General features: G+C 70.4%; 46 protein-coding genes and 1 pseudogene. 24 read left to right on the forward strand and 23 right to left on the reverse strand.

Features of this window, described 5'->3' with window-relative positions; genetic code table 11:
• Nucleotides 1–232: 232 nt before the first annotated feature.
• Nucleotides 233–955: a mycothiol-dependent nitroreductase Rv2466c family protein gene (locus ACWGIC_RS29940; RefSeq protein ID WP_452079264.1), complete on the reverse strand. Its 723-nt coding sequence runs from the start codon at nucleotides 953–955 to the stop codon at nucleotides 233–235.
• Nucleotides 956–974: 19 nt separating this feature from the next.
• Nucleotides 975–1,334 (reverse strand): ArsR/SmtB family transcription factor, encoded by a 360-nt coding sequence (locus tag ACWGIC_RS29945; RefSeq protein WP_452079265.1) that lies wholly within the window; start codon nucleotides 1,332–1,334, stop codon nucleotides 975–977.
• A gap of 250 nt (nucleotides 1,335–1,584) precedes the next feature.
• On the opposite strand from ACWGIC_RS29945, the gene mgtA reads away from it, so the two are divergent.
• The 4 genes and pseudogenes from mgtA to ACWGIC_RS29965 form a co-directional block, all read left to right on the forward strand.
• Nucleotides 1,585–4,152 carry a magnesium-translocating P-type ATPase gene (mgtA, locus tag ACWGIC_RS29950; protein WP_452079266.1) on the forward strand — a complete coding sequence of 856 codons (2,568 nt, stop codon included), beginning with the start codon at nucleotides 1,585–1,587 and terminating at the stop codon, nucleotides 4,150–4,152.
• Nucleotides 4,153–4,219: 67 nt separating this feature from the next.
• A complete protein-coding gene (locus ACWGIC_RS29955; RefSeq protein ID WP_452079267.1) occupies nucleotides 4,220–4,939 on the forward strand; it encodes an MgtC/SapB family protein in 720 nt (239 codons plus the stop codon).
• Nucleotides 4,940–4,942: 3 nt separating this feature from the next.
• On the forward strand, nucleotides 4,943–6,676 hold the full coding sequence (locus ACWGIC_RS29960) for an ABC transporter permease (RefSeq protein WP_452079268.1): 1,734 nt from the start codon (nucleotides 4,943–4,945) through the stop codon (nucleotides 6,674–6,676).
• Between the two features lie 11 nt (nucleotides 6,677–6,687).
• A pseudogene (locus tag ACWGIC_RS29965) lies at nucleotides 6,688–7,917 on the forward strand (ABC transporter ATP-binding protein); the annotation flags it as partial.
• 169 nt (nucleotides 7,918–8,086) lie between these two features.
• On the opposite strand, the gene ACWGIC_RS29970 reads toward ACWGIC_RS29965, so the two are convergent.
• From ACWGIC_RS29970 to ACWGIC_RS29990, 5 genes are all read right to left on the reverse strand, one after another.
• A complete protein-coding gene (locus ACWGIC_RS29970) occupies nucleotides 8,087–9,343 on the reverse strand; it encodes an MFS transporter (RefSeq protein WP_452079269.1) in 1,257 nt (418 codons plus the stop codon).
• Nucleotides 9,344–9,405: 62 nt separating this feature from the next.
• Nucleotides 9,406–10,866: an aldehyde dehydrogenase family protein gene (locus ACWGIC_RS29975; RefSeq protein WP_452079270.1), complete on the reverse strand. Its 1,461-nt coding sequence runs from the start codon at nucleotides 10,864–10,866 to the stop codon at nucleotides 9,406–9,408.
• The gene (locus ACWGIC_RS29980; protein ID WP_452079271.1) at nucleotides 10,863–12,479 is read right to left on the reverse strand and encodes a thiamine pyrophosphate-dependent enzyme; all 1,617 of its coding nucleotides are present in this window, start codon (nucleotides 12,477–12,479) and stop codon (nucleotides 10,863–10,865) included. Before ACWGIC_RS29980 ends, ACWGIC_RS29975 begins: the two co-directional genes overlap by 4 nt.
• A gap of 94 nt (nucleotides 12,480–12,573) precedes the next feature.
• On the reverse strand, nucleotides 12,574–13,275 hold the full coding sequence (locus ACWGIC_RS29985; RefSeq protein WP_452079272.1) for an IclR family transcriptional regulator: 702 nt from the start codon (nucleotides 13,273–13,275) through the stop codon (nucleotides 12,574–12,576).
• 216 nt (nucleotides 13,276–13,491) lie between these two features.
• Nucleotides 13,492–16,272 carry a glycosyl hydrolase 2 galactose-binding domain-containing protein gene (locus ACWGIC_RS29990; protein WP_452079273.1) on the reverse strand — a complete coding sequence of 927 codons (2,781 nt, stop codon included), beginning with the start codon at nucleotides 16,270–16,272 and terminating at the stop codon, nucleotides 13,492–13,494.
• 314 nt (nucleotides 16,273–16,586) lie between these two features.
• Between ACWGIC_RS29990 and pqqA the strand changes: the two genes are divergently transcribed.
• The 5 genes from pqqA (at nucleotide 16,587) to pqqB (ending at nucleotide 19,684) form a co-directional block, all read left to right on the forward strand.
• Entirely contained in the window at nucleotides 16,587–16,682 is a 96-nt protein-coding gene (pqqA, locus tag ACWGIC_RS29995) for a pyrroloquinoline quinone precursor peptide PqqA (RefSeq protein ID WP_452079274.1), read from the forward strand.
• A 96-nt stretch (nucleotides 16,683–16,778) separates the two neighbouring features.
• On the forward strand, nucleotides 16,779–17,477 hold the full coding sequence (pqqC, locus tag ACWGIC_RS30000) for a pyrroloquinoline-quinone synthase PqqC (RefSeq protein WP_452079275.1): 699 nt from the start codon (nucleotides 16,779–16,781) through the stop codon (nucleotides 17,475–17,477).
• A 4-nt stretch (nucleotides 17,478–17,481) separates the two neighbouring features.
• Complete coding sequence (gene pqqD / locus ACWGIC_RS30005) at nucleotides 17,482–17,754, forward strand: pyrroloquinoline quinone biosynthesis peptide chaperone PqqD (RefSeq protein WP_452079276.1); 273 nt, start codon at nucleotides 17,482–17,484, stop codon at nucleotides 17,752–17,754.
• On the forward strand, nucleotides 17,745–18,818 hold the full coding sequence (gene pqqE / locus ACWGIC_RS30010; RefSeq protein ID WP_452079277.1) for a pyrroloquinoline quinone biosynthesis protein PqqE: 1,074 nt from the start codon (nucleotides 17,745–17,747) through the stop codon (nucleotides 18,816–18,818). The genes pqqD and pqqE overlap by 10 nt, the downstream gene beginning before the upstream one ends.
• A complete protein-coding gene (gene pqqB, locus ACWGIC_RS30015) occupies nucleotides 18,815–19,684 on the forward strand; it encodes a pyrroloquinoline quinone biosynthesis protein PqqB (RefSeq protein ID WP_452079278.1) in 870 nt (289 codons plus the stop codon). Before pqqE ends, pqqB begins: the two co-directional genes overlap by 4 nt.
• A 343-nt stretch (nucleotides 19,685–20,027) precedes the next feature.
• On the opposite strand, the gene ACWGIC_RS30020 is transcribed toward pqqB, so the two are convergent.
• The 4 genes from ACWGIC_RS30020 to ACWGIC_RS30035 form a co-directional block, all read right to left on the reverse strand.
• The gene (locus tag ACWGIC_RS30020; RefSeq protein ID WP_452079279.1) at nucleotides 20,028–20,627 is read right to left on the reverse strand and encodes a DUF6461 domain-containing protein; all 600 of its coding nucleotides are present in this window, start codon (nucleotides 20,625–20,627) and stop codon (nucleotides 20,028–20,030) included.
• 142 nt (nucleotides 20,628–20,769) lie between these two features.
• Entirely contained in the window at nucleotides 20,770–22,797 is a 2,028-nt protein-coding gene (locus tag ACWGIC_RS30025; RefSeq protein ID WP_452079280.1) for a hypothetical protein, read from the reverse strand.
• A gap of 38 nt (nucleotides 22,798–22,835) precedes the next feature.
• A complete protein-coding gene (locus ACWGIC_RS30030) occupies nucleotides 22,836–24,077 on the reverse strand; it encodes an ATP-grasp domain-containing protein (RefSeq protein ID WP_452079281.1) in 1,242 nt (413 codons plus the stop codon).
• A gap of 166 nt (nucleotides 24,078–24,243) precedes the next feature.
• The gene (locus ACWGIC_RS30035; protein WP_452079282.1) at nucleotides 24,244–25,002 is read right to left on the reverse strand and encodes a nucleotidyltransferase domain-containing protein; all 759 of its coding nucleotides are present in this window, start codon (nucleotides 25,000–25,002) and stop codon (nucleotides 24,244–24,246) included.
• 74 nt (nucleotides 25,003–25,076) lie between these two features.
• Here ACWGIC_RS30035 and ACWGIC_RS30040 point away from each other — a divergent pair, with 74 nt between their 5' ends.
• Nucleotides 25,077–26,465, forward strand: a complete 1,389-nt coding sequence (locus ACWGIC_RS30040) for a hypothetical protein (RefSeq protein WP_452079283.1) — start codon at nucleotides 25,077–25,079, stop codon at nucleotides 26,463–26,465.
• Nucleotides 26,466–26,769: 304 nt separating this feature from the next.
• Here ACWGIC_RS30040 and ACWGIC_RS30045 read toward each other — a convergent pair whose 3' ends face one another.
• The gene (locus ACWGIC_RS30045; protein ID WP_182888851.1) at nucleotides 26,770–26,958 is read right to left on the reverse strand and encodes a hypothetical protein; all 189 of its coding nucleotides are present in this window, start codon (nucleotides 26,956–26,958) and stop codon (nucleotides 26,770–26,772) included.
• A gap of 73 nt (nucleotides 26,959–27,031) precedes the next feature.
• On the opposite strand from ACWGIC_RS30045, the gene ACWGIC_RS30050 reads away from it, so the two are divergent.
• The 3 genes from ACWGIC_RS30050 (at nucleotide 27,032) to ACWGIC_RS30060 (ending at nucleotide 31,461) form a co-directional block, all read left to right on the forward strand.
• The gene (locus ACWGIC_RS30050) at nucleotides 27,032–27,934 is read left to right on the forward strand and encodes an NAD-dependent protein deacetylase (RefSeq protein ID WP_452079284.1); all 903 of its coding nucleotides are present in this window, start codon (nucleotides 27,032–27,034) and stop codon (nucleotides 27,932–27,934) included.
• Between the two features lie 134 nt (nucleotides 27,935–28,068).
• Nucleotides 28,069–28,914: an LLM class flavin-dependent oxidoreductase gene (locus tag ACWGIC_RS30055; RefSeq protein ID WP_452079285.1), complete on the forward strand. Its 846-nt coding sequence runs from the start codon at nucleotides 28,069–28,071 to the stop codon at nucleotides 28,912–28,914.
• Between the two features lie 144 nt (nucleotides 28,915–29,058).
• Nucleotides 29,059–31,461, forward strand: coding sequence for a glycoside hydrolase family 2 protein (locus ACWGIC_RS30060; RefSeq protein WP_452079286.1), 2,403 nt, complete (start codon nucleotides 29,059–29,061; stop codon nucleotides 31,459–31,461).
• 2 nt (nucleotides 31,462–31,463) lie between these two features.
• Here the strand turns inward: ACWGIC_RS30060 and ACWGIC_RS30065 are convergent, their stop codons facing one another.
• Together ACWGIC_RS30065 and ACWGIC_RS30070 are read right to left on the reverse strand one after the other, a co-directional pair.
• A complete protein-coding gene (locus ACWGIC_RS30065; protein ID WP_452079287.1) occupies nucleotides 31,464–32,654 on the reverse strand; it encodes a cytochrome P450 in 1,191 nt (396 codons plus the stop codon).
• 17 nt (nucleotides 32,655–32,671) lie between these two features.
• Nucleotides 32,672–33,181, reverse strand: a complete 510-nt coding sequence (locus tag ACWGIC_RS30070; RefSeq protein WP_452079288.1) for a PadR family transcriptional regulator — start codon at nucleotides 33,179–33,181, stop codon at nucleotides 32,672–32,674.
• A gap of 807 nt (nucleotides 33,182–33,988) precedes the next feature.
• Here ACWGIC_RS30070 and ACWGIC_RS30075 point away from each other — a divergent pair.
• Entirely contained in the window at nucleotides 33,989–34,405 is a 417-nt protein-coding gene (locus ACWGIC_RS30075) for an STAS domain-containing protein (protein WP_452079289.1), read from the forward strand.
• Nucleotides 34,406–34,629: 224 nt separating this feature from the next.
• Here the strand turns inward: ACWGIC_RS30075 and ACWGIC_RS30080 are convergent, their stop codons facing one another.
• A complete protein-coding gene (locus tag ACWGIC_RS30080; protein ID WP_452079307.1) occupies nucleotides 34,630–35,175 on the reverse strand; it encodes a bifunctional nuclease family protein in 546 nt (181 codons plus the stop codon).
• Between the two features lie 220 nt (nucleotides 35,176–35,395).
• Between ACWGIC_RS30080 and ACWGIC_RS30085 the strand changes: the two genes are divergently transcribed.
• The 3 genes from ACWGIC_RS30085 to ACWGIC_RS30095 all read left to right on the forward strand — a co-directional run bounded on the left by ACWGIC_RS30085 (nucleotide 35,396) and on the right by ACWGIC_RS30095 (nucleotide 37,142).
• On the forward strand, nucleotides 35,396–35,848 hold the full coding sequence (locus ACWGIC_RS30085; RefSeq protein WP_452079290.1) for an ATP-binding protein: 453 nt from the start codon (nucleotides 35,396–35,398) through the stop codon (nucleotides 35,846–35,848).
• Complete coding sequence (locus ACWGIC_RS30090; RefSeq protein WP_452079291.1) at nucleotides 35,845–36,630, forward strand: SigB/SigF/SigG family RNA polymerase sigma factor; 786 nt, start codon at nucleotides 35,845–35,847, stop codon at nucleotides 36,628–36,630. Before ACWGIC_RS30085 ends, ACWGIC_RS30090 begins: the two co-directional genes overlap by 4 nt.
• Nucleotides 36,631–36,728: 98 nt before the next feature.
• A complete protein-coding gene (locus tag ACWGIC_RS30095) occupies nucleotides 36,729–37,142 on the forward strand; it encodes a VOC family protein (RefSeq protein WP_452079292.1) in 414 nt (137 codons plus the stop codon).
• Nucleotides 37,143–37,150: 8 nt separating this feature from the next.
• On the opposite strand, the gene ACWGIC_RS30100 is transcribed toward ACWGIC_RS30095, so the two are convergent.
• From ACWGIC_RS30100 to ACWGIC_RS30115, 4 genes are all read right to left on the reverse strand, one after another.
• Nucleotides 37,151–37,651, reverse strand: coding sequence for a L,D-transpeptidase (locus ACWGIC_RS30100; RefSeq protein ID WP_452079293.1), 501 nt, complete (start codon nucleotides 37,649–37,651; stop codon nucleotides 37,151–37,153).
• A gap of 79 nt (nucleotides 37,652–37,730) precedes the next feature.
• The gene (locus tag ACWGIC_RS30105) at nucleotides 37,731–37,859 is read right to left on the reverse strand and encodes a hypothetical protein (protein WP_452079294.1); all 129 of its coding nucleotides are present in this window, start codon (nucleotides 37,857–37,859) and stop codon (nucleotides 37,731–37,733) included.
• Between the two features lie 83 nt (nucleotides 37,860–37,942).
• Complete coding sequence (locus tag ACWGIC_RS30110) at nucleotides 37,943–39,169, reverse strand: helix-turn-helix domain-containing protein (RefSeq protein ID WP_452079295.1); 1,227 nt, start codon at nucleotides 39,167–39,169, stop codon at nucleotides 37,943–37,945.
• Nucleotides 39,170–39,442: 273 nt separating this feature from the next.
• A complete protein-coding gene (locus ACWGIC_RS30115; RefSeq protein ID WP_452079296.1) occupies nucleotides 39,443–40,990 on the reverse strand; it encodes a S53 family peptidase in 1,548 nt (515 codons plus the stop codon).
• Nucleotides 40,991–41,127: 137 nt separating this feature from the next.
• On the opposite strand from ACWGIC_RS30115, the gene ACWGIC_RS30120 reads away from it, so the two are divergent.
• Nucleotides 41,128–42,318, forward strand: coding sequence for an SGNH/GDSL hydrolase family protein (locus ACWGIC_RS30120; protein WP_452079297.1), 1,191 nt, complete (start codon nucleotides 41,128–41,130; stop codon nucleotides 42,316–42,318).
• Here the strand turns inward: ACWGIC_RS30120 and ACWGIC_RS30125 are convergent.
• Nucleotides 42,305–43,603, reverse strand: a complete 1,299-nt coding sequence (locus ACWGIC_RS30125) for an MFS transporter (RefSeq protein ID WP_452079298.1) — start codon at nucleotides 43,601–43,603, stop codon at nucleotides 42,305–42,307. The genes ACWGIC_RS30120 and ACWGIC_RS30125 overlap by 14 nt on opposite strands.
• A gap of 134 nt (nucleotides 43,604–43,737) precedes the next feature.
• Between ACWGIC_RS30125 and ACWGIC_RS30130 the strand changes: the two genes are divergently transcribed.
• Nucleotides 43,738–44,259, forward strand: coding sequence for a DinB family protein (locus ACWGIC_RS30130; protein ID WP_452079299.1), 522 nt, complete (start codon nucleotides 43,738–43,740; stop codon nucleotides 44,257–44,259).
• A 10-nt stretch (nucleotides 44,260–44,269) separates the two neighbouring features.
• Here the strand turns inward: ACWGIC_RS30130 and ACWGIC_RS30135 are convergent, their stop codons facing one another.
• Nucleotides 44,270–45,139 (reverse strand): LLM class flavin-dependent oxidoreductase, encoded by an 870-nt coding sequence (locus ACWGIC_RS30135; protein ID WP_452079300.1) that lies wholly within the window; start codon nucleotides 45,137–45,139, stop codon nucleotides 44,270–44,272.
• Between the two features lie 14 nt (nucleotides 45,140–45,153).
• Nucleotides 45,154–46,044, reverse strand: a complete 891-nt coding sequence (locus tag ACWGIC_RS30140; RefSeq protein WP_452079301.1) for an alpha/beta hydrolase family protein — start codon at nucleotides 46,042–46,044, stop codon at nucleotides 45,154–45,156.
• A 142-nt stretch (nucleotides 46,045–46,186) separates the two neighbouring features.
• Here ACWGIC_RS30140 and ACWGIC_RS30145 point away from each other — a divergent pair, with 142 nt between their 5' ends.
• The 3 genes from ACWGIC_RS30145 (at nucleotide 46,187) to ACWGIC_RS30155 (ending at nucleotide 48,312) form a co-directional block, all read left to right on the forward strand.
• Nucleotides 46,187–46,762 carry a TetR/AcrR family transcriptional regulator gene (locus tag ACWGIC_RS30145; protein WP_452079302.1) on the forward strand — a complete coding sequence of 192 codons (576 nt, stop codon included), beginning with the start codon at nucleotides 46,187–46,189 and terminating at the stop codon, nucleotides 46,760–46,762.
• A gap of 82 nt (nucleotides 46,763–46,844) precedes the next feature.
• Nucleotides 46,845–47,666: a helix-turn-helix domain-containing protein gene (locus ACWGIC_RS30150; protein ID WP_452079308.1), complete on the forward strand. Its 822-nt coding sequence runs from the start codon at nucleotides 46,845–46,847 to the stop codon at nucleotides 47,664–47,666.
• A 64-nt stretch (nucleotides 47,667–47,730) separates the two neighbouring features.
• Nucleotides 47,731–48,312 (forward strand): dihydrofolate reductase family protein, encoded by a 582-nt coding sequence (locus tag ACWGIC_RS30155; protein ID WP_452079303.1) that lies wholly within the window; start codon nucleotides 47,731–47,733, stop codon nucleotides 48,310–48,312.
• Nucleotides 48,313–48,380: 68 nt separating this feature from the next.
• Here ACWGIC_RS30155 and ligD read toward each other — a convergent pair whose 3' ends face one another.
• Complete coding sequence (gene ligD / locus ACWGIC_RS30160; RefSeq protein WP_452079304.1) at nucleotides 48,381–49,370, reverse strand: non-homologous end-joining DNA ligase; 990 nt, start codon at nucleotides 49,368–49,370, stop codon at nucleotides 48,381–48,383.
• 70 nt (nucleotides 49,371–49,440) lie between these two features.
• Here ligD and ACWGIC_RS30165 point away from each other — a divergent pair, with 70 nt between their 5' ends.
• Nucleotides 49,441–49,800, forward strand: coding sequence for an MmcQ/YjbR family DNA-binding protein (locus tag ACWGIC_RS30165; RefSeq protein ID WP_452079305.1), 360 nt, complete (start codon nucleotides 49,441–49,443; stop codon nucleotides 49,798–49,800).
• Between the two features lie 49 nt (nucleotides 49,801–49,849).
• A complete protein-coding gene (locus ACWGIC_RS30170) occupies nucleotides 49,850–50,113 on the forward strand; it encodes a hypothetical protein (protein ID WP_452079306.1) in 264 nt (87 codons plus the stop codon).
• Nucleotides 50,114–50,719: the final 606 nt, after the last annotated feature.

Genomic DNA, 50,719 nt, shown 5'->3' on the forward strand with positions numbered 1-50,719 from the left:
GCCACTTTTGGAAATAATTTCCAACATGGGGCACATACACGGACCGCACACCGCGCTCCCGCCCGACCGGTCCGTCCGCAGTCAGCCCGCTCGGCCTTCCCGACCCGGGCCGACGCGCTCCCAACCCACCCGCAGCACCAACCTCAAGCCCCAGGCATCGGAATCCAGGTCCGTGAAGGGGCCCCTCACGGACTTGCCACAGCGCCGGGAACGGAGCCCGCCGGTCAGCCGCCTACTTCTTCAGCCGGCGGCTCCCGCCGTGCCAATCCTGTTCCCTCCCAGTCTCTCCCGCCGCCACGCCGAACGACGGCAGCTGCGGCATCTCCCGCAGACTCCGCTTCAGCTCGGCGAAACCCGGGAACGCCGCCAATCCCACCACGTGGTCCCACAGCTCCGCCGCCTCCTCGTCCGACGGCAAGCGGCTGATCACCGGGCCGAAGAACGCGACCCCCTCCGGCGGGCGGAAGTGCAGGATCGGCGTCCCGACGTCTTTTCCGGTCAGCGAAAGGGCTTCGTCCGTCTCCCGCTGGATCTCAGCGTCCCACTCAGCGGCATCGACGGCAGAAGCGAGCGAAGCGTCAAGACCAGCTCGCGACAACGCCGACGCGGCAGCCGAACGCGTGCCGTGCGCAGCGCGCGCCTCGGCGGTGTCCTCGACCAGGCCGCTCTCGAAGTTCTGCTCCCCCAGCGCCTCGTACAGCGGGCCGACCGCCTCCCGGCCGTGTTCCGCGCGCACCGCTGCAGCCAAGCGGAGCAATCGCAGACCGGCAGTGTGCGAGGCGTCGTACTCCGGCGGGAAATGCGTCGCGTAGTCCAAGTGCGCGTTCAGCAACCGCAGCGAAATGAAGCGCCAGTCCACCTCGTAGTCGCGCTGGCGGGCGACCTGGCGGACCCATTTGCTGGTCATCCACGCGAACGGGCACACCGGATCGAAGTAGAAATTCAGCTCGGCCATGGCCCGAGTCTAGGAAAGATCAGGCCCCTTTGCTCCGCCGTCCCGCCTCGCCGGACAGCTCCTGGTGGTGCTGCACGGCCAGCTGGACGATGTGCCGCACGTGCGGATCGTCAAGCACGTACACCTGCCGCTTCCCCTCGCGGCGGGCACGGACCAGGCCGGCGAGTTTCAGCTTGCCCAGGTGGTGGCTCGCGGTCGGCACGGTCTGGCCGGTTTCCTCGGCGAGCGTGCCGACGTCGCGTTCCCCGTGCGACAGCAGCCAGAGCAGGTGCAGCCGCACGGTCGCGGACAGCAGGCCGAACGTCGCCGCCGCGTCCTGCAGCAGGTCGGCGGGGAGGGGTTCGGGCGGGGGCAGGGAGGGGGTGGACACGACGGACATCCTCTCGGGTGGGGTTCCAGGGTGACTTAGCCCCCATCAGTTGCACAAGTGTTTGACTGTTTCCGTGATCTGCGCTCTACTGGTCCCCGGCCGGTGCGGGACACCGGCCGCTGAGTCTTGCGGAGGAGGTGAGCCGGGTGACCGGCGAAGGAAGTAGTCGGCACGACCGTGCGGGAACCCGGGCAGCCAGGTAGGTCCGGGCGAACCCCGCGCGGTCCGCTGCTGCCCAGCTGACATCGAGGGGACGACCATGACCCGCTTTCCCGCGCTGCGCGCCCACGGCGACGCGCCGGTGCTCACCCTTTTCCGGAATCTCGACAGCTCGCCGAAAGGCCTCACCGAGAACGAGGCAGCCGAAAGGTTGCGCAGCTTCGGCGACAACCGCATCGACGGCACGCTCCGTGCGCCGGCCCGTGTCTGGGACGCCGCGCGCAGCCCGTTCGTCGCGTTGCTGACCGCGCTCGGCGTCGTGTTCGCTGGCGTCGGCGACGTCCGCGGCGCGGTGACCGTCGGCGTGATGGTCGTGCTCAGCATCGGTTTGCGCTACTGGCAGCACGCCCGGTCCGAGCGCGCGATCAGCGCGGTTCGCGACCAGATCACCACCACTGTCACGGTGCGCCGGCGCGCGGCGGCGGATTTTCCCGGCAGCGAGCGCGAAGTGCCGACGTCCGACCTCGTGCCCGGCGACGTGGTGCTGCTCGGACCTGGCGACGTGATCCCGGCTGACGTCCGCGTTGTCGCTGCGAAAGACTTCGTGGTGGACCAGTCGGCGCTGTCCGGCGAGGCACTGCCGGTCGCGAAGCGCGCGCCCCGGCCCGGCAAGCACGAAGACCACGAACTCGTCGAGACGCCCGCGCTCGGGTTCGCGGGCACGTCCGTGGTCGGCGGCACCGCCACCGCGGTCGTCGCCGCGACCGGCGGCGAGACCTACTTCGGCGAACTGGCCAGGCAATCCGCCGAGCCGCGCGCGGAATCGAGCTTCGATGCCGGGGTCCGCCGCGTCGGCTGGACGCTCGTGCGGTTCATGCTCGTGATGGTGCCGATCGTGCTCGTCGTCAACGGCACGGTCACCGGGGACTGGGCGCAGGCGGGGATGTTCGCGGTCGCCGTCGCGGTCGGCCTCACTCCGGAGATGCTGCCGGTCATCGTCACCACGAACCTCGCACGGGGCGCGGCCGCGCTGTCCCGGCGGCAGGTGATTGTCAAGCGGCTCAACGCCATCCAGGATCTCGCCGCGATGGACGTGCTGTGCGTCGACAAGACCGGCACGCTCACCGAGGACCGGATCGCCTACGCGCACAGCGTCGACTACTCCGGCGGCCCGGACGGCGAAGCGGCCGAATACGCCGGGCTGGCCGTGCGCTTCCAGACCGACCGGCACGACCGCCTGGACGAGGCGATCGAGACCCTGTTCGACGGCGAGGACGACCTGGTCGCCGACGCGCTGTTCACCGGCGTCGCCGAGATCGGCTTCGACCACGCGCGCCGCCGGGCCAGCGTCGTCGTCCGGCGAGGCAGCGAGCACCTGCTGATCAGCAAGGGCGACCCGGACGAGATCCTGCCGCGCTGCAGCCACGCCCGCCGCGACGGCGTCGTCGCCGAATTCGACGACGCGGCCCGGATCGGCGCGGAAGAACTGGTGCGCGCCTACGCCGAGCACGGCATGCGAGTGCTCGCGGTGGCGGCTCGCGAGGTCCCGGCCCGGCTCGACGGATTCGACGAAACTGACGAGAACGAGATGATTCTCGTCGGTTTCGCGGGATTCGTCGACCCGGTCCGCGACGGCGTCGTGAGCGCGGTGAAAACCCTTGACGGGCAAGGCGTCGCGCTGAAAGTGCTGACCGGGGACAACCGGCATGTCGCCGCCCGCGTCGCGGATTCGGCGGGCATCCCGGTCGGCGAAGTCGTGCTCGGCCGTCAGGTCGAAGCGGCCGACGACGCTGAACTGCGCGAGATCGTCAAGGGCACCACAGTTTTCGCGAAGCTCACGCCAGCGCACAAGGCCCGCGTGGTCACCGCGTTGCGGGAGAACGGCCGTGCGGTCGGCTTCGTCGGCGACGGTGTCAACGACGTCGCCGCTCTGCGCACCGCCGACGTCGGCATCGCTCCGGACACCGCCACTGACGCAGCGAAAGACGCGGCGGATCTGGTGCTGCTGGAACGCGACCTCGGCGTGCTCGCGCGCGGCGTGGCCGAAGGACGGCGGACGCTCGGCAACACGCTGAAGTACGTCAACATCACCGCCGCGTCGAACTTCGGCAACGTGCTGTCGGTGCTCGCGGCCAGCGCCTTCCTGCCGTTCTTGCCCATCCTGCCGATCCAGCTCGTGGTGTCGAACCTGCTCTACGACCTGGCTCAGCTCGCGCTGGCGTGGGACCGGGTGGACGAGGACTACCTGAGCCGTCCGCGCCGCTGGGACGCGCGCGGGCTGACCGGCTTCATGCTTGTCTTCGGGCCGCTGTCGTCGCTGTTCGACCTCGCGACGTTCGCGGTGCTGTGGCACGTCTTCGGCGCGGGCGCCGACCCGCTGCTGTTCCAGACCGGCTGGTTCGTCGAGGGTCTGCTTTCGCAGCTGCTGGTCGTGCTCGTCCTGCGCGGCCGCGGCTCTCCCCTGCGCGGCAGCCGCCCGGTCGTGCTGGCCGCGGCCGCCGCCGCGCTTGCCGGCCTGCTGGTGCCGCTGTCGCCGCTCGCCGGGCCGCTGCGGATGCAGGCGCTGCCCGCCAGTTATCTGCTGTGGCTGGCGGTCGTCCTGATCGGGTACGCATTGGCGGCTCAGGTAGCGAAACGGGGCTACGCACGCCAACGTACGTGGTGGTAACCGCCCTTTTCCGAGCCTTTCGCCCAACCCTTTTCTGAACTTATCGCAACAAAAAGTGGGAGCGCAGATGACGACTGCGGAGATGTTGCTGCGCCTTGGCACCGGAGTGGGCCTCGGCACAGTGATCGGATTTGAACGCCAATACCGTGCCCGGATGGCAGGGCTGCGCACGAACGCACTGGTCGCGGCGGGTGCGACGCTGTTCGTTCTGCTGTCCGCGCACGGCTTCAGCGGAGCGAGCGCCGACCCCACCCGGGTCGCCGCGCAAATCGTTTCCGGAATCGGTTTCCTCGGCGCGGGCGTCATTCTGCGCGAAGGGCTGACCGTGCGCGGCCTCAACACGGCGGCGACATTGTGGTGCTCCGCCGCGGTGGGCGCGCTGGCCGGAGCCGGGCTGTACACGGCGGCGGGCGCGGGCACTGCCGTCGTGATGGCAGTGAACATCGCACTGCGCCCGCTCGGCCGGGCAGTCGACCGCCGTCCGGCGACCGGTCGCGAAACCCCGACGTCGTACACCTTTCTGGCAGTGACCAAGGACGACGCCGAAGCGCACGTGCGAGCTTTGCTCGTGCAGGCGCTGGCCCGCACCGATTTCGTCCTGCAATCGGTCACCAGCACCAATGCCGACACCGGCGGACAGGTGCAGGTGCGCGCCGAACTGTCCGCCGATCAGCGCGACGACAAGCAGATGGAGTCGGCGGTGAGCCGGCTGTCCATGGAGCCCTCGGTGACCAGCGTGCGCTGGCAAGCCGAACTCTCCTACGCCGAACGAGACAGCGAGAACTAGACCATGCTGCGTACCTTCCCCACCCGCGGCGCGCTCGTCCGTCCGCGCCGCACCCTCGCCGATGTGGCGGTGTTCCTCGGCGCCGCCGCCGCGCTGTGGCTGATCGTGCGGCTCGCGCACGGCGCCACGACGGCGTGGACTCCGGCGACCGCACCGTCCACAGTGTCCACTGATCCGGCCGAACTCCCTTACTACGCCGGACGTTCGCTGCTGCGGATGTTCGTCGCGCTCGTATTGTCGGTCGGGTTCACTTTCGTCTACGCGACCGCGGCGGCACGGTTGCGGCGTACCGAGAAAATCCTGTTGCCGGCGCTGGACATCCTGCAATCGGTGCCCGTGCTCGGGTTCCTGTCGGTGACGATCACCGGGTTCATCGCGCTGTTCCCCGGCTCGCAGCTGGGCCTGGAATGCGCGTCGGTCTTCGCGATTTTCACTTCGCAGGCGTGGAATCTGACGTTCGCGTTCCACCACTCGCTGGTATCCCAGCCGCGCGACCTGGACGAAGCGGCGCGGCTGCTGCGGCTGTCCCGCTGGCAGCGGTTCTGGCGGGTCGACGTGCCCAGCGGGATGATCCCGCTGGTCTGGAACGGGATGATGAGCTTCGGCGGCGGCTGGTTCTTCCTCACCGCTTCCGAAGCGCTCAGCGTGAACAACCAGAACTTCGCGCTGCCCGGCATCGGTTCGTACGTCGCGACCGCCTCCGCAGAGGGCGACCTCGGCAAGGTGCTGCTGGCGGTCGGCGCGATGGTGGTCCTGGTCGTCGGCGTGAACGTGCTGTTCTGGCGGCCGCTCACGGCGTGGTCGGAGCGGTTCCGCATCGAGAATTCCGAAGCCGCCGAGGCGCCGCGCAGCCTGGTGCTCGACCTGCTGCGCCGCTCCCGGATCCCGGCGCTGCTCGGCCGGGTGCTCGGCAAACTGGTGTTCCCGCTCGACCGCGCGCTGGCGGTCTTCGGGCTCGCCGAGTACCCGCTGCGGTTCTCCCCCGCGCGAAGGCGTGCCGCGGACATCGTGTTCAGCGTCGTGGTCTTCGGGCTGATCGGCTACGGAGCCGTGCGCGCGGTGCTGTTCATCGGCGAGACCACCGGGTACGGCGAGATCGGCCACGTGCTGCTGCTCGGCCTGATCACGTTCGCCCGCGTCGTGACGCTGGTGGTCGCCGGCACGCTGGTGTGGGTGCCGATCGGGGTGTGGATCGGGATGAACCCGCGCGTGTCGCGGCTCGCCCAGCCGGTCGTGCAGGTGCTCGCGTCGTTCCCGGCGAACTTCCTCTTCCCGCTGATCACCGCCGTGCTCGTGGCGACCGGGATTTCCCTGGACTGGGGCGGCATCCTGCTGATGAGCCTCGGCGCGCAGTGGTACATCCTCTTCAATGTCATCGCGGGAGCTTCGGCCGTCCCGCACGACCTGCGCGAGGCGTCGGCGAACCTGCGGCTGCCGCGCGCGCTGTGGTGGCGGCGGCTCGTGCTGCCCGCGATTTTCCCGAGCTACGTCACCGGCGGGATCACCGCGGCGGGCGGCGCGTGGAACGCCTCCATCGTCGCGGAAATCGTCTCCTACAACGGGGTCACGCTCACCGCGACCGGTCTCGGCGCGTACATCGCCGACGCGACCGGCTCCGGCGACTCCGGGCGGATCCTGCTCGGCGTCGCGGTGATGAGCCTGTACGTCGTCGGCCTCAACCGCCTTTTCTGGCGGCGGCTGTACCGCCTCGCCGAACGCCGGTTCTCCCTGTCCTGAAAGGTATTCTCATGTCCGAAGTACTCGTGTCCGTCGACCGCGTCAGCAAGAGCTTCCCCGGTTCGGCGGGCGACGAACTGCGCGTCCTCGACAACATCACTCTCGACCTGCGCGCGGGCGAGATCGTCGCGCTGCTCGGCCGGTCCGGTTCCGGGAAATCGACGCTGCTGCGCACCATCGCCGGGCTGATCGGCCCGACCCGCGGCACCGTTCGCTACCGCGGCGACGAACTCGACGGAGCCAATCCGGGCGCCGCGATGGTGTTCCAGACCTTCGCGCTGATGCCCTGGCTGACCGTGCAGGACAACGTCGAACTCGGTCTCGCCGCGCGCGGTGTCCCGCCGAAGGCGCGCCGGGACCGAGCGTTGCAGGCGATCGACCTGATCGGCCTCGACGGCTTCGAATCCGCTTATCCCAAGGAACTTTCCGGCGGAATGCGGCAGCGCGTCGGCTTCGCCCGCGCGCTCGTGCTCGAACCGGACGTGCTGCTGATGGACGAACCGTTCTCCGCGCTCGACGTGCTGACCGCGGAGAACCTGCGCACCGAGCTGATGAGCTTGTGGCAGCGGGACGATTTCCCCACCAAGGCGGTCTGCATCGTCACGCACAACATCGAGGAGGCGGTCCTGCTCGCCGACCGGGTGCTGGTCCTCGGCGCCAACCCCGGGAACCTGCGCGCGGAGGTCGAAGTCGGCCTCGCCCGGCCGCGCGACCGCAAGTCCCCCGCGTTCGCCGCGTTGGTCGAACGGCTCTACGACCTGCTCACCGGACGCGACCCGGCGGCCGTCGAACCCGCGCAGGCCACTCCGACCGCACGGCCGCTGCCGCACGCGTCAGTCGGCGGGCTGGCCGGGCTCGTGGAGCTCGTGCACGCCCGCGGCGGGCACGCCGATCTGCCGGATCTCGCCGCCGAACTCAGCTTCGAGGTCGACGACCTGCTGCCGCTCGTGGACGCCGCCGCCCTGCTCGACCTCCTCTTCGTCGCGGGCGGAGACCTGCACCTGACCCCGGTCGGCACCGGGTTCACCACCGCGGACATCCAGACCAGCAAGAAGATCTTCGCCGGTCAGGTCCGCGAACGGGCGCCGCTGGTGCGCACGATCGTCAACGCGCTCACCGCCAGTTCGGACGGCACGCTGCGCGCGGAGTTCTTCCTCGACCTGCTCCGCCGCGGCTTCTCCGCCGCCGACGCCCGGCAGCAGCTCGACACCGCGATCGACTGGGGCCGGTACGCCGAACTCTTCGACTACGACACCGACAGCGACCGCCTCGCCGTCACCTCGTCGTGGGGGGGCGAAGGCGGGTGTAAAACGGTAAGCCCCCAACACCCACCCCCACCCCCCCCCCCCCGCCGCCCCGTGTTGTTCCGCGCAACGGGGGTTGCCCCGGGGGATCGCCGCTCACGACGCCTCACCCCTCGGGAGCCGTCTCCACCCGCTGGACGGGGCTGTCCGCCGGAGCGTCCGGAGCCGGAGCCCGGTTCACCATCGCGATCGAGACCGCCCCGATCACCGCCACCGCCGCGAAGAGGTAGAACCCCCACGGATACGCCAGCCCCGCCGACAGCAGCAGCCCGGTCACCAGCGGCCCGGACATCGCGCCGAACCGGCCGATCCCGCTCGCCGCGCCGAGACCGGTGCCGCGCGCTTCGGCGGGGTACACGCGGGCGATGTACACGTAGACCAGCACCTGCGAACTGAAGGTGAAGATCCCCGCCAGCAGAACGCCGACGTACACGCTCGCCCCGGGCAGTTTGATGCTCAGCAGCGCCAGGAACACCGCGGCCGCGGCGAACCACACGATGCTGGAACGGCGGTTGCCGATCCGGTCCGCCACCCGGCCGCCGACCAGCAGCCCGATGACCGCGCCGACGTTCAGCACCAGCAGCAGCGCCAGCGCCGCGCCGAGTTCGTAGCCCGCCGCGCGCATGATCTGCGGCAGCCAGGTGTTCAGGCCGTACACCAGCAGCAGCCCCATGAACGACGTCACCCAGAACGCGATCGTCGCGCGGCCGTAGCCGTGCCGGAACAGGACGCCGACCGGGTTGCGGTTCCGCCGGGCTTCCTTCGCCCGCTCCAGGACCTTCGACTCGGGGAGGAATTTCATCATCAGCGGCACCAGGACCAGCGCGGGCGCGGCCCCGATGACGAACATCCACTGCCAGCCGAACCGTTGCAGCACCAGGATTCCCAGCAGCGCGGTGAGCACCGCGCCGACGTGGTAGCCGGTCATCAGCACTGTGGTCGCGCTGCCGCCGCGGCCGATCCGCGCGTACTCGGTGATCAGCGCCAGCGCGGTCGGCAGCACGCCGCCGAGCCCGAGCCCGGCCAGGAACCGCAGCACGCCGAACAGCCACGGCCCGTTCGCGAACGCGCACAGCAGCGTGCAGACCGAGAAGCTGATCACGGTCAGCAGCATCATCCCGCGGCGGCCGAACAGGTCGCTGAGCGGGCCGATCGAGAACGCGCCGACCGCCACGCCGAGCAGCCCGACCGCGGAGATCAGCGACGCCGTGTTGGGGTCGAGGCCCCAGGCTTTGTCCTTGAGCAGCGCGGGCAGCACGACGCCCAGCACCACCAGGTCGAACCCTTCGAGCGCCACCGCCGTCCAGCACAGCGGGGCCACCCAGCGGGCGTGGCGCGCCCGGGGATCTGTCGAGACCGTCATGTCATCACCTGCGTCGTCGGAGGGGACCTGGCCGGGATACTGCCGTTGAAACGGGTACTGCGTCAGAACGGGTACTGCGGAAGGTCGCCGCGGACGGTGACCCACTGGGTTTCGGTGAACGCCTCCAGGTTGGCCTGCGCGCCGCCGTGCCGGGAGCCGGTTCCCGAATCCCCCACCCCGCCGAACGGCGCGAGGGCTTCGTCGTTGACCGTCTGGTCGTTGACGTGCACCAGACCGGACGGGATCCGCTCGGCCAGCGCCAGCCCCCGCGCGGCGTCCCGGGTCAGGATGCCGAGCGACAGGCCGTATTCGGTACCGCCGGCCAGGCGCACCGCTTCGTCCACTGTGGAGAACGGCACGACCGGCGCGACCGGGCCGAACACCTCCTGGGCGTAGGCGGGCGCGGCGAGCGGGACGTCGGTGAGGACGGTCGGGCGGTAGAACAGGTCCTCGTAGGTGCCGCCGGCCGCGATCTTCGCCCCGGCCTCGGCGCTGCCGGTGACCACCGAGTGCACGCGGTCGCGCTGTCCGGCGTCGATCAGCGGGCCGAGAGCGACGTCGCCGTCTGCCGGGTTGCCGACGGTCAGCTTGGCCGCATGCTCGGCGAGCGCGGCCGCGTAGTCGTCCGCGATCTCGGCCGCGACGAGGTGGCGTCCGGTCGCCATGCAGATCTGCCCGGAGTGGTTGAACGAGCCGAACGCGCCGACCGACGCGGCCTGCTCGACGTCCGCGTCCGCGAGCACGACCAGTGCCGAGTTGCCGCCGAGTTCGAGGTGCACGCGCTTGAGCCGCTCCCCCGCCGCCGCGGCGATCTTGCGGCCCGCGTTCGTCGAACCGGTGAACGCGATGACGCGCACCAGCGGGTCTTCGACCAGTGCCGCGCCGACGTCCGCGCCGCCGGGCAGCAGATGGAAAAGACCTTCGGGCAGCCCGGCTTCCTCGAAGATCCGGGCCAGCACGACGCCGCCGCACACCGCGGTGCGCGGGTCGGGTTTCGCCAGCACCGCGTTGCCGAGCGCCAAGGCGGGCGCGATCGCGCGGATGGAAAGGATCACCGGCGCGTTGAACGGCGAGATCACGCCGACCACTCCGGCCGGGACCCGGCGCGCCATCGACAGCCGAGGCTGGCTGGAACGCAACAGCTCCCCGTACGGATGCGCGGCGAGCGCGGCGGCCTCGTGACATTCCTCGGCCGCGACCGCGCGGGTCTGGAACTGCGCGAACGCCCGCGTGGCACCGGATTCCCGCACTAGCCATTCGTCGATTTCGTCGCCGTGGTCCTCGAAAAGCCGCGCGGCCCGGCGCAACACCCGCGCCCGCTGGTCGTACGGGCGCGCCGCCCACTCCCGTTGGGCTTCCCTCGCCGCTGCGGCGGCCCTGGCGACATCCTCGGGAGCCGCCGCGCCGACCCGGGCCAGAGTGTTCCCGGTGGCCGGTTCGACCGCGTCGTATTCCCCGCCCGCGCCGGGGATCCAGCCGCCGGAGAAGATCCGGCCCTGCCATCCGGTTCCGAGCAGCGTCATGCCGTCACCGCCACTTCCAGCACCAGCGGCTCGGTGCGCGCGGCCAGCGTCGGCAGCACCTCGTTCACCACCGACTCCAGTTCGCCGTACGTTTCCGCCCGGCGCGCGGGGCAGCCGAGCGACTTCGCGAGCCCGCTCACGCTGACCTCGCCGAAACCGGGCCACGGCGCTTTGCCGCCTCCGGAAGTCCGTTCGCCGTGCCGTGCGGCGAGTTTGTCCATGATCGCGTAGCCGCCGTTGGACAGCACGATCACCAGCACTCCGGCGCCGTAATGCGCGGCGCTCCACAGCGCCTGGATCGAGTACAGCGACGAGCCGTCCCCGATGACCGCCACCACCGGACGTTTCAGCCCGCCCATCCGCAATCCGATCGCCGCCGGGACGCCGAAGCCCAGACCGCCCATGGCCGCGCTGAGGAACCCGAGCGGTTCGCGAGCCGGAACGAAGGCGTGCAGCAGCGGACGGCTTGACGGGGATTCCTCGACCAGCACGGTGTCTTTCGGCAACTGGCGCGCGAGCAGACCGAAGACGTGCTCCGGTGCCAGCGGCGCGCCGTCCTCCGGTGCCCCGGGCAGTTCGACCGTCCGGCCGATCTTTTTCTCGCCCGCTTCGCGCGCCGGGATCAGCTCCGCCAACGGCCCGCACACCGCCGACGGCCGCGCCAGGACAGCGAGGTCGACCGGGCTCCGGTGCGCCTCGTTCGGATCGTCGGTGACCACCGCGATGCGCGTGCCCGGTTCGGTCAGCTGTCCCGGTTCCCGCGGGTACTGCCGGAAAACCGGCGCGCCGACCGAGAGCACCGCGTCGTGCCCGGACAACGCTTTCCGCAGTGCTTCGCGGCCCGGCGGCAGATGTCCGGCGAACTGCGGGTGGTCCTGCGGGAATCCGGCGCGGGCGCCGAACGCCTCCTGCCACACCGGGCACGCCAGCTTCTCGGCGAGCGCGGTCAGCCCGCGCCACGATTCGGCGTCGTCGGCCCCCGCTCCCGCCACGAGCACCGGATTGCTTGCGGCACCGAGGAATTCCGCCAGCTCGGCCAGCACCGCGGGTTCGGCGGCGGACGCGCGGACCAGCTTGGCCGGGGCGGGCAGCGGCTCGTCCGCGCCGGCCGGCTCCGCCCAGTCGTCCATCGGCACGATCACCAGCGCCGGGCCGCGGTGCTCGCGCGCCTCGTGCCAGGCGCGGGCCAGCGCGCCCGGAACGTCCTGCGGGCGCGGCGGTTCCGCGATCCACACCGGCGCGGGCCGGGCCAGGTCGTCGAGCCGGTGGCCGGTGAGGAACGGCTCCAGCGCGAGGTGGCGGCGGTCCTGCTGCCCGACGAGCACGACCAGCGGCGCCCGGTTGACCCGGGCGGTCGCGAGCGCGCCCACGGCGTTCCCGAGCCCCGCGGTGGTGTGCAGGATCGCGACCGCGGGCCGGTCGTTCGCGAGCGCCCAGCCGGTCGCCATGCCGACCACCGAACCCTCGTGCAGCGCCAGCACGAACTCGAGATCGTCGGGCAGGTCGGTCAGCAGCGCGATCTCGGTCGACCCGGGATTGGCGAACACCGTCGTGGCGCCGAACCGGCGCAGCACGTCGAACGCGGCGTCGCGAACGGTCGGGGCAGGGCTCACGGACTTCTCCTCGGCAGTGCGGAAGCGGCGGTCCGGAGTGTCCCCGGCCGTTCCCGGCCCGCCCAGCCCCTCTTCCACTCAGCGGAAAAGTTCCTCAGCCTTGCAATGCCCGCGTGACCCCGAGCGCGGCCATCCGGACGACCGGCACGAGCGGCGACAGATTCGGCGTGCAGCTCGGCACCACCACGGAAATCGCCGCCACGACCTGATCGCCCGGCCCGCGCACCGGAGCCGCGACCGACGACGCGCCCTCGGTCATCTCGTTGCGGGAGATGCAGAACCCCTGCAGCCGGACCTCCGCCAGCACCTGGCGCAGCCGCGCCGGATCCGTGATCGTCCCGCTGGCCCGCCGCTCGAGCCCGGCGGCCAGTACGGCTTCGAGGCATTCCGGCGGCGCGTGCGCGAGCAGCACCTTGCCCGGCCCCGCCGCGTGCAGCGGAAGCCGCAGCCCGACCCGCGAGGTGACGACGACGTCCGGATGCGCCTCGAGCTTTTCCAGATACAGCGCGCGGTCCCCGTCGAGCACGACCAGATGCACGACCTCGTGGGTCACCTGCAGAAGATCCTGGAGAAACGGCAGCGCGACGTCCCGCAGCTCGCGCCCGCCCGGAGCCTGCGCCCCGAGCTGCCACAGCCGCAGCCCGATCCGGTAGCGGCCCCGGCCGGTGCGCTCCAGCGCGCCCCAGCCGGTCAGTTCGGCCAGCAGCCGGTGCACGGTGGCAGGCGCGAGCCCGGTCGCCCGGGTGATCTCGCCGTGAGTCTGCTCGGGTCGGCCGGACAGGAAGGAATCCAGCACCGCGAACGCGCGGCTGAGGACCGTGCGCCCGGGTTCGGCGGCGTTGCCGGCGATCGCGTGCCTCCGGGGCTGCGGTGGAGCGGGACGGGGACTGGCCGCCCATCATCCGCCAGTCCCGCGGACACGGCAACCCGCCGTCCCCCTGACTGTCCACACGGGACACCGAGCCGCCCGGACCCCGCTTCCCGCGGAGTTCCCTCGCGACCCGCCGCCGCGTCACCGCCCGAACGTGCGCACCTCCGGACGAACGTCCAGCGCCTCCTCGTTGAACGTCACCGCCACCCCGCGTCCCCGCAGCCGGGACGCCCGCCGATCGACCTTCCACCCGTCGACCCGGACCCCGACCTCCGGATGCCGCCGGGCCTGCTCGGCGTCCAGCCGGACCCGGACGCTCGCCGTTTCCCCTCCGGTCAGGTTCAGGTAGTTGTCGCTGAACGTCGCGGGAAGCACGCGCTCGCCGGTCCGGGTGTCGTACACCTGCAGATGCAGCATCAGCGCCACGGACTCGCCGAGGTTCCGCACGTCCACCGCCACCTCGAGCCCGTCCCGCCCGCGCTTGGCCCCGGCGAGCACCGAAACAGCCGCCGCGGGCATCTCGTCCAGGGCGGAGAACCCGGCCGCCCGATCCGGGTTCTCCACCCAATAGAAGTTCCGCACCAGCTCCGAACCACGCGAATCCTTGAGCACCAGCCGAACGAAGGCGACCTCGGACGGCGCGGCTTTCACCTGCGACGCGATGTTCCCGGCCACGGTGCGATCAGAAGCCGCCGCTCCGCCCACCCGCAGCGAGGTACTGGCGAATTCCGCACCGTCCAGCCCGTAGAGCGTGACCTCGACGCTGCCCCGCACAGCCGACCGGGTATGGTTCGCCACCACCACGTCGTAACTCTGGCCGTCGAGAATCGCGTTCACCCGGCGGCACGCGTGCTGCACCGCGTAGAACGACGAATGCGCCTCCAGGTCATGGCTGTACATCTGCCAGACGAAACTGGGTTGCGCGGGATTGGTCATCCACATGATGACGCCGGTCCGCGGGTAAGGCCCCGCGCTCCGCATATTCGCCGCCGGCGCCTCGTAAATCGCTTTGATGCACTCGTAGTTCATCAGCTGCGACTTGCGCGCGAAGTCCGGAAGGTTCCGCAGCTCGCCGTACCGCTGGGCAGTCAGCTGGAGATACCCCGCGCCGCCGCCGTTCCCGCCGTTCCCGTTCACGTCGCGGTCGGCCCAGAAATCGTCCGGACGCTCCCACGACGCCTCCGGCAGCATCTTCCGCATGAACTCCAGCGTCGGAATCGAATACGAACCGACCTCGTTGTGGAACGGCGGCCACTGCGTGCCGTCGTTGAGCGAGAAATGCTTGGCGGGCGGGACCCAGTGGTACGGCCCGCCGGAGCGGTAGCCGTCGACGGGGTTCTTTCCGGTGTCCCCCGCGGAACTGGTCAGCACCACCCGCTGCGGGTCCAGCTCGGCGACCAGCGCGTCCAGGCCGTCGACGAGCGGCTGCGGCGGCGGCCCCTCGTTCCCGCCGCACCAGAGCAGAATCGACGGATGGTTGCGGAACCGCACGATGCAGTCCCGGATGTTCGCCAGATCGCGCGCGACGTTCTCCGCGGGCGGCCCCTCCGTCGAGCAGAAGAAGTCCTGCCACACCAAAATCCCGTACTCGTCGCACGCGGCGAAGAAGTCCTCGCTGCTGCTCTGCCCGTTCCAGTTCCGGATGAGGTTCAGGTTCGCGTCCCGGTGCAGCCGGACCTGCGCGCGCAACCTCTCCCGGGGAATCCGCTTGAGCGCCTCGTCCAGCCCCCAGTTGCCGCCCATCACCAGGATCGGCTGGTTGTTCACCGTGATCGACAGGCAGTCGGTCACCGCGCCGGAAGGCGAGCGCATCGGCGTCGTGTACTCGATCCGGCGAATCCCGAAGTCCACCGTCCGCTCGTCGTGCACCTGCCCGCCGGACTCGACCCCGACCGTCAGCCGGTACCGATACGGTTCGCCGTACCCGTTGGGCCACCACAGCTTCGGCCGCTCCACTCGCAGGCACGGAAGGTCTTTCGAGGTCAGCACGACCGAAGACGCACCCGCCGGGACGCTGACCGTCCGCCGGAACTCGCGCCCGTCGAGCGTCCCCTTCACCACCACGGACTTCCCGGCCGCGCTGTCCAGCGCGAGTTCGACCGCGACGTCCGCGGTCCGCAAGTCCGCCGACAGCGTCGAGGTGACGTGCACGTCGGCCAGCCGGACCGGACCGGTGGTGCGCCAGGTGACCGGCTGCCAGATGCCGAGATCCCGGTCTGGGATCGTGGGCAGCCAATCCCAGCCGGCGGTGCAGAAAAACGTCGGCCCGTTCTTCAACGTGATCCCGGTCGGGCCGCCGTTGCGCCCGCCCCGCGTCACCCCGCTGGCGTAACTCGGCAGGGCAGGCGGATCGCTGTAATCGAGCTTGCCGACCAGCACCGCCAGCCAAGCCGTCCCGTCCGCCTTGGCAACGATGTCCGTCACCTCGAAGATCGCGCGCTTGAACGCGCCTTCGACCGTGCCGATCTTGACGCCGTTGAGCCAGACGGTCCCGAGGTAGTTGATGCCGTCGAACTGGAGCCAGAACCGCTGGCCCGGAACCAGTTTCGGCACGGGGAACGCGACCCGGTACCAGTAGCCGGTGTCCTTGAGGGTGTCCGGAACGGTGTCGGTCACGATGCGGCCGTACAGCGGATCGGGATACTCGCCGTTGGCGATCATGCTCGTGAGCGGCGTCCCCGGGACCACGGCCGGTTTCAGCCCGGCGACACTCTCCGCGCTGGCCAGCGCGCTCCCGTCGGCAGCTGTGCCGTCCGCCGCGACGAAAGTCCAGCCGCTGCCGATCTCTCCGCCGCCGGTCTGCGGCGGACGGGCCTGCGGTGCGGCCCCGGCAGTGCCGGAAAGCCCGAACGCGCCGAGCATGCCACTGCCCGCGACAGCAATTCCGCCGGACAGGAAACGCCTGCGATTCACCTGGGTCACGTCGCTCCCGAAGCCTCTTCTGACATCGTTGTCAACCGCACTGGAACCCTATTATTCGGCCGCCCGCGGTCCCGATGTCAAGCGACACTGGAAGGTTTTCGCGCGCCCCCGGCGTTTCTGTCGGGCGGACAACCGGCCGCAGGCGCCCCAGAGTGACCGTTCGCTGCGCCATCGGAAGGAACCTTTACGAACTCGGCGGGAAATCGGGCCGCACCCCTGGCGACCGGCTGCCTTGCTCTTTTAGGGTGACGGCGTTCGCGGCGGGACGAATGCCCCGCTCAACGGTGCACCACCGAAGGAAAGCGAGTTCCCTCATGCCCGAACCCGTCGAGATGTGGACCGCGCCCGACTTCGTCGAGTACGAAACCCCGATGGAGGTCACCGCCTACGCGGCCCGCCGGGAGGGATGAGCCGCCGGACGGGACCGTTCCGGCGGGTCGCTCCTCCCGGCGGTCCCGTCCTTCCCGGAAAACCTTTCCGCTCAGCGAGAATCCCGGAGTACGCGAATGTCCACTGTGCACCCGATGAGTCCGGCGGAGTTCACCGGAGCCCTGCGCGGCCTCGCGCACCGGTACTGGGGAACCCACCCGTTCCACCAGCGGATGCACGCCGGGGAACTGACCGAGCACGAATTGAAGCTCTGGGCCGCGAACCGCTGGTATTACCAATGCGTGCTGCCGCGAAAAGACGCGGCGATCATCAGCAATTGCCCGATTCCGGAAATCCGCCGGGTCTGGCTCGACCGGATCGTCTACCACGACGGGGCCGTCGAGGGCGAGGGCGGAGCCGAACGCTGGCTGCGGCTGTGCGCCGCCGTCGGCCTCGACCGCGCCGAAGTCCTGGACGAGCGGCACGTCGCCCCGGGCGTCCGGTTCGCCGTCGACGCTTACGTCGCTTTCGCGCGCACCAAACCGTGGGTCGAGGCTGTCGCCTCCGGGCTCACCGAAATGTTCGCCGGGCATCTGATGCAGCGGCGCGTGGCCGACGTCCTGGCGAACTATTCGTGGATCTCCCGCGCCGACCTCGCGTACTTCACCAACCGGATCGACAAGGTTTCCGGCGAGGGCAAGGACACTTTGGACATCGTCGTGCGGCACTGCGTCACCCGCGAGCAGCAGGAAAAAGCGGTGGCCGCGCTGTCCTTCAAATGCGACGTCCTGTGGTCGATGCTCGACGCCATCGAACGCGCCGCGGCCAAGGAGTGAGCCGATGGACACCATCACCACCGCGTCGGTGCCGAAACTGCGTCTCGGCGTGCGACTGACGTTCGATCACGTGCGCGGGGTGCACGTGCTGCTGTTCCCGGAAGGCGTGCTGGTGCCGAACCCCACCGCCACCGCGGTCCTCGAACTGTGCGACGGCGCGACCCCGGTTTCCGGCATCATCGCGAGCTTGAACAGCCGGTACCAGGGCGTGCAGGAGAGCGACGTCCTGGCCGTGCTGGCGCGGTTCGGGCAACGGCGGGTGATCGAATGGACGTGACCGCACCGCTGGGGCTGCTCGCGGAGCTGACGCACCGGTGTCCCTTGCACTGCGCGTACTGCTCGAATCCGGTGGAACTCGTGCGCCGGGCCGAGGAACTGTCCACTGAGGACTGGATCGGCGCGCTGTCCCAGGCCCGGGAGCTGGGCGTGCTGCAGGTCCACCTCTCCGGCGGGGAACCGCTGGCGCGCCAGGACCTTCCGGAGCTGGTCGCGCACGCGAGCGGGCTGGGCTGCTACGTCAACCTCGTCACCTCCGGCCTCGGCCTGACCGAGCAGCGGCTGCGCGACCTTGCCGGACGGGGCCTGGCCCACGTCCAGCTTTCCGCCCAGGCCGCCACCCGCGACCGCGCGAACCTGCTCGCCGGAGCGAAAGCCTTCGACCGCAAACTGGCCGCGGCCGAGCTGGTCAAGGCCGCTGGCCTGCCGCTGACCGTCAATGTGGTGCTGCACCGGCAAAACCACGACCAGCTCGCCGAGATCATCGCCCTCGCCGAGTCGATGGGGGCGGACCGTCTCGAACTGGCGAACACCCAGTACTACGGCTGGGCCCTGCTCAACCGCGAAGCATTGATGCCCACGCCCGCCCAGCTCGCCGCCGCCGAACCCGTCGTCCGCGCGGCCGTCGAACGACTCCGCGGCACCATGGAGATCATCTACGTCGTCGCCGACTACTACGAGCCGTTCCCCAAACCGTGCATGCACGGCTGGGGCGCGCGGCAACTCACCATCGCGCCCGACGGCACGGTGCTGCCCTGCCCCGCCGCCAGCGCGATCACCACGCTCGCCCTCGACAACCTCCGAGACACCGCCCTCGCGGACATCTGGTACCGCTCGGAGTCCTTCAACGCCTACCGCGGCGAGGACTGGATGCGCGACCCGTGCCGCACCTGCGACCGCCGCGCCACCGACTTCGGCGGCTGCCGCTGCCAGGCCTTCCAGCTCACCGGCGACGCCGCCAACGCCGATCCCGTCTGCTCCCGCTCCCCGCACCGCGGCGCGGTCGACCTGATCCTCGCCGCACCGTCCACTTCGGACCTGGTCATGCGCGGTCCGGTCCGGTGAAGGTCATCCTCCTGGGCACCGCAGCGGGCGGCGGATTTCCCCAGTGGAATTGCGCCTGCCGTCAATGCACCTCCGCCGCTCCCCCGCGTACGCAGGACAGCGTCGCCTTCAGCGCCGACGGCCGCAGTTGGCACCTGCTCAACGCCTCGCCGGACATCCGCGCCCAAATCCTCGCCACCCCAGCGTTGCGCGCTGGCCCCGGCCCGCGCGAGACGCCCCTGCGCAGCGTCCTGCTGACCGACGCCGAACTCGACCACACCCTCGGCCTGCTCATGCTCCGCGAAGCGGCCGACCTGAGCGTCCACGCTCCCGCCGCCGCCCTGCACGCACTGACCGACCATTTCCCGGCCCGCATCATCATCGGCGAGTACCACGACTGGAACTGGCTCCCCGCCATGGAGACCACTCTCGACGGCCTGCACATCACCTCCCTTCCCGTCAGCGACAAACAACCGAAATACGCCCGCTCGTCCGCTCACCCCGGCCCCTGGGTCGTCGCCTACCGCATCCACGACCCGGCGACCGGCGGCACCCTCGTCTACGCGCCTTGCCTGCGCACCTGGCCGCCCGGCTTCGACGCGTTCGCCGAAGGCGCGAGCGTCGTCCTGCTGGACGGCACCTTCCACAGCGGCACCGAATTCACGACCGCCACCGACAGCGCCAACCCGTCCGCGCAGCAAGCGATGGGCCACCTGCCGATCACCTCGACCCTGGCGACGATCACCCACCGGCCCGGCACCACGCGGTGGGCCTACACCCACCTGAACAACACCAACCCGGTCGTCGACCCCACCGGCAAGGAATACGCCGCTGTGGTCCGCGCTGGCGCGGAATTGCCGTTCGACGGAACCGAGTTCACCCTCTGAGCCCGCGCTCCCCGGCAACAGCCGCCAAGCACGGTCCCGCTCTGGCCAGGCAGCCCGCCGCACAGTCCCGCTCTAGCCCGACGACCCACCGCACAGTCCCGCTCTAGCCCGACGACCCACCGCACAGTCCATCCCCAGCCAGAGCCACCCGCCCTCGCCGAGCCAGCTGCAGATATTCCTGCAGCGAAAAGCCAGCCGGGCACCAGAAAACCCTCACCAGGCAAGGCAACTGCTGCCGAGAACCCGGCCGCGAAGCGCACCCCATCCCTGTCCTCGCCAGCGCACGCCTCCCGTCTCCCGGACCACCCTCCCCACGATCGCCCGCCCCTGCCCGGGACCCCGGCTACGTCCGGATGTCCCCCACCAGCAACGGTTGCCGAAGCATCTGCGGGACGAACACCACCCCGGTCATCCGGGCCGCCACCGCGAACGCCGCCGCGATCGGGCTGGACGGCCGCTCTTCCTCCCGCTCCGGGCCCAGTCCGGCCGCACGCAGGAACGGCGTCAGCCGCTCCGGCTCGCTGCCGTACCGCCGGCTCGGCATCCGCGGGGTGAACCCCGCGACCACCGTGCCGTCCACCGCGTAGACGAAGCGCGCCTCGGCGTAGTCGTGCCGGTTGACCGACACCACCTCGCTCGATTTCGACAGCCCGGCAACGACTTCCGGCAGATTCCCCTGCCAGCCCCACGGCTCGACAGCCACGCTCCATTCGCCGGACGAGACCACCCCGACGTATCCGCCGCCGTTTCCGCCTTGGGTCTGCGCGACGTATTCCGCCGCCAACCCGTTCAGCTCTTCGAACGTCATCTGCTCCCCAGGCGCCGCACCGAAGCGGCGCACCACCTCGGGCGGGTCGAGCCCGTGCACGAACGAAACGCAGAAAATGTCTTGCAACGGACCGGAATTCTCCAGCCAGGCCAGCTCAGTCAAGGACTCGGTCACGGCGCCTCCTAGATCGACTCCGGCCATCGTGACAGGCACCACCGACAAAAACCGGAACAGAAATCCTCGAGCCGGTCGGCCGATCCTCGCAGGAGGGCCGAATCAGACTGGCGCGTTTCCCCGCTGCCGGAGAGAATCCGTGTCAGCCCTGCGGGTTCCGCGCCGCCTGCAACGTCCCGGCAGGCAGCCGGTCCGCTCCCCAGCTCCGCTCGAGATAGCCGATGATCCGCGCGACGTCCTCGGCGGGCACCTTCTCCGGCTCCCCGTGCTCCCTCGGGTCGACGTGGAAGATGTAGAGCCGGGACGCGAACTGGTCGAACGGCAGCGAGGCCTCGCCGAACCGTTCGCCGTTGCCCGCGGTGGAGACCACGACGCCGTCGCCCCAGTCCTGGCCGGAGTCGTTGTTCGGGTTGTAGAAGTACACCCGCATGACGTCCTCGGGATCCGGGGCGGTGCGCAGGATCGTGATCGCGTGCCAGCCCACGTAGCGGGCCGCGCTGTCGGTGACCGCGATCCCGGCGGGCTGCGGGTGGATCAGCGGCTGCTCGCCGTTGTAGGTCGGGTGGTAGCTCGCGTGGAACTGCCGCAGGAAATCGTCGAGGTCGACCAGTTTGCCGGTGGCGACGTCGACGTTGATCCGGAAGCCCCGCGAAGCCCACCAGCCGTGGAACTCGGGGTTGACCCAGCGGTGCGGGTCGCCGGGCCGGTCGGCGCAGCGCCGCCCCATCTCGGCGTAGATCCGGTCCAGGTGCGGCACCACGAGCGACGACACCGGGTCGAGGTCGGCCGGCAGTCCGGCGGACAGCCCGGCACCGCTTTCCTTCGACGAGACCGGCTGTCCTTCGAAGTGCATGACGACCTCGTCGTCGCGGGCCGCCCACACCACGACCTGCAGCAGGTAGTCCGGGTCGTTGTAAGCCCACATCGACAGCGCCCGCGCCGACTGGCAGGTCGGGTTGTCGCCCTGCCCGACGCCGAGGGGCTGCCCCAGCATCGACAGCACGCCCGAAAGCAGCCGCGCCTCGGGCCTCGGCTGGTCGCCGAACACGAGCGTCAGCCGTTCCCGCGCGGCGGCGGACAGCTCCAGCGCCAGCTGCCGCCACAGCGCGGGCACGACCGGCGGTTCGTAGAGGATGCCGCGGTCGAGCAGCAGCGCGAGCCCGTAGACGCACTGCGCGGTCTGCGGATGCACGGCCTCTTCGATCATCCGGTGGACGAGGTCGTGGTAGCGCATCAGGCAGTTCCGGCCCACGTCGGACAGGCCGAGCGCCTCGCCGAGGAGGTAGTCGCTTTCGTTCGCCAGATACCGCAGCAGTTCGGCGTGGTAGGGCGACACCAGGCCGGTGTCGTGCATGGCCCGGGCGAACCCGCTCGCCTCGTACTGCAGGCTCGTCGCGTCCATCGCCTCGAGCCGGGACCGGAAGACGTCGACGCCCGGGTCCTCCCGGCAGGCCTCGGTGGTCCCGAACAGGCTGGTGATGAGCCGGTCGAGCCCCTGCACCGAGGAGCCGCCCAGGTCGACGTCCGGATCGCCGCGGTAGATCGAGATCCGGGTGATCAGCGATTTGACCTGGTCGACCTGGATCGGGCGCTGGCGCAGGATCCGCCAGATCTCCTCGACGACCTTGTCCAGGACGCTGTCGTAGCCGATCTGGTCGGCGAGGTGGCGCAGCAGGTCCCGGATCAGCTGCGCGGTCCGGCCCTGCCGGGTCCGCTCGGCCTCGCTGGGCGGGGTGAACAGCAGCTCCAGGTTCATCCCCAGCACCTGCGACAGGAACACCCGGGCGTCCTCGACCGACAGCGTCGGATGCTCGTAGTCGCCGCGCGCGACCGCCAGCATGCGCAGTTCGCTGGTCGCCTCCATCACCACGGTGTCCGCGTTCTCGCTGTGCAGGCCGGGGCCGGCCAGCGCGGGGATCAGGATCTCCGGGGTGTCCCAGTCCGTGCCCTGGAAGACCCCGGCGTCCTCCAGCGCCCGCGCCCTGGCCTGGACCGCCGCCGCGCCGTCCGGCTGCAGCAGCACCCGCCGCAGCGCCTCCAGCACCCGCCGCAGCTTCGTGTGCTTGCCGAAGTCGCGGGTCTCCGCCATCGCCCGGACAGCGTCGTCGAGCGACGCCACGCGTTTGGCCAGCGTCGCGGTCGCGGCGGTGACGTCGGCGTTCGGCTCCAAGTGCTTCCTTAGGTCGGGGTGGCGGACTCGTCCGGGGGTCAGACGTAGAAGTCCAGTTCTTCCTGCGCCTTCAGCAGGTCTCGCATCCGGTAGGGATCATCCCCGAAGAAGTACAGCAGACCCCAGTGCGTGCCGAACGCGGTCCTCTTCGTCACCGTCTCTTCCAGCGGCGCGGACAGATCGTGTGACTCGTAGTAGTCGTCGTCCTCGGTCTCCTGCGGGATCCTCAGCTCGCTGACCACCCGGCGGCGCGGGTAGACGCCGAAGCAGCCGGCGACCCCGGACGCGTCCACGACCTCCCTCGGGAAGAAAGCGTCGATCTCCTCCTCGGTCGTCTTCGGGTCGAAGGACAGGACCAGCGCCTGGTAGGCGTTGAACCCGTAGGCCCGTTCGAGCAGTTCGAAGACCTTGAACCCGGGCGGGCGGTAGGCGACCTCGCCGAAGTACATCTCGCCGTCGCTGGTGACGAAGTACTCCGGGTGCACGAAGCCGAATTCGATGTCGAAGGTCTTGACGAGCTTCTCGATCTGGGCGGTGATCTGCGGCCGGTACCTCTCCAGCTCCGGCGTCGCCGGGACGAACACCGAGTACCCGAGCGTGACGTACTCCGAGATGTTCAGGAACTTGACCTTGCCGCCGTGCACCCACGCCTCGACGGCGAACTCCCATCCGTCCAGATGCGACTCCATCAGGACCGGGAACTCCTCCTCCGGGATCGAGTCGATCTCGTCCGGGGTCCGGATGACGCGGTGCCCGAGGCAGCCCGCCTTGTCGAACGCCTTGAGGTGGATCGGGTCGTTGGGGTCGCCGTCGAGCTTGAGCAGCGTCTGGTTGACCCGCTTGAGGAACCGGACCACGTCCTCGCGGTCGTGCGCCTCCTCGAAGATGCCCACCCGGATCCCGCCGAGCTGCGCGCGCCGCTTCATCAGCGCCTTGTCCCGCAGCAGCATGGCCTGCCCGAACAGGCGCGGGTTGTCCAGCAGCACGGAGTTGATCGCCCCGGCCCATTCGACGGTCTCCTCGAACAGCGGGATGGCGACGTCGACGCCTTCCTCGTGCAGGATCTCGGCGATCTCCATCGAACGGTCGTTGAGCCGCTCGAAGTTCCAGGACAGGTACGGGATGTCGTGCTCGGCGCAGTACTTCTCCGCCCAGTCCGGCGCGACCACGACGTAACGCCGGTCGAACCGGTCGAGCGCCTCGACCGCGTTGAGCGACCAGCCGAGCAGCGCTACGTATCCCTTCTCCGGATCCTTCGCGATCGGCCCGGGCTGTGGCATAAACCGTTCCTCCGTTCAGCACGGGCGGCCCGCCACGGCGTGGCGGCCGCGACCGTGCCGAAGCTATATACCCGAGACCCGCGAAATGAAACGGATCATTCCCCTCCGCTCCGGTTCAGCTCTCACAATTTGTTGCGCCACAAGGGTTTCCGGGACCGGCTCCGGGCTACTCGTTCCCGCCCGCCTGGTCCAGCAACGCACAAGCCGTGGCGAACGCCCCGGCCAGGTCGTGCCCCATCCCGGCCACCACGTCGTCCAGCCCGCGCAGCCCCGCCCGCTCCAGCAGGGTCTTCTCGTTCGTCACCCACTCCCCGCGCGCGGCCAGCACCGCGTGCCCGGTCTGCATCGCCGCGACCCCCACCGAAGCCGCGGTCTCCGCGACCCGGCCGTGCGCCACGTACGCGTTCTTCGCGTACTCCAGCGTCCGCTCCGCCGAAGCGCGCCAGAACTTGGGCGCGTTCTCCCGCAGCGACTCCGGGTACTCCGGCCGCGGCAGCTCCCCGCGCAGCACCCGGTTCAGCGCCAGCTCCGCCACCACCAGGTAGCTCGGGATCCCGGCCAGGTGGAACGCCAGCGGCTCCCAGTGGAACCGGCCCTTCTCCGCCTCGGCCAGTTCGTGCGAGACCACGTCCAGGTCCCGGTAGTGCACGTCGACCGGCCGCCCCTGGACAGTCAGCCACGCGCCGCCGTTGAACACGCCGCCGCCCCATTCGCCCAGGCCGGAGACCTCGCCCGGGAGGCCGAGCGCACGCAGGTCGTCCGGGTCGAACGCGCCCCGGTAGTAGACCGCGTAGTCCCAGTCGCTGTCCGGGCGATGGGTTCCGCGCGCCCGCGAGCCGCCCAGCGCGACCGCCTCGACTCCGGGCAAACCGGACAGCAGATCGGCCACGTGTGCGGCGAAGGTTTCCTCGTCGTTCTCCTGCATCCCTCGAACATGCCATGAATCTCTGCCAAGATCGCCCGTATTTCGCCGGTTGTCCATCTGGCCTGGGGGTCCGAATGCACCGTTTCCGCACAATCGCGGTCGCCGCCGCCGCTGCTGTTACCACTGTCACCGCGCTGGGCGGCGCGCCCGCGAACGCCGCGCAACCCTTCACTTCCACCGTCTTCGCCGCTACGCACAACAGCTACTCCGGCAACGTCGACGGGGCGAAGGGATCCATCTCCTACCAGCTCGACCAAGGAGTCCGGTTCGTCGAATTCGACGTCCACGACAACGGTTACGCCACCCGACACGACTACGGCATCGGCCACAGCGCTCCGGGCGATCTGGTCGACCACGCGGGCAACCCGGCGTCGGACCGGCTCCGCGACTGGCTCGCCGTGGTGAACACCTGGTCCGCCGCGCATCCGGACGCCGCGCCGATCGTCGTCATGCTCGACCTGAAGGACGACCTCACCGACAACGAATCGCTCGCCGCCGGGAATCTCGCCGCGGTCAACGCCGAACTGAGTGCCGCGTTCGGGCCGCGGCTGCTCTCCCCCGCCGCCTACCGCACCGGCGCGACCACGGATTCCTTGCGCGGCAAAGTCCTCCCGCTGCTGTCCGGCGACGGCGGCACGCGCGCCGCGTACCGCCGGGACGTCGGGTACCACCCGGCGGTCGCGGTCAACAGCCGCGGCCAGGTCGTGGAGGTGCACGACTCCGGCGGCGGCGCGCTCTGGTACTGGACCGGGCAGCTCGGCGCCGACGGACGCGTCTCCTGGCAGCGCCACGGCCGGTACGACAGCGGCCAGACCCCGGCCGTCGCGCTCGACGACTCCGGCCGGATCGTCGAGGTGCACCAGTCGCCAAGCGCCACCACGCTCTGGTACCACACCGGACAGCTCGGCCCGGACGGCGAAATCTCCTGGTCGGCAAGCCATCAGTACGACAACGGGGTGCTGCCGACCGTCGCGTTCACCGGCGCCGGACTCCGCGAAATCCACCGCAGCCAAGCGAACAACCAGAACTGGCAGTGGCGCGGCACGCTCGACGCCTCCGGCGGGACGGTGACCTGGACCGGCAACGCGAAAACGTCCGATCCCCGCTACGACAAGGCAAACGCCGGCCGCGTCAGTGTCGCCACCGGAGCCGACGGGTCCACCCCGGCGCAAACCCTGCGCTACTCCACGGATCTCGTCACCGGCGGCCGGGTGCAATACCAGCAGGTCGCGTTCGACGAATACCAGCAAGGCGATCCGGCCGAACTCCAGGACGCGTTGTTCTACGGCGCCCCGGCGAAAGAATCGGCTTTCCTGATCGCCGCGCGCAAGAACGGGCACGCGGTTCGCGGCTGGGACTTCGACAACGCGGGCCTCGCCACCGATCCGCTGGTCAACTACCCGGCCGCCAATCACCCGTACGACGACTGGTACCGGCAGCTCACCAAGGACGCCGCCCGCTAGGGAAACCCGGCGGCTACCGGACGTCGTCGCTCATCCGGTCCACCGTGTCTTCGGCTTCCTTCAAGCTGGCCGCGGCGATTTTCTTGCCCTGACGCAGCAACGGCTCCGGTTCCGCCACGAGATCGCCAGCCGGCGCTCATCAGGATTCCCAGGATGATCGGCAGGCCGCCCAGCGCGCCCGCGCCAGGCCCTGAAGAAAAGGCCCGTGCTCAGCACCCCGACGGCCGAGCACGGGCCTTCGCCCACCGGCTGGAGGGTCGGTGTTCCTCCCAAGAACACCGGCCCCTCCGGTCGATGAGCGGCCTCAGGCGGTCCGCTGCCTGAGCCGAGCCGCCCCGACGGCTACGACCGGCATCGACGCTTCCCGAAGCGCCGCCCGTTCGACCGGCCGCCGGACCGCCCCGCTCGGAGTCCGCACGCAATATCGCTCCACGGATTCCATCAGCACGGCGGCGACCATCACGACCACGGGCGTAGCCAGCGCGAACCACATGGTGGCTTTGGTACCCAGCCGCGCGAAGAACCAATCGCCCTTTTCCCGGGAGGGTGGCGGCTAGACTGGCGGCGTGCGCACGCGACCGACGCTGACCTGGGCCGGACCCGGCGAACCGCTTCCGCGCACGGGCACGGTCGCGGACGTCGCGGAGATCGTCTCCGGGCGGCGGGTGCTCGTGCTCAGCGGAGCAGGCCTGTCCACCGAATCCGGCATTCCTGACTACCGCGGCGAAACCGGAAGCCTCCGCCGGCACACACCCATGACGTATGGCGAATTCGTCGCCAGCGAGGCGGGCCGCCAGCGGTACTGGGCGCGCAGCCACCTCGGCTGGCGCACCATCGCGCGGGCCGCGCCGAACGACGGGCACCGCGCCGTTTCCGCGCTGCGAGCGGGAGGCTGGCTCTCCGGCGTCATCACGCAGAACGTCGACGGCCTGCACCGCGCGGCCGGCACCCCCGGCGTGGTCGAACTGCACGGCAACCTCGATCGCGTCGTCTGCCTCGGCTGCCGCCGCACCACCGCCCGCGAGGACCTCGACGTCCGGCTGCGCGCGGCCAATCCGGATTTCGGCGGCACCGCAACGCGGATCAACCCGGACGGCGACGTCGAACTGGCCGAGGACGTCGTCCGCACCTTCCGCACGGTGCCCTGCACGAGTTGTTCCGGCGTGCTGAAACCGGACGTGGTGTTCTTCGGCGAGAACGTGCCGCGCGCCCGCGTGGAGCGGTGCTACCGGATGGTCGACGAGGCGTCCGCGGTGCTGGTGCTGGGTTCTTCGCTCACCGTCATGTCCGGCTTGCGGTTCGTCCGGCGGGCCGCGAAGTCCGGCAAACCCGTCGTGATCGTCAACCGCGGCCAGACCCGCGGCGACGAGCACGCGACAGTCCGCGCCGACCTGCCGCTCGGCCCCGCGCTGACCGAACTGCTGGCTGTGCTGGAAACCTCGTTGCCCGGCGCGACGGCGGCCGGATAGGCTGCGGGCACTCCGACGGAACGGTCCCCGGAAGCACGCCGCAGAGCGGACCGGCCAGCCTGAAGACATCGCAGGCCCAGGAGCGGGCGGCAACCCCCTGTTGTTGTCGACCCGTTTTTACCGGAGGTTCTCCGATGTCCATCGGCATTGGCCTGCCCATCAGCGACCCCGCCGCCCTGCTCGACTGGGCGCGGCGCGCAGACGCCGGCCCGTTCAGCACGCTCGGCCTGCTCGACCGGCTCGTCTACCACAATCCCGAACCGCTGACCGCGCTCGCCGTCCTGGCCGGCGCGACCACCCGCGTCCGGCTGCAGACCGAGGTTCTGCTCGCTCCGCTGCGCGAAACCGCCCTGCTCGCCAAGCAGACCGCCACGCTCGACCGGATGAGCGGCGGCCGGTTCGTGCTCGGCGTCGGCGTCGGCGGCCGCGAGGACGACCACCACGCCGCCGGCACCCCGCTGCGCGACCGCGGCCGCCGCCTCGACCAGCAGCTCGCCGACCTGCACGCACTGTGGTCCGGCAAACCGCACAGCGCCGAAGCCGGTCCGATCGGCCCTGCCCCGGCCCGCGAAGGCGGTCCGGAAATCCTGATCGGCGCGTTCAAGCCCAAGGCGCTGGCCCGCGTCGCCCGCTGGGGCGACGGGCTGCTCGCCGCCGCTCCCCCGTCGTGGGCGGGCGGGCTGTTCGACACCGTGCGCCGCGACTGGCAGGAGCACGGCCGCGACGGCGAACCGCGGCTGGTCGCGCAGGTGAACGTCGCACTCGGCCCGGATTCCCTCGTGGACGAAGCCAAAGCCGCCATGCACGCGTACTACGAATTCACCGGAATGGCCGAGCGGATGGTAAGCGGAATGCTCACCACGACCGACGACATCCGGGGCGCGATCCGCGCCTACCGCGATCTCGGCGCGGACGAGGTGATGCTGTATTGCTACGGCAGCGATCCCGACCAGGTCGACCGGCTCGCCGACCTCTGCTGAACAGCTGATCTCCCTTGAGCAGCTGACCCCACCTGAACAGCTGACCTCACCTGAACAGCACTGGACGTAAGCTCGCGCCATGCAGGCGTCGACGTTTCCCGGCGGATCTCCCGCGCCCCGTCCCGGAACCGCCCGCCGGCGGGGATGACGGGCGAGCCTCCGGAGCGGGTCCGCGGGCTCGCCGCGCACCCCCGGCGAAGTTTCCTGCTGGGGGCCGGTGCGGCGCTCGCCGGTTCGGGCGCGCTCGCGGCCGCGCTTTCCCGTCCCGCGCCCCCGGCGGCGCGGGACGGGTTCGGCGCGGACTGGCTTTTCGGGCCGTACGCGGAGGGAAGCACCGATCCGGAGTTCGACGACAGCGGAATGGCGCTGGTTTCCGTGCCGCATTGCGTCGTTCCGCTGTCCTGGCAGGACTGGGATCCGGCGGACTGGCAGCACGTCTGGGTCTACCGGCAGCATTTCCTCGCGCCCGCGCAGCTCCGCCGCAACCGCGCGTTCCTGCAGTTCGACGGGGTGCTCAGCGCCGCGACGGTGTATCTCAACGGCCGCCGCGTCGCCGTGCGCAGCGGCGGCTACCTGCCCTTGCGCTGCGAGGTCACCGGTCTGCTGACGGAGAAGGACAACGTGCTCGCGGTGGTCGTCGACGGTCGCTGGCAGCAGAACACTCCGCCGGATCTGCCGGAATTCCCCCACCCGACCGCGATCGACTTCTACCAACCGGCCGGGTTGTACCGCGAAGTCCGGCTCACTGGTGTACCGCAGACATATCTGTCCGATGTGTACGCCCAGCAGATCGCTGTGCTGACGCCGAATCGCGAGGTGCTGCTGCACTGCACCGTCGACTCGGCCAAAGCGGTGAAGGGCCCGGTTCGGCTCACCGCCGCGCTGAGTCAGCACGGTGCCGAAATCGCGTCCTCCTATACCGATCTCACCGGTTTGCCGAAGGGCACCACCCAGGTGACGGTGTCGCTGCAGGATCTCCAAGCAGTGCAGCTGTGGGATCTGGACGACCCGGCACTGTGCGACATCCTCGTCACGCTCGCGGTCGACGGCCGGAAAGTGCACACCTACCCGGTGCGCACCGGCCTGCGCGACGCTCAGTTCACTGTGGACGGTTTCCGGCTGAACGGCCAGCCGCTCAAGCTGTTCGGGCTCAACCGGCACCAGTGGTACCCGTTCGTCGGCGGCGCGATGCCGGACCGGGTGCAGCGCCGCGACGCTCAGCTGCTGAAAGAAGAGCTGAACTGCACGATGGTGCGCTGTTCGCATTATCCGCAGGCCACGGCGTTTCTCGACGCCTGCGACGAGCTGGGCGTCCTGGTCTGGGAGGAACTGCCGGGCTGGGACCACGTCGGCGACACCGCGTGGCAGGAGCTGGCGGTGCGCGACGTGCACGACATGATCGTGCGCGACCGGAACCACCCGTCGATCATCGTGTGGGGCACCCGGGTGAACGAGACCCTGGGCCAATACGCGTTGTACGGAAGGACTGACCAACTCGCCGCGGAACTCGACCCGATGCGCCCGTGCACCGGCGCCGTCGCGGGCGAACGCGGCTACGTTTCGCCGCTGTATCCGGTGAAAGCCGGCGGCGGGGTCTTCTCGTTCAACGACTACAGCCGCCCTCGCCCGCCGGGTTCGCCGCCTCCGCTGCGTCCGCCGCGCCGCGGAGTTCCTTACCTGGTCAGCGAAGCGATCGGCACCCTCGTCGGTTCGCCGTACTTCCGGCGGACGGATCCGCCCGCGGTGCAGCGGGAACAGAGCCTGCTGCATGCCTGGGTGCACGACCGCGCCGCGTCCGATCCGCGCTACAGCGGCCTGCTCGGCTGGTGCGGTTTCGACTATCCGTCCGGCTGGTACCACCACTATCGCGGCGTGAAGTACCCCGGCGTGATGGATTTCTTCCGCATTCCCAAACTGGGCGCGGGGTTCTACCGCGCCCAGCGGGACCCGTCCCTCGGCGCGGTGATCGAACCGGCTTTCTACTGGGATTTCGGCCCGGGCTCGCCGCCGGGCGGCCCGGGCCGCGACGCCGTCGTGTGGTCGAACTGCGACGTGCTGACGGTGACTGTCGAGGGCAAGCGTCCGGTCACCGTGCGGCCTGATCGCGCGCGGTTCCCGCATCTGGCGCATCCGCCGTTCCCGGTGGATCTGCGGGTGGACGGCCGGTCGCGCCCCGAACTGGCCATCGAAGGCCGGATCGGCGGGCAAACCGTGCTGCGCAGGCGATTCAGCGCGGATCCGGCGTACGACACCATCGCAGTGACCGCCGACGACGACGAAATCATCGCCGACGGTTCGGACACCACCCGGGTCGCGCTGCGCTCCCTCGACCGTTACGGCGCTCCGCGTCCGCACGCGCACGGCGTGCTGGCCGTCTCGGTGAACGGCCCCGGCGTGCTGATCGGCGATCCCTACCTGGATTTCGGCGCGCTCGGCGGCGCGGCCGCGGTGTGGGTCCGGTCGATGCGCGGCACCCCCGGCACGATCACCGTGAGCGCCACGCATCCGTTCGTCAGCACCGGAACCGCCGCCATCGAGTCAGTCTGACGTCACCACTCGACCGGAACCTGCGACACTCCGCCGGTGAGCCGGTTCGCGCGCACTTCCAGCTCGTCGGCGGGCACGGCCAGCCGGAGGTTCGGGAAGCGGCGGAACAACGTCGTGAACACCACGCGCAGCTCCGTGCGGGCGAGGCTGGCACCGATGCAGAAGTAGCCGCCATAGCCGAAAGCGATGTGGGAGTTGGGTTTGCGGTCCGCGTCGAACTCGTCCGCGTCGGCGAACACCGACGGGTCGCGGTTGGCCGAGGCGGTCGAGATCATCACCGCGTCGCCGCGCGGGATGCGGACGCCGCCGATCTCCACGTCCTCGTGCGCGTACCGGAGCAGCCCGAGCCCGCCCGGCGCGGACATCCGCAGGATCTCCTCGACGGTCGCGTGCACTCGCCCTTCGGGGTCGGCGGCCAGCGCGTCGCGGCGGGCGAGATCGGTGAGCAGGAACAACACGCCGAGGTCGATCCGGTTCGACGTGGTCTCGTGGCCGGCGAACAGCAGCCCGGCAGCGAGCCTGCCGAGGTCGTCCTCGGTGAACGTCGGGTCTTCAGCCTGCGCGGCGACCAGGTCCGACACCACGTCCTGGCCCGGATCCGCCCGTTTCGCGTCGGCGAGACCGGACATGTAGGCGGTGAACTCGGTCATCGCCACCTCGGCGTCGCCGCCGCTGTCGAGCACGCCGATGCGGTCGGAAAGATCGCGGAACTTCTCGCGGTCGCCGTACGGGACGCCCAGCAGTTCGCAGATCACCAGCACCGGCAAGGGAAACGACAGGTGCTCGTGCAGATTCGCCGGCGAGCCCGCGGCTTCCATCCCGTCGAGGCACCGGTCGGCGAGTTCCTGGATCCGGCCGGTCAGCCGGCGCATCCGGTTCGCCGAGAACGCCGGGACCAGCAGGCGGCGCAGCCGGGCGTGTTCCTGCTGCTCGGTCTCGAAATCGCCCTGCGGCCCGTTCAGCACCGCGGCGTCGGAGACCGCCGAGGCTTCCTCGGGACGCGGGTGGGACCGGCCGAACCGGCTGTCCGCGAACACTTCCCGCGCCTGTTCGTAAGTGGTGACGAGCCAGGCCGGATCGCCCGCGGGGGTCGTCACCGGGACGATCGGGCCTTCGCGGCGCAGGACTTCGTACAGGGGTGCGATGTCCAGGACGTTCGGCCGCGCGAACGGCAACTGGGCAGTGGTGGGCATTCGGGGTCCTCCTCGGGTCAGCCCGCCCGCGTGCGCAACGACGCGAGCCAGTCCTGTTCGTTCTCGGCGCGGCGCTGGACCTCGGCCAGCACGAGCCTGCTCCACGGGTCGGTCTGCCCCGCGCCGAGTTTCGCCAGCCGGTCCCGCTGCGCCGCGACGGCGGCTTGGCGCGCGTCCAGCACGCGCAGCCGTTCCTCCGGGGCGAGCCTGCCGAACCCGGCGAGCCGCGCCAGGAACTCGGCCGGGTCCCCGGCCAGCTCCGGCGGCAGGTCGGCGAGCAGATCGTGCAGCAATTCCCGCCCGACGTCGGTGATCGTGTACACGTGCCGCGGCGGGCGGCCCTCCTGCGGTTCGGCGGTCCGCGTCACCGCGCCCGCTTCGGCGAACCGGCGCAGCGCCGGGTAGAGCGAGTTGTTCGACAGTGCGCGGCCGCTGGATTCCTCGACCTGCTTGCGCAGCTCGTACCCGTGCCGCGGCCGCTCGGCGAGCTTCGCGAGCAGGAGCACGTCGATCCACACATAGGTCACCGTAACCTAGGTCTCGTTGCCGGGCAACGTCCGAACGGACTAGCCCGGAAGAAGATCTCGGGCCCGGTTTCTGCCGGTATCTCCCGATCCGGGTGCCTTCTCGACCAACGTCCGCACGTTGCGGCCGGGACAGTTGTGCGGCGCGAGGGCGCGCACTATCGCGTGAACCTGGACGCCGCCACACCGGAACCGCGCCGATTCCGGTGTGGACAGCCGACGCGAGCGGGTCCTGCGCAGTGCCGCCGGTGATCAAGGGTTAGCCAGGCCGGGGGATTTCGGCTTGGCAAGAACTCCTCGCCGCCGGGTTTCCCTTCCCCCGCCCGGTTTCCCGCGCACACCGCGACGACCCGCCCCGCACTCGCCTGACCGTTCAGCTTCCCGCGCGCACAGCCGCGTCCCGCCACAATTGCCTGACCGTTCAACAACCGCCCGGTTTTCCACGCGCACCACGGCAACTCCCCCGCGAACGCCGCACCGTTCGCCAACCGCCCTGTTTCCCTACGCACCACGGCAACCTCCCCGCGGACGCCGCGCTGCTCACCCGCCGCCCGGCTTCCCCACGCCAGCCTCCCCGCGGTCACCGCACCACTCACCCACCGCCCGGCTGCGCTGCGGAACCAGCCTCCCGGAGCGACTGCCCGCCGGTCGTCCCCCTTCGGCGGCTTCCCCGCACGGCCGGGGAGAGTTACCGTGGAGAGCGGTTGAGCCTCCAGCTACCGTGATCCGTCCCGCGCGCCGGGATGCCCGGTGCCCGGCCGGTCCGGCATTCCGCCGCAGCCTTGCGCGCGGCTCAGAGAGAGCGTCGTGATGACCTCCGCGCACATTGCCCGATTGTCCGCACTGCCGTCGCCGGACCCGACGGGGATGCTCCGGCTGCGCGTCCGCCATCCCGCCCCGGGGACCGCCGTCGTCGAGGTCGCCGGGGAGGTCGACCTGGCCACCGCGCCGCGACTGGCTGAGGTCGTCGAGGCGAGGCTGCGCAGCACGGTCAGCCTGGTGATCGTCGACCTGCGCCCGACGACCTTCCTCGGCGTCGCGGGCCTGCGCGTCCTGATCCGGTTGAAACTGCTCGCCGCGGGAGCGGACACGGACTTCTACGTCGACCCGGGCGACACTCCCGCGGTCCGGCGCCTGTTCTCGCTGTTCCCGCTGGACTGCACCCGGTCCGGCGCCGCCGAAGGACTCACCGAGATCCCGCTGCCCCGGCCCGCCGACAAGCGCTGACCGTCCACTGAGGACATCGGGGACTCTGGGGGCGCTGCGGACACCGCGACCGGCCGCCCGGCCGCGAATCAGCCGATCCCGCGCTCCGGCCCCGAAGCATGCCGCTCCGCGCCGCCGCTGACGTCCGAGCGGCAATCACTGGACAAGCCAGTAGCCCGCAACCTCAGCTCCTCTGCCGCAACCAGCGACGGAACCGCTGAGCCGGGAGCGAGGCGCACCCGCCCTCAGGCGTCCGGGTCGCGGAAATCCTCCGGGCTCACGTCGTCGAGCAAGTCCCGGAAGCGGCGGATCTCGTCCTCGGCCGCCTCGGCCGGTTCCTCCAGGTCGGCGGCCGCGTCGAGAGCGGAGCCGAGGGAGGCTTCGTCGCCGGCCGCCACCGTCACGTCGACCGCCGCCTCGTCCAGCACGGCCTCCGCGACTTCCAGCGGGGCGTGGGTCCGCAGGCCGATCGCGATCGCGTCGCTCGGGCGGGCCGAGACCCGCACGCCGCCGGACAGGACGAGGTCGGCGTGGAAGATGCTGTCCAGCAGCTGGGTGATCTCGATCCGTTCGACGCGCTGGCCCAGCGCCGCCAGCACCTCGATGATCAGCTCGACCGTCCCCGGCCTCGCCGACACGACGTGTTCCTGCGCGGCGGCCAGTTCCTGCGCCTCCGGCGCGCCGATGGTGATGGCGAGCCACCGGCGCGAGCCGGATTCCTCGCGCAGCAGCACGACCGGAGCCGACTCCTGCGCCACCACGGCGAGCCCCTGCACCCGCACCTGCACCATGGCGGTCACCCCGCTTCCGAAAAAGGTTCTCCCTGCTGACTACCCAACCGCCGCCGGTTTGTCACGCGAAATCGCCGCACTCCTCACCTCGGATTCACGCGCCGGAGCCGTCCGGCGAGAACGCGGGCCGGCCGGGCCCGCGCGCGAATGTGCCGCTGCGCACACCCCGGGAATCCCGTCCGCACGTGTCGATCGGGCCTCGCCTGGGTATGCGGGAGCCATGAACGACGAGGGACCCGGCAGCCGCGCCAGCGGCGGCATGCCAGCCGTGGACCGTTTGCTCGACGAGGTGATCGAGCTGCGGCTCCCGGCGGAGACCTACCAGATCCCGCTTGTCCGCATGCTCGCGCAGGCTGTCGCCGCGCGGGCCGATTACGGGCTCGACGCGATCGCCGACGCCAAGATGGCCGTCGACGAGGCGTGCGCCCAGGTCGTCTCGACGGCCGCTCCCGGGGCGGCGATGACCTGCCAGTTCACCGTCTCGCCCGGCGGGATCCGGTTCGGCGTCAAGACCCGCACCCGGAATCCGGAGCCGCCGAGCGAGCGAAGTTTCGGCTGGCACGTGCTGACCACCCTGGCCTCGAACGTGTCGGCGCGCTGCGTGCCGGACCCGGCCGACGACGGGTACGTCCTGACCCTCGACCTCGACCTGCACCGGGAGGCGGGCGGGTGAACCAGCAGCCGGTCGTCCGCCACCGCGACGAATACGCGCACACCGCGCCGCTGTTCGAGGAGCTCGCCGCCCTGCCCGCCGACGACGGGCGGCGGCCGAGGCTGCGCGAACAGCTCGTCACCGAATTCCTGCCGGTCGCCGAGCACATCGCGACCCGGTTCACCGGACGCGGGGAGCCCCGCGAGGACCTCGTCCAGGTCGCCCGGATCGGGCTGATCAACGCGATCGACCGGTTCACCCCGGACCGCGGCCCGGACTTCCTGTCCTTCGCCGTGCCGACGATCATGGGCGAGATCCGCCGGTACTTCCGCGACACCGGCTGGTCGGTCCGCGTCCCGCGGCGGCTCAAGGAACTGCACCTCGCGCTCAGCCGCGGCTCCGGCACGCTGTCGCAGACGCTCGGCCGCGCGCCGACTCCCACCGAACTCGCCGAGCACCTCGGCCTCGAACTCTCCGAGGTGCACGAGGGGCTCGTCGCGGGCCACGCGTACCAGACGCTGTCGGTGGACAAGCCGGTGCACGACGACGCCGAACCGCTGCTGCTCGCCGACACGCTCGGCAGCGACGACCCGGAGATCGAGCACATCGAGAACCACGAGGCCCTCCAGCCGCTGCTGCGCGAACTGCCGAAGCGGGAACGCGCGATCCTGGTGATGCGGTTCTTCGGCGGCCTCACCCAGACGCAGATCGCCGAGCAGATCGGGATCTCGCAGATGCACGTGTCCCGGCTGCTGTCGCAGACTCTCGAACAGCTGCGCGACAAGCTCACCGGCGACCCCTGAGCGTGCCCGCGACGGGGGTCGCCCGACCGGGCCTGAACCCGTTGTCGCACCCCCGCGGATCTGCGACGATTCGAGCCCGTCCAGCAGAGGAGGGCCCGATGGCCTCGAAACTCAACCCGTACATCAGCTTCGCGGGCAATGCCCGGGAGGCGATGGAGTACTACCACAGCGTGTTCGGCGGCGACCTCGCGCTGAACACCTTCGGGGAGTCCGGCGCACCCGCGGGATCCGGCCACGCCGACAGCATCATGCACGCGATGCTGGAGGGCGGCAACGGGTTCACCCTCATGGCCTCCGACGTGCCGCCGGGCATGGAGCACAACCCGGGCACGAACATCTCGATCAGCCTCAGCGGCGACGACGGCGACCTGCTGCGCGCCTGCTGGGAAAAGCTGTCCGACGGCGGAACCGTGACGGTTCCGCTGGAAAAGCAGATGTGGGGCGACGAATTCGGCGCCTGCACCGACCGGTTCGGCATCTCCTGGATGGTCAACATCGGCCAGCCGGGCTGAACCGGCCGTCAGTTCGTCACTTCCACCTCGGCCCCCACCGGCAGCCGGTCGAAGAACAGCGCCGAATCCTCCTCGGCCAGGTGGACGCAGCCGTGCGACGGCCGGTCGAGCGGCCCGGCGTGGAAGGCGATGCCGCCCGCGGCGAAGAAGACCGAGTTCGGCATCTCGTCGCCGTATTCGTCGCTGCGGTGGACGCGGTCCTTCCACGCCACCCGGAAGCTCCCGATCGGGGTCGGCTGGCCCGGTCCGCCCGGCTCCATCGGGACCGACCGCACCGCCGCGCCGTTCTCCATCAGCCACGCCCGCCGCAGCGAAAGGCTCGCGCACGCGCCGGTGTTCACTGAGCACGGCGGGCTCGGCGGCGCGTGCTTGACCGGCGGCGTGGGCAGTTCGGGCGACGGCGCCAACGGCCGTCCGGCAGCCTGCGCCTCCGGTTCGGCCGGCGCCGCGCACCCTGCCGCGGTCACGGCCACCCCGGCCAGCGCCATCGCGACGATCTTCCCGCGCATCCGTCACTCCTGCCTTCCGCTCCACCGTTCTCTACGGGCGAGCGGGGCGGAAGGTTGCGGGCGATGGCGGGATTCGAACTCATGGTGGACGGGTTTTGAATCCGTCCACCGGCCGGATGTCACGTCGACCGGCCGCGCATATCCGCAGGTCAGTCAGGGTGATGATGACCAGGCCGCGAGTGCCAATGCGGGCGAGCAGCTTTTTCACGAGCAGTGAGCTTAATCGTTTGCGCGAAAGTACCTGCGCGGACCTGTACGGCTGCTCACGCGTGGACTGCTCTCGTTAAGCCTCTAACGCTGAATTTCGCGGATCTCGGCTACGAATTCGTCGACCTGGGCTTCTCCCTTGTAACGCTCTCGCAGGACGTCTGTGAGGTCGTGGGAGACCATTGTCAGCGATGGCAACGACCGGCGGCCGTTCGACAGTGCCCGCCGTCCGTACGCCACAGCTCCGTCCAGATCGCCCTCCCGGGCTGCTGTCACGCCAAGCGTGATCTCCGCTTCCGCAATCCGCATGGGCCATCGATTCTGGTCCTGGAATCCGGAGCTGACTCGAATGACCTCTTCGGAGAGTTCGCGGGCAAGGCGGTCTTCGCCGACGTGCCGGTAACAGTCCATGGCATAGAAGTCGTACTTGGAGGGATTCACAACGAAGTGGTTGTCGATGTTCGCCGGGTACTCGAGCTTGTCGAGGACGAGACGTCCACGTTCGAGGGTCTTGTTCATCTCCGCACGCATACCCATGCGGGCGTAGGCTTTTGCTTGCTGTGCGATGAGCTGGACTGAAACGCTATGGGATCCGGATACCAATTCGCCAGCTTTCCCAGCTGCTAGGACGCCGCGGTAGTCACCGGCGGTGAGGGCGAACCACGCGGTCATTTCGTGTGCCCATCCGAGAATGCCGTCGCTGCCGACCTCTTTGCCCAGGCCCAGCGCGGCCTGACGGGTCGCTTCCGCCGCGCGACGGTCGCCAAGGTCGTATTCAAGGCAACCAACAAGAAGCGCGAGCCATCCAGCGAGTTCGAGCGTGTCCCGTCGCTGGCGAAAGTTCAGGCGTTGTTCCTGCATTTCCACCAATCGCCGAAGCCACTGTCGGCTCTCCGGGATCAGCTCGAACGGAGGTTGTCGCGCGTACTCCGAACAGAGGCGGTCAACGGTGCTGCGGACGGCATCCAGCGTCGCGTCATTTACATCCGATGCTTGGAGGCGGCTAACGATTTCGAGGGTATCCATCCCTGTTGCGGCAAGCAGCTCCGAAGGGCTGTCACGCGAGGGTTCTGGCGGGAAGAGTGCCTTTGTTGCCGTGTTAAGGGTCGCAGCGACAAGCGGTGCGTAGCGCCCGCCAGGCTTGTTCTCGCCGAGCTCCCATGCCTTCCATCGGCGAGTCAAGCGACCAGCATCCGGCAGCGCCTTGTCTGAGTGGCGACGCATCTGCTCAGCTGCCTCGGCCTGCGACCAGCCGCGCGCCTCCCGCATGCTTCGAATGCGGCGAGCCCACGCAGGTTGGGCGTCGCTCATGCCTGTTCCCTCCGTCGCCAGGTTTCTCTGCCTCTGCCCAGAGCGGCGCCTGGAGGTGCTAGCCGCGCACGAGGTGGACGGGTTTTGAATCCGTCCACCAGGCTGCCTAATCATCGAACCCCAGGGCCGCGACAGCCCCGACGAAGTGGCCGACCGGCTCATCGCCGTCAGGAACTCACCGGGGCTGACCGCCATGGACTGCAATGTCACAAAGAAGATCGAAATTTCCCCGCGAACCGGGAACGAACCCGGCTCCGCTCCACGACTGTCCACTCAGGACGCTTTACCACCCAAAACCTGGCTCAGCGCTGCCCCGTCAGGCACCCCGAGCCCAGTGCACGCGTCCCAGCCCACCGCGGCCGAGTACGCGCCGTTGCTGCCTTCGGTGATGTCGCGGAACCCCGGCTGCGCCTTGCCCGCGCCGACCCCGGCGTACAGCTTGCTGTGCACCAGCCCGAAGCCGCGCCCGGCCAGTTGCGCCAGCCTGGCCAGCAACGCCGACCACAGCGGCGAAACCGCGCTCGTGCCGCCGACGACGATCTGCTGCCCGTCGACGAGCACCTGGTACCCGGTCGCCGGGTCGGCGTTTCCCGCCACGTCCGGGACGCCGCGGCCGGGTTTCCCGTCTCCCGCCCGCGCGGGCACGCCCGCGGCCTGCTGGTAGTCCGGCACCGGGAAAGCGTCGCTCACGCCGCCCCCGGTCGCCCCGCCGCCGGAGGTGCTCCACACCGTTTCGGAGTTCACTGTGGACGGTGGGGTGCCGTCGAGCTTGGTGCCGCCGCAGGCGAGCGCGTGCGGGCTCGACGCGGGGAAATCGACGTGCTGTGCGCCGTCTTGCTGCCCGTCGGTGCTGCCGTTGTCCCCGGACGCGCAGCACACTGTCACGCCGAGCGCGGCCGCGTCGGCGAACGCCTGGTCCATCGCGGCGCGGGCCTGCGGCGTCCATTGGTCCTCGGACTGGCCCCAGCTGATGCTGACCGCGACCGGGGTCGGCGTCGCGTGCACCGCGGTGCTCACCGCGTCCAGGAAACCCTGGTCGGTGTTCGGCGCGAAGTACACGATCTGCGCGGCTCCCGGCGCGAGCGCGCCGATCACCTCGACGTCCAGCAGCACTTCCCCGTCGGCCGAATTCGGGTCGCCGGTCGGCGCGTTCTTGCCGCCGTCGACCCCGGCCGCGGTCACCTTCGGTTCGGCGATCTTCAAGCCGGCGAAGTAGTTCTTGAGGTCTTCCGGCTTGTATCCGCCGCCGAGTTCGATTACCGCAACGGTCTGGCCGGTGCCGTCGGCTCCGGCCGGGAACCCGTACAGCTGCCCGACCTGATCCGGCGTGTAGCCGTGCCCGGCGGCTTCGGCGTGCAGCCGGAACATCGCCCGCGCCTGCGGCCGTTCGTCGAGGCCGAGGACGGCGACCACGACGTCCCCGAGCGAGGCCGGCAGTTCCAGTTCCCCGCTGCGCGCGGCGAATTCGCCGGTTTCGCCGTGGCGGACCCGGTTCAGCTCGGTCTTGAACGCGGCCGTCATGGCGCGCGCCGGGCCCCGGACCGCGACGCGGCGCGATCCGGGATGCGCGCCGGTGACGGTGAGCCCGGCGTCGGTGAGGACGGTGCGCACCAGGTCGAGATCGTCGGCGGTGGCCCCGTATCGCTCGGCGAAGTCCGCGGGAGCGAGCGGCTCGCTCAACGCGGAGACGTCCAGATCGGCGCGCCGCCGCAGCACGACGGTCGCGGTGACAGTGGCGTCCGCGTCGAGCGGGCCGAGCACCTCGGCGGCGAGCGCGGGACGCAGACTTCCGGCTAGTGATACCCATTGTGATTCTGTCATCACTCTATGGTGAACCTGTGGCGACCGGTCCACCACCGTCGCATCCCCCGTCCGGCGGCAAACCTGTCCGGTTTTCTGTCGACCCGATGGCCGGGACCGCGGGTGCCGTGCCGCGCGGACGCGCGCACAGTATTTCCATGAAACGGATCCTGACTCTGGGCACGGCCGCCGTGCTCACGCTCGGCGCGGTCACCGCGTCGGGCAGCGCCGAGGGCGACCTGGCCGCGCACGGCTGGGCGGGCACGTGGGCGGCCTCGCCCGCGGCCGCGGTGGCGAACACGCCGCAGGGGTATCCGAACTATTCGATCCGCAACGTCGTGCACACCAGCGCCGGAGGAAATCAGGCGAGGGCAAGGCTTTCCAACACCTTCGGCACCGCGCCGCTGACCTTCGGCCACGTGACGCTCGCCGTCGCCGCGGACGGCCCGCGCGCCGCCGGCGGCACGATGCGCACGCTGACGTTCGGCGGACAGTCCACAGTGGTCGTTCCGCCCGGCGCCGAGGTGCTGAGCGACCCGGCGTGGCTGCGCGTTCCAGCCGACGCCGACCTGCTCGTGACCACCTACGTGCCCACGCCATCCGGCCCGGTGACCTACCATCCGCTCGCCCGGCAGACGTCGTTCTTCACCCGCGCCGGCGACTTCGCGGACGAGGAATCCGGCGCGTCGTTCACCGAGCAAACCGCCGTGTGGCACTACGTCAGCGAAGTCGACGTACGCGGGCCCGCGCGCGGCACCGTCGTGGCGCTCGGCGATTCGATCACCGACGGCGCTGCCTCCACGCCGGGTGCGAACCGGCGCTGGCCGGACCGGCTCAGCGACCGGCTGCACGGACAGCTCGGCGTGCTCAACGCCGGGATCAGCGGCAACCGGCTGCTGCTCGACGGCGGCACCGCCGGCCGCAACGCGCTCGCCCGGCTCGCCGACGACGTGCTGACCAGCGGCGAAGTCCGCACGCTGATCGTGCTCGAGGGCATCAACGACATCCAGCAGAACCCGCACCAGACCGATCCGGCGATGATCATTGCCGCCCTGCGCCAGATCGCCGCGCAGGCCAAGGCGCAGGGCATCCGGGTCATCGGCGGCACGCTGACGCCGTTCAAGGGCTGGAAGGTCTACGACCCGACGCTGGAGAAGACCCGCCAGGCGGTCAACGCCTTCATCCGGACCAGCGGGATCTACGACGGCGTCGTCGACTTCGACGCGGCCGTGCGCGATCCCGCCGACCCGCTCGCGATGCTGCCCGCCTACGACTCCGGCGACCACCTGCACCCGAACGACGCCGGGTACCAGCGGATGGCCGACGCGGTTCCGCTCACTCTCCTGTGACCGGCACCAGTGGACGGCGCGGGAACGCCAGCACGGCAAGAAGACTGAGCACGCCGACGCCCACCATGTAGAGCGAAACGGACAACGACGTCCCAGTGGAACTCTGCAGCGCGGTCGCGATCAACGGCGCGAACCCGCCGCCCAGCACCGCGCCCACGGCGTAGGCGAACGACGATCCGCTGTAGCGGAACCGGGACTCGAACAGCTCCGAGAACAGCGCCGACTGCGGGCCGTACGTCGCGCCGAGGCCGACGTTCAGCACCACCACCGCGACGATCAGCAGCCACGGCCGCGCGGTGTCCACGAGCAGGAAGAACGGGATCGACCACACGACCAGCAGCACGGAACCCGCGAGATAGACCGGTTTGCGCCCGACCGAGTCCGACCAGATCGCCGCCGCGACGATGCTCACCAGCCACACCACGCTGCCGACGATCACCACGACCAGCATCGTCGTGCTGGACAGCTTGAGCACCGCGGTGCCGTACGACAGCAAGTACGCGAAGAAGATGTAGCCGAGCGCGGTGTTCGCGATGAAGCTGACCGCCGCCGCGAGCACCTGCTTCGGCCGCGCGCGCAGCACCTCCACGATCGGCAGCCGGCTGCGCGCGCCGGTGCTGCGCAGCTTCGCGAACACCGGGCTTTCCTCCACCCGCAACCGGATCACCAGCCCGACCGCCACCAGCACCAGGCTGACCAGGAACGGGATCCGCCAGCCCCACGACCGGAAATCGTCCGGCGACAGCGAGCTGTTCACCAGGAAGAACACCAGCTGCGCCAGAATGAGCCCGGCCGGGACACCGATCTGCGAGAACGAGCCGTACCGGCCGCGTTTGCCCGCCGGGGCGTGCTCGACCGCCATCAGCGCCGCGCCGCCCCACTCGCCGCCTGCCGAAATCCCTTGCAGCACGCGGAGAACGACGAGCAGCACGGGCGCGATCACGCCCGCCTGGTGGTAGGTCGGCAACATCCCGACGCCCGCGGTCGCGAGTCCCATCAGGACCAGCGACGCGACCAGCATCGCCTTGCGCCCCACGCGGTCGCCGAAGTGGCCCCAGACGATCCCGCCCAGCGGCCGCGCGACGAACCCGACGCCGAGCGTCGCGAACGCGGCCAGCGTGCCGGACGCCGGGGAAAGCGACGGGAAGAAGAGCTTGTTGAACACCAAAGCGGTCGCCGTGCTGTAGGCGAAGTAGTCGTACCACTCGATGGTCGTCCCGATCGCGCTGGCGAGCGCCACCCGCCGGATCCGCCCCGCCGTGTTCACTTCCTGCTCAAGCACCACTGCCGAGCCCCCTTCTCGTTCAGGCGCGTCATCTTGGCACGGCGGATCCCTTCCGGTCGACCACCGGAAGGCGGGTGCCGGGGGCGGCGGAAAACTCAGTTCCCGCCGCCCCGGCGCTGTGCGAGGGTCGGCCGATGCCCGACACCTCGCTCGCCCTGCTCCGCTGGCAGTTCGACCTCGCCTGGTCGCTGTTCGACTACCACCTGGAGAGGCTCCGGCCCGATGATTTCCCGTGGGAACCCGCCGCACTGTGCTGGACGATGCACCCGACCGCGGCCGGAACCTGGACTCCGGACTGGGCCGACAGCGAGCCCGATCCCGTTCCCCTGCCGACGATCAGCTGGCTGAGCTGGCATCTCGGCTGGTGGTGGAGCGTCGCGCTCGACCAGGTCCGCGGCCGCGAACCGCGAGACCGGACGGAAATCGCCTGGCCCGGCCCGGGAGAACCGGCCGTCGAATGGCTTCGCGGGCTGCGCGTGGACTGGCTGGCCGCACTGGATCGGCTCACCGACGACGACCTGGGGTCCGCCGTCCCGTTCCGATCCGAGGGCGACCCCCGGAGCACCCTCGGGCGCCTGATCGCCTGGGCGAACGCCGAGCTGATGAAAAACGTCGCGGAGATCGGCCAGCTGCGCCTTCAGCGAGCCGCCCGCTGACCGGACGCGCCTAGCCCGCCTTGGCGATCAGCTCGTCCGCGACCCACTGCGCGGCCCCGGCCGGATACGGCGCGGGCAGCCCGAGCACGACGTGGCTGAACCCGGCTTCGAGCGCTTCCCCGATCGCCGTGCGGGCGAGACCGGGCTGGTCGTAGGACACCGGCAGGTGGATCGAGCGCGTGATCTCCGCCGGGTCGCGGCCGATTTCCGCGCAGTACTCGTCCAGCATCGCGCTGCGTTCGACGGCGTCCGCGATATCCCCGCCCGGGATGTTCCAGACGTCGGCGTGCTCGGCGGCCACGCGCAGCGTCGCGCGGGCCCGGCCGCCGATGACGAACGGCGGATGCGGGCGCTGCACCGGCTTCGGATTGCCGAACGCGCCGGTGAGCTGGACGTGCTTGCCCGCGAAATCGAACGGCTTGTCCTCCGTCCACAGCTTGCGAAGCACCGTGCACGCCTCGGCGAACCGGCCCACCGCGTCCGCGGTTTCCAGGTACGGCAGGCCGTGCGCCTCGTACTCCCGGCGTGCCAGCGGGTGGCCCGGCCGGGACCCGACGCCGAGGCCGAAGTCGAGCCGTCCGCCGGACACGACGTCGACGGTCGCGGCGATCTTCGCCAGCATCGCCGGCGGGCGGAAGCGGTTGCTGGTCACCAAAAGCCCGAGCCGGAGCCGTCCGGTCTGCGCGGCAAGGGCCGAAAGCAGCGTCCAGCCCTCGAAAACCGGCCCGTCCGGTTCCCCGGCGATCGGCAGGAGATGGTCGAACAGCCAGGCGTGCTCGATCGCCGGGATCGCGTCCGCCTCGCTCCATACCTGCCGCAGCGAGGCGTAACTGGTCTGCATCGGCGCGGTCATGATGCCGAACCGCGGTTTCGTGGTCATCGCGGGAAGTCCTTTCACTCGTGCGATTCGACGCGGCCGAGCGGGCTGTCTTCGACGCGGGCCCAGCTGTCGTCGCCGGGGATGAGCGCGCTGCGGAGATACGCCGTGGTCAGCCGCTGCTGCAGGGCGACGCGTTCCGGGCTTTCGTCGGTGGTTTCCTTGGCGTCGTAGCCGGTGATGCCGCCGAGCGAATGTTCCGCGCCGAAAAGCGTCAGCAGGCTCTTCTCCCCCGGGCTGAGCCGGTACGCGTCGGTGAACCAGTCCGGACCGCGCACGGACAGCATCGAATCGTCCTGGTCCCCCGCGACGATCAGCGCCGGCGCCTTCAAGCCGTCGAAATCCGGGCTCATGAAGGGGAAATGCTCGGCGGCGAACGGGGAAAGGTCCGCACCGCCGGTGCCGGTGAGCGCGAACAGGACCCCGGCGGTCACCCGCGAATCGGACAGATCCTCGCCGACGCTGCCGTCCGCCTCGACAACGCGCGCGCCCAGCAGCATGCTCGCCGACTGCGCGCCCCAGGAGTGCCCGGCGACGGCGATCCGGCCGCGGTCGACGCGCCCGTTCAGCCCGGGCACCGCCGCTTCCACGGAGTCGAGCTGGTCGATGACGTGCCGGAGGTCTTCGACGCGCAACCGCCAGATGTCCGGTGTGCGCGGGTCTTCCGCGGGCAGCGCGCGGGTCCGCGAATCGAGGTGAGTCGGTTGAACGACAACGAATCCGTGCGCGGCCCAGTAATCGGCGAGCGGGCCGTAGCCGTCCAGGGACAAGCCGAAGCCGTGCGAGAACACGATCACCGGGAGGTCCGGTCCGGTCGCCGGGGCGGACACCCGCACCAGCAGGTCCTCGCCGCGGCCCGGCGCGTCGAGCCGGACCGGTTTGACAGACACGAGCGGTACTGCAGTCATGGGTAGCCTTCTTTCGCCGTCCGGGCGCGGGTGTGGTGGCCGGCGGCCCGGTCTGGCATCATGAGCAAACGGAACGTTGCTCCGGTAACTATACGGAACACTGTTCCGCTTGTCTACCGGCGGCACGCGGAGGGAGTGGCACGTGGGCGAGAACGCGGGAGCCCGCACGAAACGGGCGGACGCCCGGCGCAACGAGAAAACCCTGCTCGACGCCGCGGCGGCGGTGTTCGTCGAGTCCGGGGTGGACGCGCCGGTGCGCGACGTCGCGACCAGGGCGGGCGTCGGCGTGGGCACGATCTACCGGCACTTCCCCACCCGCGCGGACCTGATCATCGCGGTGTACCGGCACCAGGTCGAGGCCTGCGCCGAAGCGGGACCGAAACTGCTGGCGGACAACGATTCCCCGCACGCCGCGCTCGCCCAGTGGATCGACCTGTTCGTCGACTTCCTCGTCACGAAGCACGGGCTGGCCGGGATCATGCAGTCCGACCACAGCGGCTTCGAAGCGCTGCACTCGTACTTCCTCGAGCGGCTCGTCCCGGTGTGCACCGAACTGCTCGACGCCGCCGCCAAAGCCGGGGAAATCCACACCGACCTGGAGGCCGTCCACCTCATGCGCGGCGTCGGGAACCTGTGCATCGGCGCGGAAGCCGACGACAGCTACGACGCGCGCCGGCTGGCCGCGCTGCTGATCACCGGACTGCGGCAGGCCGGGTAAGCGCGCCGCGAAACGAACGGCAGTGCGGCTGGACGGCCCGGCCGGCGTCCGCGATGCTGTGCGCGTGGAGTACGTGTCCAGAGTGCCGCGACCGCCGCTGGACGGGCTGATCGACGACATTTACTGCCTGGCGGGCGCGCCGCCGTACGCCCGGCTGACGCTGCCGCCGGCGCCGACCGCGTTGCTCATCGTCAACCTCGGGGCACCGTTCCGCATCCGCGCCGGCACCGACATCGAGACGGGCGAGTACGCCGACGGCTGCGTGGTCACCACGCCCACCCGCGCGCTGGAGTTCGGCTACCCGCTCCGGACCCGGTCCGTCGGCGTGCACTTCAAACCGTGGGGGCTGGCGCCGTTCCTGCCGATGCCCGCGTCCGAACTGTGCGACCGGCCGGTGACGGTGGAGCAGGTCTGGGGCAGGCCCGCCGTCGCCGAACTGCGAGACCGGCTGGCCGCGGCGGCCGGGCCGCACGAAATGCTGACCCTGCTCGAACAGGAGCTGACCCGACGGCTGCGCGAGACCGCCGGACTGGGGCTGGTCCGCCATGCGAGCAGCGTCATCACGGCGACCCGCGGCGCGGTGGCGATCGGCGGCCTGAGCGCGGCGGCCGGGGTCAGCACCACTCATCTGGCACAGCGGTTCAAGGAGATCGTCGGCGTCACGCCGAAGCGGCTGGCCCGCACCAGCCGCTTCACCGCCGCGGTGTTCGCGATGGACCCCGCCGGACCAGTCGACTGGGGCGAGCTCGCCGGCGCCGCGGGCTACTTCGACCAAGCCCACTTCAGCCACGAGTTCCGGGCGTTCACCGGGCTCACGCCCACCCGGTACGTCGAAGTCCGGCGGCGGTTCCTGCGCGAGCATCCCGGCCACACGCTGGACGGCTGGCCGCTGCCCGCTGATTGATTTTTTACAAGAGCGACGGCGCGCGCCGCGCTAATTTGGGGCATCCCAAGCAGAGGAGAGCCTTGTGGGCAAGGTGGTCATGTACAGCTCGGTGTCGGCGGACGGCTTCATCGCCGACGAAAACGACCAGCCCGGACCGTTGTTCGACTGGTTGACCGGCGGTGACGTCCCGTTGGACGAGAGCGGCGTGCTGAAGGTGTCGCAGGCGTCCTACGACTACACCCGGCCGTACTGGGACCAGATCGCCGTGACTATCGCCGGCCGCCACGTCTTCGACCTGACAGACGGCTGGGACGGAAAGCCTCCGAGCGGGGTCGACCATGTGGTCGTCGTGACGCACCGGCCGGCGCCCGACGGCTGGGACCCGGCGGCGCCGTTCCACTTCGTCGACGGTGTGAAGGCAGCGGTGGCCAAGGCGCAGGAACTCGCGGGCGACCGCGTGGTCGAGGTCGCCGCTGGCGACGTCGGAGGCCAGGTGCTCGCCGCGGGCCTGGTCGACGAGGTGCGCATGGACGTCGTCCCGGTCGTGTTCGGGTCCGGCAAGCGCTACTTCGGACCGGTCCAGGCGCAGCACCTGCTGGAGGATCCTGACGTGGTGCTCCAGGGCAACCGGGTGCTTCACCTGCGCTACCAGGTGCGCCGTTGACCGGTCTGCGATTCAAGACCGCGGCGCGCTGGCTTGCAAGAGAACGCCATCTCTCCGGATACGGTTCACTACGCTGAAGGCACCGTGACCTCGTCCGGGTGCCGTTCCGGACGCAGCCCTCGCCAAGCCGTGTGCCGCAGCCGTCCGTCCCCCGGCGTAAGGCGGCGGTACACGACCTCGCCGACCACCTCCGGCTTCAGCCAATGCGCGCCGCGCGCCCGGTCTCGCGGCACCTGGCCGGCGAACGGGCTTGTCTTGCGCTCCAAGGGAACCAGCTGAGTCTGAAGGTCTTTGAGCATCGCGTCGGTGAAGCCGGTGCCGACGTCGCCCAGGTACCGCAGCTCCCCCGAATCCGGGTCGTGCGCACCGAGCAGCAACGCGCCGATCGTGCCCTCGCGGCGGCCCTGTCCCGGACGCCAGCCGCCGAGGACCACCTCGGTCGTCTGCACCAGCGGGTGCTTGAGCCAGTCCGGGCTGCGCCGCCCCGGGTGATACCGCGACGCGCGGGCCTTCACCATCAGGCCTTCGAGCATCATCTTCCGCGCGACGTCCAGCAGCCCGGCCGGGGTCATGCCGTCGCCGGCGAGATCGCGGTGGCGGTACCAGGGCGTGATCGCGACCAGCTGACGATCCGGCGGTTCGATCCCGGCGAGCATCTCGCGGCGCTCCTCGTACGGGGCGTCGAGCAGGCTTTCGCCGTCCAGGCTCAGCAGGTCGAAGGCGAAGTACGCGACCGCCTGCCAGGTGCGGTTCTGCAGGAGCCCGAAGTCGGGACGGCCGTGCTCGTCGAGGGCGACGATCTCGCCGTCGAGCACCGCCGGGCGCCCGCCCAGCGCGTCGCCGAGCGCACCGGAGAGCTGCGGGAACCTCGCGGTGAAGTCGTTGTCGTTGCGGCTGGTGAGCAACGTGCTCCCGTCCGGAGCGACGCGCATGGTCGCCCGGTAACCGTCCCATTTGAACTCGTAGGCGTACGCCGGATCGTCGCGCAGCGCGCCGCCGTCGGGCGACGCCAGCATCGGCTCGATCGCGGGCGGCATGCCTCGGACCGGTTCGGGCATTCGGGCACCTCCGCGCACCACCGTAAGCCGAACCCGCCGAATCCGCCGCCGTAAGATGGCCGGGTCCACGATGGAGGGGGCCGGACCGGTGCCGAGCAAGGATTTCGAACGGATCATCCGCGCGCTGCGCGACGTCGAACGCGGCAGCGGCCGCGACTACACGTCGTTCAGCGTGCGCGGCAAGCGCTTCGGCTACCACTGGCCGCGCACCGACACGGTCGGGCTCAAGCAGACCATCGCCGAACAGCAGGCGCTCGTCTCGGAACGCCCGGACGTCTTCGAAGAGCAGTTCACTTCCGGCGGGTTCGGCTGGGTGGTGGTGCAGCTGAGCGGGATCGAGGCCGACGAACTGGCCGAACTCGTGTACGAGGCGTGGCGGCTTTCCGCCCCGGAAGACCTGGCGGCCGAGGTTCCGCTGCCGCAGCTCTGACAATCCGGCATACCGGGTAACACCGCCCCGGGCCTTGACGATCTTCTTCGTGTCCTGGCGGAGGGGGTCTGCGGTGTCGCGGCGGTCGGTGCAGGTGCTGGTGGCGTTCGGGGTGCTGGTCGTGGGGGTGTTCCTCGTGCTGCAGCCGGTTTTCGCCCGGACCGGCGGACCCTGCGTCCCGGGCGCGAACCTGCCCGCCTCGTGCGGCCCGTCCTACGCCAACCCGGCGGAGTGGGGCGGGGTCCTGGTCCACGGGGCGTTGCTGGCGCTGATCTACCTGCGCTATCTGGCCGGGCGGAAACAGGTTTTGTGAGCCGGAGTTCGCTGGGCTGCCCGGGCGCGGGCCGGGGGCGTGGGTCCTTAGTCCACATGGGATCGTGCGCGCTGACGCTCCGCCCAGCGTCAGCTCTTCCGGCGAAGCGGGCTACTGAAGGCGAACCTGCTCCACTCCCCTGAGTCCACTTCGGACACACGGACAGCCCGCCTGGCGCCAGCCCTGCCCGGGACGCAAGCTGCCGAAACGATCCTGCTCCGCCCTCCGGCCCGGGAGCGAACAGACTCCGCCGCCCCGGAGTCCACATCGGACCGTCCACGCGGACGATCCGCTCGGTACCAGCCTCCCTGGGATGCGGGCCGCTGAAAGCAATCCGGCCTAAGCCGAACCGGCCTGCACCCCCGAGTCCACATCGGACCACCCACGCGGACGATCCGCCCGGTACCAGCCCATCCGAGGACGCAGGCCACCGCACGCGATCCGGCCGCGCTATCCGGCCGGGCGCGAACCTGCCCCCACCCCCGGAGTCCCCATCGGACCGTCCACAAACGACAGTGCGCCCCGGCCGGAAGGCCGGGGCGCACCCGAGACATCACCAGGGGTTGTTGTCCTGCTCGTCCGGGTCGATGCCGCCCGGACGGCGGC

This window comes from Amycolatopsis sp. NPDC054798 (assembly GCF_053611505.1).

Bases quoted from the DNA above. Each gene is read 5' to 3' on its own strand.
- pqqE (WP_452079277.1), top strand. From the start codon at position 17,745: ATGGACGTGACCGCACCGCTGGGGCTGCTCGCGGAGCTGACGCACCGG.
- ACWGIC_RS29945 (WP_452079265.1), bottom strand. From the start codon at position 1,334: ATGTCCGTCGTGTCCACCCCCTCCCTGCCCCCGCCCGAACCCCTCCCC.
- ACWGIC_RS30060 (WP_452079286.1), top strand. From the start codon at position 29,059: ATGACGGGCGAGCCTCCGGAGCGGGTCCGCGGGCTCGCCGCGCACCCC.
- ACWGIC_RS30135 (WP_452079300.1), bottom strand. From the start codon at position 45,139: ATGACCACGAAACCGCGGTTCGGCATCATGACCGCGCCGATGCAGACC.
- mgtA (WP_452079266.1), top strand. From the start codon at position 1,585: ATGACCCGCTTTCCCGCGCTGCGCGCCCACGGCGACGCGCCGGTGCTC.
- ligD (WP_452079304.1), bottom strand. From the start codon at position 49,370: ATGCCCGAACCGGTCCGAGGCATGCCGCCCGCGATCGAGCCGATGCTG.
- ACWGIC_RS30080 (WP_452079307.1), bottom strand. From the start codon at position 35,175: ATGGTGCAGGTGCGGGTGCAGGGGCTCGCCGTGGTGGCGCAGGAGTCG.
- ACWGIC_RS30030 (WP_452079281.1), bottom strand. From the start codon at position 24,077: ATGCCACAGCCCGGGCCGATCGCGAAGGATCCGGAGAAGGGATACGTA.
- ACWGIC_RS30130 (WP_452079299.1), top strand. From the start codon at position 43,738: ATGCCCGACACCTCGCTCGCCCTGCTCCGCTGGCAGTTCGACCTCGCC.
- ACWGIC_RS30165 (WP_452079305.1), top strand. From the start codon at position 49,441: ATGGAGGGGGCCGGACCGGTGCCGAGCAAGGATTTCGAACGGATCATC.
- ACWGIC_RS29970 (WP_452079269.1), bottom strand. From the start codon at position 9,343: ATGACGGTCTCGACAGATCCCCGGGCGCGCCACGCCCGCTGGGTGGCC.
- ACWGIC_RS30095 (WP_452079292.1), top strand. From the start codon at position 36,729: ATGGCCTCGAAACTCAACCCGTACATCAGCTTCGCGGGCAATGCCCGG.
- ACWGIC_RS30115 (WP_452079296.1), bottom strand. From the start codon at position 40,990: ATGACAGAATCACAATGGGTATCACTAGCCGGAAGTCTGCGTCCCGCG.
- pqqD (WP_452079276.1), top strand. From the start codon at position 17,482: ATGGACACCATCACCACCGCGTCGGTGCCGAAACTGCGTCTCGGCGTG.
- ACWGIC_RS30110 (WP_452079295.1), bottom strand. From the start codon at position 39,169: ATGAGCGACGCCCAACCTGCGTGGGCTCGCCGCATTCGAAGCATGCGG.
- ACWGIC_RS29940 (WP_452079264.1), bottom strand. From the start codon at position 955: ATGGCCGAGCTGAATTTCTACTTCGATCCGGTGTGCCCGTTCGCGTGG.
- ACWGIC_RS30120 (WP_452079297.1), top strand. From the start codon at position 41,128: ATGAAACGGATCCTGACTCTGGGCACGGCCGCCGTGCTCACGCTCGGC.
- pqqC (WP_452079275.1), top strand. From the start codon at position 16,779: ATGTCCACTGTGCACCCGATGAGTCCGGCGGAGTTCACCGGAGCCCTG.
- ACWGIC_RS30100 (WP_452079293.1), bottom strand. From the start codon at position 37,651: ATGCGCGGGAAGATCGTCGCGATGGCGCTGGCCGGGGTGGCCGTGACC.
- ACWGIC_RS30075 (WP_452079289.1), top strand. From the start codon at position 33,989: ATGACCTCCGCGCACATTGCCCGATTGTCCGCACTGCCGTCGCCGGAC.
- ACWGIC_RS30140 (WP_452079301.1), bottom strand. From the start codon at position 46,044: ATGACTGCAGTACCGCTCGTGTCTGTCAAACCGGTCCGGCTCGACGCG.
- ACWGIC_RS30085 (WP_452079290.1), top strand. From the start codon at position 35,396: ATGAACGACGAGGGACCCGGCAGCCGCGCCAGCGGCGGCATGCCAGCC.
- pqqA (WP_452079274.1), top strand. From the start codon at position 16,587: ATGCCCGAACCCGTCGAGATGTGGACCGCGCCCGACTTCGTCGAGTAC.
- ACWGIC_RS29975 (WP_452079270.1), bottom strand. From the start codon at position 10,866: ATGACGCTGCTCGGAACCGGATGGCAGGGCCGGATCTTCTCCGGCGGC.
- ACWGIC_RS30035 (WP_452079282.1), bottom strand. From the start codon at position 25,002: ATGCAGGAGAACGACGAGGAAACCTTCGCCGCACACGTGGCCGATCTG.
- ACWGIC_RS30040 (WP_452079283.1), top strand. From the start codon at position 25,077: ATGCACCGTTTCCGCACAATCGCGGTCGCCGCCGCCGCTGCTGTTACC.
- ACWGIC_RS30055 (WP_452079285.1), top strand. From the start codon at position 28,069: ATGTCCATCGGCATTGGCCTGCCCATCAGCGACCCCGCCGCCCTGCTC.
- ACWGIC_RS30045 (WP_182888851.1), bottom strand. From the start codon at position 26,958: ATGTGGTTCGCGCTGGCTACGCCCGTGGTCGTGATGGTCGCCGCCGTG.
- ACWGIC_RS29960 (WP_452079268.1), top strand. From the start codon at position 4,943: ATGCTGCGTACCTTCCCCACCCGCGGCGCGCTCGTCCGTCCGCGCCGC.
- ACWGIC_RS30065 (WP_452079287.1), bottom strand. From the start codon at position 32,654: ATGCCCACCACTGCCCAGTTGCCGTTCGCGCGGCCGAACGTCCTGGAC.
- ACWGIC_RS29955 (WP_452079267.1), top strand. From the start codon at position 4,220: ATGACGACTGCGGAGATGTTGCTGCGCCTTGGCACCGGAGTGGGCCTC.